This window comes from Gulosibacter sp. 10 (genome assembly GCF_900163695.1).
Taxonomy (GTDB): Bacteria; Actinomycetota; Actinomycetes; order Actinomycetales; family Microbacteriaceae; genus Gulosibacter.
Window position 1 is genome coordinate 1 of sequence record NZ_FUIC01000004.1, and the last position, 50,303, is coordinate 50,303.

The 50,303-nt window shown below is 70.4% G+C and carries 39 protein-coding genes, 1 tRNA gene and 1 pseudogene; 19 read left to right on the forward strand and 22 right to left on the reverse strand.

Annotated features, from left to right (window positions below):
- A partial coding sequence (locus FM112_RS01200) for a hypothetical protein (protein WP_140400527.1) occupies positions 1-315 on the reverse strand: 315 nt, incomplete at its 3' end.
- 96 nt (positions 316-411) lie between these two features.
- Here FM112_RS01200 and gndA point away from each other — a divergent pair.
- From gndA to FM112_RS01215, 3 genes are read left to right on the forward strand one after another with little or no spacing between them, the layout of a single operon-like run.
- Positions 412-1,875, forward strand: a complete 1,464-nt coding sequence (gene gndA, locus FM112_RS01205) for an NADP-dependent phosphogluconate dehydrogenase (protein WP_087002429.1) — start codon at positions 412-414, stop codon at positions 1,873-1,875.
- Positions 1,872-2,288 (forward strand): ankyrin repeat domain-containing protein, encoded by a 417-nt coding sequence (locus tag FM112_RS01210; RefSeq protein ID WP_087002431.1) that lies wholly within the window; start codon positions 1,872-1,874, stop codon positions 2,286-2,288. The genes gndA and FM112_RS01210 overlap by 4 nt, the downstream gene beginning before the upstream one ends.
- Positions 2,285-3,310: an LLM class flavin-dependent oxidoreductase gene (locus tag FM112_RS01215; RefSeq protein WP_217874382.1), complete on the forward strand. Its 1,026-nt coding sequence runs from the start codon at positions 2,285-2,287 to the stop codon at positions 3,308-3,310. The genes FM112_RS01210 and FM112_RS01215 overlap by 4 nt, the downstream gene beginning before the upstream one ends.
- Positions 3,311-3,404: 94 nt before the next feature.
- Here FM112_RS01215 and metE read toward each other — a convergent pair whose 3' ends face one another.
- The 5 genes from metE to FM112_RS01240 all read right to left on the reverse strand — a co-directional run bounded on the left by metE (position 3,405) and on the right by FM112_RS01240 (position 9,442).
- The gene (gene metE / locus FM112_RS01220) at positions 3,405-5,726 is read right to left on the reverse strand and encodes a 5-methyltetrahydropteroyltriglutamate--homocysteine S-methyltransferase (protein ID WP_087002434.1); all 2,322 of its coding nucleotides are present in this window, start codon (positions 5,724-5,726) and stop codon (positions 3,405-3,407) included.
- Between the two features lie 63 nt (positions 5,727-5,789).
- A complete protein-coding gene (locus FM112_RS01225; RefSeq protein WP_087002436.1) occupies positions 5,790-6,686 on the reverse strand; it encodes a methylenetetrahydrofolate reductase in 897 nt (298 codons plus the stop codon).
- 119 nt (positions 6,687-6,805) lie between these two features.
- Positions 6,806-7,786, reverse strand: a complete 981-nt coding sequence (locus FM112_RS01230) for a ribose-phosphate diphosphokinase (RefSeq protein ID WP_087002438.1) — start codon at positions 7,784-7,786, stop codon at positions 6,806-6,808.
- A gap of 99 nt (positions 7,787-7,885) precedes the next feature.
- On the reverse strand, positions 7,886-9,340 hold the full coding sequence (glmU, locus tag FM112_RS01235; RefSeq protein WP_087002440.1) for a bifunctional UDP-N-acetylglucosamine diphosphorylase/glucosamine-1-phosphate N-acetyltransferase GlmU: 1,455 nt from the start codon (positions 9,338-9,340) through the stop codon (positions 7,886-7,888).
- Positions 9,341-9,370: 30 nt separating this feature from the next.
- A tRNA-Gln gene (locus tag FM112_RS01240) sits at positions 9,371-9,442 on the reverse strand.
- Between the two features lie 101 nt (positions 9,443-9,543).
- Between FM112_RS01240 and FM112_RS01245 the strand changes: the two genes are divergently transcribed.
- On the forward strand, positions 9,544-10,059 hold the full coding sequence (locus FM112_RS01245; RefSeq protein ID WP_087002442.1) for a MarR family winged helix-turn-helix transcriptional regulator: 516 nt from the start codon (positions 9,544-9,546) through the stop codon (positions 10,057-10,059).
- 3 nt (positions 10,060-10,062) lie between these two features.
- The gene (locus FM112_RS01250) at positions 10,063-11,868 is read left to right on the forward strand and encodes an ABC-F family ATP-binding cassette domain-containing protein (protein ID WP_087002444.1); all 1,806 of its coding nucleotides are present in this window, start codon (positions 10,063-10,065) and stop codon (positions 11,866-11,868) included.
- 95 nt (positions 11,869-11,963) lie between these two features.
- Here the strand turns inward: FM112_RS01250 and FM112_RS01255 are convergent, their stop codons facing one another.
- Entirely contained in the window at positions 11,964-12,470 is a 507-nt protein-coding gene (locus FM112_RS01255) for a hypothetical protein (RefSeq protein ID WP_087002446.1), read from the reverse strand.
- Positions 12,471-12,671: 201 nt separating this feature from the next.
- Between FM112_RS01255 and FM112_RS01260 the strand changes: the two genes are divergently transcribed.
- The 3 genes from FM112_RS01260 to FM112_RS01270 all read left to right on the forward strand — a co-directional run bounded on the left by FM112_RS01260 (position 12,672) and on the right by FM112_RS01270 (position 15,966).
- Complete coding sequence (locus FM112_RS01260; RefSeq protein ID WP_087002448.1) at positions 12,672-13,904, forward strand: MFS transporter; 1,233 nt, start codon at positions 12,672-12,674, stop codon at positions 13,902-13,904.
- Positions 13,905-13,972: 68 nt separating this feature from the next.
- Positions 13,973-15,223, forward strand: a complete 1,251-nt coding sequence (locus tag FM112_RS01265) for an MFS transporter (protein ID WP_087002450.1) — start codon at positions 13,973-13,975, stop codon at positions 15,221-15,223.
- A 2-nt stretch (positions 15,224-15,225) separates the two neighbouring features.
- Entirely contained in the window at positions 15,226-15,966 is a 741-nt protein-coding gene (locus FM112_RS01270) for a MerR family transcriptional regulator (RefSeq protein WP_087002452.1), read from the forward strand.
- Between the two features lie 33 nt (positions 15,967-15,999).
- On the opposite strand, the gene FM112_RS01275 is transcribed toward FM112_RS01270, so the two are convergent.
- A complete protein-coding gene (locus FM112_RS01275) occupies positions 16,000-16,758 on the reverse strand; it encodes a sulfite exporter TauE/SafE family protein (RefSeq protein ID WP_087002454.1) in 759 nt (252 codons plus the stop codon).
- 73 nt (positions 16,759-16,831) lie between these two features.
- On the opposite strand from FM112_RS01275, the gene FM112_RS01280 reads away from it, so the two are divergent.
- Positions 16,832-17,509, forward strand: coding sequence for a metal-dependent transcriptional regulator (locus tag FM112_RS01280; RefSeq protein WP_087002456.1), 678 nt, complete (start codon positions 16,832-16,834; stop codon positions 17,507-17,509).
- On the opposite strand, the gene FM112_RS01285 is transcribed toward FM112_RS01280, so the two are convergent.
- From FM112_RS01285 to FM112_RS01305, 5 genes are all read right to left on the reverse strand, one after another.
- Complete coding sequence (locus tag FM112_RS01285; RefSeq protein WP_087002458.1) at positions 17,493-18,398, reverse strand: metal ABC transporter permease; 906 nt, start codon at positions 18,396-18,398, stop codon at positions 17,493-17,495. The genes FM112_RS01280 and FM112_RS01285 overlap by 17 nt on opposite strands.
- Entirely contained in the window at positions 18,395-19,330 is a 936-nt protein-coding gene (locus FM112_RS01290) for a metal ABC transporter permease (protein WP_087002460.1), read from the reverse strand. The genes FM112_RS01285 and FM112_RS01290 overlap by 4 nt, the downstream gene beginning before the upstream one ends.
- Positions 19,327-20,073 (reverse strand): metal ABC transporter ATP-binding protein, encoded by a 747-nt coding sequence (locus tag FM112_RS01295; protein ID WP_087002462.1) that lies wholly within the window; start codon positions 20,071-20,073, stop codon positions 19,327-19,329. The genes FM112_RS01290 and FM112_RS01295 overlap by 4 nt, the downstream gene beginning before the upstream one ends.
- Positions 20,070-21,014, reverse strand: a complete 945-nt coding sequence (locus FM112_RS01300; RefSeq protein WP_087002464.1) for a metal ABC transporter solute-binding protein, Zn/Mn family — start codon at positions 21,012-21,014, stop codon at positions 20,070-20,072. The genes FM112_RS01295 and FM112_RS01300 overlap by 4 nt, the downstream gene beginning before the upstream one ends.
- Before the next feature lie 154 nt (positions 21,015-21,168).
- Positions 21,169-23,007 (reverse strand): phosphoenolpyruvate carboxykinase (GTP), encoded by a 1,839-nt coding sequence (locus FM112_RS01305; protein ID WP_087002466.1) that lies wholly within the window; start codon positions 23,005-23,007, stop codon positions 21,169-21,171.
- A gap of 382 nt (positions 23,008-23,389) precedes the next feature.
- On the opposite strand from FM112_RS01305, the gene nrdI reads away from it, so the two are divergent.
- Together nrdI and nrdF are read left to right on the forward strand one after the other, a co-directional pair.
- A complete protein-coding gene (nrdI, locus tag FM112_RS01310; protein ID WP_254910318.1) occupies positions 23,390-23,860 on the forward strand; it encodes a class Ib ribonucleoside-diphosphate reductase assembly flavoprotein NrdI in 471 nt (156 codons plus the stop codon).
- A complete protein-coding gene (gene nrdF / locus FM112_RS01315; RefSeq protein WP_087002468.1) occupies positions 23,857-24,882 on the forward strand; it encodes a class 1b ribonucleoside-diphosphate reductase subunit beta in 1,026 nt (341 codons plus the stop codon). Before nrdI ends, nrdF begins: the two co-directional genes overlap by 4 nt.
- A 206-nt stretch (positions 24,883-25,088) precedes the next feature.
- Here the strand turns inward: nrdF and FM112_RS01320 are convergent, their stop codons facing one another.
- The 3 genes and pseudogenes from FM112_RS01320 to FM112_RS01330 all read right to left on the reverse strand — a co-directional run bounded on the left by FM112_RS01320 (position 25,089) and on the right by FM112_RS01330 (position 28,108).
- Entirely contained in the window at positions 25,089-25,586 is a 498-nt protein-coding gene (locus FM112_RS01320; protein WP_140400528.1) for a GbsR/MarR family transcriptional regulator, read from the reverse strand.
- Complete coding sequence (locus tag FM112_RS01325; RefSeq protein ID WP_087002472.1) at positions 25,583-27,196, reverse strand: hypothetical protein; 1,614 nt, start codon at positions 27,194-27,196, stop codon at positions 25,583-25,585. Before FM112_RS01325 ends, FM112_RS01320 begins: the two co-directional genes overlap by 4 nt.
- Positions 27,193-28,108: pseudogene (locus tag FM112_RS01330) on the reverse strand (ABC transporter ATP-binding protein). Before FM112_RS01330 ends, FM112_RS01325 begins: the two are co-directional and overlap by 4 nt.
- Before the next feature lie 334 nt (positions 28,109-28,442).
- On the opposite strand from FM112_RS01330, the gene FM112_RS01335 reads away from it, so the two are divergent.
- From FM112_RS01335 to guaD, 4 genes are read left to right on the forward strand one after another with little or no spacing between them, the layout of a single operon-like run.
- Complete coding sequence (locus FM112_RS01335) at positions 28,443-29,966, forward strand: xanthine dehydrogenase small subunit (RefSeq protein ID WP_087002474.1); 1,524 nt, start codon at positions 28,443-28,445, stop codon at positions 29,964-29,966.
- Positions 29,963-32,299 carry a xanthine dehydrogenase molybdopterin binding subunit gene (gene xdhB, locus FM112_RS01340; protein WP_087002475.1) on the forward strand — a complete coding sequence of 779 codons (2,337 nt, stop codon included), beginning with the start codon at positions 29,963-29,965 and terminating at the stop codon, positions 32,297-32,299. Before FM112_RS01335 ends, xdhB begins: the two co-directional genes overlap by 4 nt.
- Complete coding sequence (gene xdhC / locus FM112_RS01345) at positions 32,296-33,108, forward strand: xanthine dehydrogenase accessory protein XdhC (RefSeq protein WP_087002477.1); 813 nt, start codon at positions 32,296-32,298, stop codon at positions 33,106-33,108. The genes xdhB and xdhC overlap by 4 nt, the downstream gene beginning before the upstream one ends.
- A complete protein-coding gene (guaD, locus tag FM112_RS01350) occupies positions 33,105-34,394 on the forward strand; it encodes a guanine deaminase (protein ID WP_087002479.1) in 1,290 nt (429 codons plus the stop codon). The genes xdhC and guaD overlap by 4 nt, the downstream gene beginning before the upstream one ends.
- Before the next feature lie 32 nt (positions 34,395-34,426).
- On the opposite strand, the gene FM112_RS01355 is transcribed toward guaD, so the two are convergent.
- The 4 genes from FM112_RS01355 to FM112_RS01370 form a co-directional block, all read right to left on the reverse strand.
- The gene (locus FM112_RS01355) at positions 34,427-35,692 is read right to left on the reverse strand and encodes a threonine/serine exporter family protein (protein WP_087002481.1); all 1,266 of its coding nucleotides are present in this window, start codon (positions 35,690-35,692) and stop codon (positions 34,427-34,429) included.
- 69 nt (positions 35,693-35,761) lie between these two features.
- Positions 35,762-37,264, reverse strand: a complete 1,503-nt coding sequence (locus tag FM112_RS01360; protein WP_087002483.1) for a SulP family inorganic anion transporter — start codon at positions 37,262-37,264, stop codon at positions 35,762-35,764.
- 126 nt (positions 37,265-37,390) lie between these two features.
- Positions 37,391-40,402, reverse strand: coding sequence for a DEAD/DEAH box helicase family protein (locus tag FM112_RS01365; RefSeq protein WP_087002485.1), 3,012 nt, complete (start codon positions 40,400-40,402; stop codon positions 37,391-37,393).
- Complete coding sequence (locus FM112_RS01370; RefSeq protein ID WP_087002487.1) at positions 40,399-42,393, reverse strand: DNA methyltransferase; 1,995 nt, start codon at positions 42,391-42,393, stop codon at positions 40,399-40,401. The genes FM112_RS01365 and FM112_RS01370 overlap by 4 nt, the downstream gene beginning before the upstream one ends.
- A 111-nt stretch (positions 42,394-42,504) precedes the next feature.
- Between FM112_RS01370 and FM112_RS01375 the strand changes: the two genes are divergently transcribed.
- Together FM112_RS01375 and FM112_RS01380 are read left to right on the forward strand one after the other, a co-directional pair.
- On the forward strand, positions 42,505-42,810 hold the full coding sequence (locus tag FM112_RS01375; protein WP_087002489.1) for a helix-turn-helix domain-containing protein: 306 nt from the start codon (positions 42,505-42,507) through the stop codon (positions 42,808-42,810).
- A 112-nt stretch (positions 42,811-42,922) separates the two neighbouring features.
- Complete coding sequence (locus FM112_RS01380; RefSeq protein ID WP_087002504.1) at positions 42,923-45,553, forward strand: HAD-IC family P-type ATPase; 2,631 nt, start codon at positions 42,923-42,925, stop codon at positions 45,551-45,553.
- A gap of 420 nt (positions 45,554-45,973) precedes the next feature.
- Here FM112_RS01380 and FM112_RS01385 read toward each other — a convergent pair whose 3' ends face one another.
- Positions 45,974-46,303, reverse strand: coding sequence for a YciI family protein (locus FM112_RS01385; RefSeq protein ID WP_087002491.1), 330 nt, complete (start codon positions 46,301-46,303; stop codon positions 45,974-45,976).
- A gap of 41 nt (positions 46,304-46,344) precedes the next feature.
- On the opposite strand from FM112_RS01385, the gene FM112_RS01390 reads away from it, so the two are divergent.
- Positions 46,345-46,773: a helix-turn-helix transcriptional regulator gene (locus FM112_RS01390; RefSeq protein WP_087002494.1), complete on the forward strand. Its 429-nt coding sequence runs from the start codon at positions 46,345-46,347 to the stop codon at positions 46,771-46,773.
- Between the two features lie 20 nt (positions 46,774-46,793).
- A complete protein-coding gene (locus FM112_RS01395) occupies positions 46,794-47,204 on the forward strand; it encodes a VOC family protein (RefSeq protein ID WP_087002496.1) in 411 nt (136 codons plus the stop codon).
- Between the two features lie 611 nt (positions 47,205-47,815).
- On the opposite strand, the gene FM112_RS01400 is transcribed toward FM112_RS01395, so the two are convergent.
- Entirely contained in the window at positions 47,816-49,966 is a 2,151-nt protein-coding gene (locus tag FM112_RS01400) for an HNH endonuclease signature motif containing protein (protein ID WP_176386615.1), read from the reverse strand.
- Positions 49,967-50,303: the final 337 nt, after the last annotated feature.

The following is a 50,303-nucleotide window of genomic DNA, read 5'->3' on the forward strand; positions in this document are numbered from 1 at the left end:
CTGCGCGTCCTCCGAGTTCTGCGCGACTTGTTTCGCCCGGCGGGGCGCCGGGGCGGGCGCCTCCGTGCGCGGGAAGGCGATCGTGTCCACGTCCTGCAGGCTCGGCTCCCGGGTCACCGGCATCACCCGGGTCTTGTCGAACTCGTCCTGCTCCTCGCGGGAGAAGGCGGGCATCCGCTGCGTCGGCTGCGGCAGCTCGAGCTCGTCGGTGGGGGTCTCCCCCGCGTCCGAGGGCTTGTGTGAAGAATTGTTGCCGTCGACGAATGCACGCTGATCGTACGCCTGCGTAGGCTCGTCGTCAGATGTATGGCTCAACTTCGTCCTCCTGCCGTTGGCTGAGAGGCCAGGCTAACCGCATCCCCGGACAACAGACCGGATAATGGTTCTACTGGACTACCCGAAAGGTGCACAATGACCTCCACCGACTCAGCTCGGCCCGCCGCGGCGACCGCCAACATCGGTGTTGTCGGCCTCGCCGTCATGGGCGCCAACCTCGCCCGCAACCTCGCCTCGCGCGAGGGCAACACCGTCGCCGTCTACAACCGCTCCCCCGAGCGCACCCGCACGCTGGTCGCGGAGCACCCCGAGGCCGGCTTCGTGCCCGCCGAGTCGGTCGCCGAGTTCGCCGCCTCCCTGCAGCGGCCGCGCACCGCGATCATCATGGTGCAGGCGGGCGCCGGCACCGACGCCGTCATCGATCAGCTCGTCGAGGTCTTCGAGCCGGGCGACATCATCGTCGACGGCGGCAACGCGCTGTTCACCGACACCATCCGCCGCGAGGCCGCGGTGCGGGCCGAAGGCATCCACTTCGTGGGCGCGGGCATCTCGGGCGGCGAGGAGGGCGCCCTCAACGGCCCCTCGATCATGCCCGGCGGGCCCGCGGAGTCCTACGAGACGCTCGGGCCCATCCTCGAGTCCATCGCGGCCCGCGCGCCCGAGGACGGCTCGCCCTGCGTCACCCACATCGGCACCGACGGCGCCGGCCACTTCGTGAAGATGGTGCACAACGGCATCGAGTACGCCGACATGCAGCTCATCGCCGAGGCCTACGACCTGCTCCGCCGCGTGGGCGGCCTCGAGCCGAAGCAGATCGCCGACGTGTTCACCGAGTGGAACAAGGGCGACCTCGAGTCCTACCTCATCGAGATCACCGCCGAGGTGCTGCGCCACGAGGACGCCGCCACCGGCAGGCCCTTCGTCGACATCATCGTCGACCGCGCGGGCATGAAGGGCACCGGCACCTGGACCGTGCAGAACGCCCTCTCGCTGGGCATCCCCGCCTCGGGCATCGGCGAGGCCGTCTTCGCCCGCGGCGTCTCCGGCCGCGTCGAGCAGCGCGAGGCCGTGCGCCCGACCATCGCCGCCCGCCCGGAGCCCGTCGCCGTCGACGAGCAGTTCGTCGAGCACGTGCGCCGCGCGCTCTACTCCTCGAAGGTGATCGCCTACGCGCAGGGCTTCGACCTCATCCTCGCCGGTGCGAAGGAGTACGGCTGGGAGATCGATCCGGGCGCGGTGTCGAAGATCTGGCGCGCGGGCTGCATCATCCGCGCCCGCTTCCTCAACCGCATCGCCGACGCCTACGACCGCGACGCCGACCTCCAGTCGCTCATCGCCGACCCGTACTTCGCCGGCGAGGTCGCCGAGGGCGCGGCGGCCTGGCGCGAGGTCGTGGCCACCGCGGCCCGGTCCGGCGTGCCCGCCCCCGCGTTCTCCTCGACGCTCGCGTACTACGACTCGCTCGCGAGCGACCGGCTCCCCGCGGCCCTCATCCAGGGCCAGCGCGACTTCTTCGGCGCGCACACCTACGGGCGCGTCGACCGCGAGGGCACCTTCCACACCAACTGGTCCGGCGACCGCTCCGAGGTCGAGCTGTGACCGAGGGCTCGGGACTCTCGGACGAGACGATCGAGCTCGCCAACCGGCTCTTCGACTACGCCCGCGAGGGCCGCACGGCGGAGCTCGGCGCGTATCTCGACGCCGGCGCCCCCGTCAACATGCGCAACGCCAAGGGCGACACGCTGCTGACGCTCGCCGCCTACCACACCGAGCCCGAGACGGTCGCGATGCTGCTCGAGCACGGCGCCGACGTCGAGGCCGCCAACGACCGCGGGCAGCGCGCGCTCACGTGCGCCGTGTTCAAGCAGGATGTGCGGAGTGCGCGCATCCTGCTCGCGGCCGGCGCGGATCCGGACGCCGGACAGCCCTCGGCGCGCGGGACGGCCGAGGTGTTCGGCTGGCCCGAGTTCGAGGAGCTCCTGGCCGAGGTCCGCGGAGCGGAGTCCTCGTGACGGGCGCACGGCCGCTGCGGCGGCTCGGCTTCATCCACCTCGTGCCCACGTCGCGGGAGCGGCCCGCGGCGGGGCTCGAGGATGCGATCGAGCTGTTCCGCTTCGCCGAGGAGCTCGGGCTCGACAGCGGCTGGATCCGCACCCGGCACCTGCAGTACGGGCTGTCGGCTCCCGCCGTGCTCTTCGGCGCCCTCTCGCAGCGGACCTCGCGCATCGGTCTCGGCAACGCGGTGATCCCCGTGGGGCACGAGAACCCGTTCCGGCTCGCCGAGGATCTGGCCACGGCCGATCTGCTATCGGGCGGACGCCTGCAGCCCGGCCTCAGCGTGCACGGCCCAGGTTATCCGGACGACGCCGTCAACGACGCGGTCTTCGACGCCGGATGGCGCGAGGAGGACTACTCCTACGCGCGCATCGAGCGGCTGCGCTCCTTCCTGCGCGGCGACCGGGTGCGCGAGCTGCCGGAGTATCAGGGCTTCGGCGGCGACGTCGACTCGGAGCGCGTCGAGCCGCACAGCCCGGGGCTCGCGGACCGGCTCTGGTACGGCGGCGGCTCGCTGCGCTCGGCGCGCTGGGCCGGCGAGCACGGCTACCTCTGGCTCGTGAGCAATATCAGCTCGGCGGAGCACGGGGTCGAGCAGTTCGACCTCGCCCAGCGGGCGCAGATTGACGCCTACCGGGCCGCGCATCCCGCCGGCGACGCCGCCCGCACGGCGGTCGCGCGCGTGATCGTCCCCACCGACGGCGCCTCGGATGCCCGGGCCGCCCGCTACCGGGAGTACGTGGAGGCGCGCACCCCGCGCACGAAGCGCGTCCACGGCCGGAACACCATCATCGCGCAGGACGTGCTCGGCTCCCTCGACGAGATCGTGGAGCGCATCGCGGCCGACGCGGCCTTCCGCGCCGCCGACGACTACCTCTTCGAGCTGCCCTTCGAGTTCGAGCTCGACGACTGGAAGCACATCCTCGAGCAGCTCGCCACGCGCATCGGCCCCACCCTGGGCTGGGAACCGGGCCGCTGACGCGCCCCGCACCGAGCAGGAAATTGGCCACGGCCGGTCGTTCTCGCTGCTGAGAACGACCGGCCGTGGCCGATTTCCGGCGGGCGGAAGGGGATCAGGCGCGCTGCGACTGGCGCTCGCGGGCCTCGAGGGTGGCCGCGACGAGGTGCTTCAGGCTCGCCACGGTCTCCTCGTAGCCGCGGGTCTTGAGGCCGCAGTCCGGGTTGATCCAGAGGTGGCGGACGGGGATGGAGTCGGCCGCGATGCTCACGAGCTCGGCGATCTCCTCCTGGCTCGGCACGCGCGGCGAGTGAATGTCCCACACGCCGGGTCCGATGCCGCGGGCGTAGTCGTGCTGCTCGAGGTCGGCGACGACCTCCATGCGCGAGCGCGCGGCCTCGATCGAGGTCACGTCGGCGTCGAGGCCGTCGATCGCGTCGATGATGACGCCGAACTCGGAGTAGCAGAGGTGGGTGTGGATCTGCGTCTCGGGCCTGGCCACCGCGGTGGCGAGGCGGAAGGAGTCCACCGACCAGCGCAGGTAGTCCTCGTGCCTGTCGCGCTCGAGCGGCAGCAGCTCGCGCAGCGCCGGCTCGTCGACCTGGATGATGCCGATGCCGGCGGCCTCGAGGTCGGCCACCTCGTCGCGCAGGGCGAGGGCGACCTGGTTCGCCGTCTCCTCGAGCGGCTGGTCGTCGCGCACGAACGACCAGGCGAGGATCGTCACGGGGCCGGTGAGCATGCCCTTGACGGGCTTCTCGGTGAGCGACTGCGCGTACGTGCTCCACCCGACCGTGATGGGGGCGGGACGCGAGACGTCGCCCCAGAGGATCGAGGGGCGCGTGCAGCGCGAGCCGTAGGACTGCACCCAGCCGTTCGAGGTGGTCGCGAAGCCGTCGAGGTTCTCCGCGAAGTACTGCACCATGTCGTTGCGCTCGGGCTCGCCGTGCACGAGCACGTCGAGGCCGATCTCCTCCTGCAGCTCGATCACGCGCCGGATCTCCTCGCGCAGGAACTGCTCGTACTCGGCGCCGTCGATCTCGCCGCGGGTGAAGCGGCGGCGGGCGACGCGGATCTCCGAGGTCTGCGGGTAGGAGCCGATCGTGGTGGTCGGCAGCGCGGGCAGGCCGAAGGCGGCCTCCTGCGCGGCGTCGCGCTCGGCGTAGTCGGCGCGCGCGAGGTCGGCGGCGGTGACGGCGGCGGTGCGCTCTCGGATCTCGGCCTTGCGGACGCCCTCGGCCTGCTGCCGGTCGGCGAAGGCCGCGGCGGCGGCCTCGAATTCCTCGGCAGAGGCCTCGCGGCCCTGCTCGAGCGCGCGGGCGAGCGCGACGATCTGCGCGGTCTTCTCGTCGGCGAAGGCGAGCCAGGAGCGCAGCTGCGGCGCGAGCCCGGTCTCGTCCTCGAGGGTGTGGGGCACGTGGAAGAGCGAGGTGGAGGAGGATGCGGTCACCGGCGCGCCGGTCGCCGCCACGGCCTCGAGCTTCTCGAACGCCGCGCCGAGGTCGCCGCGCCAGATGTTGTGGCCGTCGATGACGCCGGCCACCGCGCGCACCTCGGGGAACTCGCCGAGCACGGCGGGGGCGGTGCCGCGGATGAGGTCGAAGCCGACGGCCTCGACGCCGGCCCCGGCGAGGGCGCGGTAGGCCGCGTCCGGCAGCGAGGCGTAGCTCGTGGCCACGAAGAGCGAGGGGCGGTCCTGCGCGCCGGCGAGCACGCCGTAGGCGCGGGACGCCGCGTCGGCGAGCGCCTCGGGCGAGGCGCCGAGGGTCTCCGCCACGAGGGCCGACTCGTCGAGCTGCACCCATTCGGCGCCGGCCGCCTTGAGGTCCGCGAGGAGCTCGACGTACACGGGCAGCAGGTCCTCGAGGCGGCTGAGCGGGTCGAAGCCCTCGGGGGCGTCGTCCGCGGCCTTGGCGAGTGCGAGGAAGGTGACCGGGCCGACCACCGTCGGGCGCGTGCGGTAGCCGGCATCGGCGGCCTCGCGGACCTCGGCGGCGCGCTCGCGGTTCGCGTAGCGGAACACTGTGCCGGGGGCGATCTCCGGCACGAGGTAGTGGTAGTTCGTGTCGAACCACTTGGTCATCTCGAGGGCCGGGTGCTCGGCGTCGCCGCGGGCGAGCACGAAGGCGGCGTCGGCGTCGATCCCGCCCTCGGCCGGCACGACGTCGGCGAACCGCGCGGGGACCGCGCCCACCGTCACGAGGGTGTCGAGGACGTGGTCGTAGGTCGAGGCGGCCTCGGGGATGGAGGAGTCCTCGCGGCCGAGCCCCGCGGCTGCGAGCGCCTCGCGGGCCGCCGCGCGGACGGCGCGGCGGGCATCCTCCAGTCCGGCGCGATCGAGCTTGCCGCGCCAGTAGGCCTCCAGCGCCTTCTTGAGGTCGCGGTTGCGGCCGATGCGCGGGTAGCCGAGCACGGTGCCGGTGGGGAAATTCGACATGGTTCTCCTAGTCAGGGGTCGGGTGCAGAGCGATAGTGGGAGTCGGGGCGGCCCGGGCGCGCCTCAGGCGGCGACGGGCTCGACGGATGCGTCCGCGGGGCTGATCGCGCCGAGCCGGCTGAGCAGCTCGAGGGGCTCGTCGGTGCGGTTGTGGGTGTAGACGTGGATGCCCGGGGCGCCGCCCTCGAGCAGGTCGTGGCTCATCGCGGCGGCGTGGGCGATGCCGAGCTCGCGCCGCGCGCGATCGGACCGGCAGGCGTCCAGCGAGCGCCGCCAGCGCTCGGGCACGGCCTCCCCCGCCAGCTCCGCCATGCGCTGCAGGCGGGCCACGGAGGTGATGGGCATCACGCCGGGCATGATCGGCATGGCGACGCCTCGCGCCCTCGCGCCCTCGACGAAGCGCAGATAGTCCTCGGCCTCGAAGAAGAGCTGGGTGATGGCGAGGTTGGCGCCGGCGGCCTGCTTGGCGAGCAGGGCGTCGTAGTCCTGCTCGATCGACCGCGATTGCGGGTGGCCGTTGGGGTACGCCGCGACGACCAGCAGCGGCTCCTCCCCCGGGGTCCGGCGCGCGTCGCGGCGCCGGCGGATGAACTCGGTCAGCTCGGCGCCGCTGCGCAGGTCGCCGAGGAACTCGTCCGTCTCGGCGAGCCCCTTCGGCGGGTCGCCGCGCAGCGCGAGGAAGTCGAGGATGCCGTTCTCGATGAAACGGTCGATGATCGCGCCCGCCTCGGCCTCGGAGGAGCCCACGCACGTGAGGTGCGCGAGCGGCCGCGCGTCGCCGTTGCGGCGGATCTGGCGGAGCACGTCGAGCGACGCGTCCCTCGAGGAGCCGCCCGCGCCGAACGTCACCGAGATGAACTCCGGTCCGGCCTCGCCGAGCACCCGGGTGATCTCGGGCATTCGTTCCGCGACCTTGGCGGTCCGCGGAGGGAAGAGCTCGAACGAGAACGGGAATGGCATGCCGACTATTTTAGGGGTGGCTCCACGACTTCGTATTGGTATGTCGATGGGTGACAGAACATTACAGCCCGTGACGCGGAGGCGTCACGGGCTGTGATGATGCGGTATATGCGCTCGGGCTATGCGGCCCCGTCGAACATCGAGGTGACGGAGCCGTCCTCGAAGACCTCGTGGATGGCGCGGGCGAGCAGGGGCGCGATCGGCAGCACCGTGAGGCTGTCGAACCGCTTGGACTCGGTGACCGGCAGGGTGTCGGTGACGACCACCTCGTCGATCGCCTCGCAGGTGAGCCGCTCCACGGCGGGTCCGGAGAACACGGCGTGGGTGGCGGCCACGACCACCTTGGCCGCGCCGTTGGCCTTGAGCGCCTGGGCGGCCTTCTGGATCGTGCCGCCGGTGTCGATGAGGTCGTCGACCATGAGGCAGGTGCGCCCGTCCACCTTGCCGACGATCTCGTGCACCGAGACCTCGTTCGCGACGGTGGGGTCGCGGCGCTTGTGGATGATCGCGAGCGGCGCGTCGAGCTCCCCCGACCAGCGGTCGGCGACGCGGACGCGGCCCATGTCGGGCGAGACCACGGTGAGGTTCGGGTCGTCGCCGAGCTTGTCGCGGAAGTAGTTCATGAGCACGGGCATCGCGAAGAGGTGGTCCACGGGGCCGTCGAAGAAGCCCTGGATCTGCGAGGCGTGCAGGTCGACCGACATGATGCGGTCGGCGCCCGCCGTCTTGAACAGGTCCGCCATGAGACGAGCCGAGATCGGTTCCCGACCTCGGCCCTTCTTGTCCTGCCGCGCATAGGGATAGCACGGCATCACGACGGTGATGCGCTTCGCGGAGGCGCGCTTGAGCGCGTCCACCATGATGAGCTGCTCCATGACCCACTCGTTGATGGGGTCGGTGTGGGACTGGATGACGAACGCGTCCGCGCCGCGGACCGACTCGCTGTATCGCGCGTAGATCTCGCCGTTCGCGAACGTGCGGGTCTCCGTCTCGAGCACCTCCGTGCCCAGGTTCTCGGCGACCTCCTTGGCGAGCTGCGGATGAGCCCTCCCGGAGATGAGGACCAATCGCTTTTCGCCGGGGTGAGAAATGCCGGACACCTAATACCGCCTTTGTGATGATGATCGGCTTACACGTGCATGCAAGTCAGGATTGACATGGACAGGGGATGACATCGTCCTGAGGGGGACAGGGAAAGATTACTCGGATCCGGGGGCGGCGGATCCGCCTTCCGCCGAGGCGCTCGCCGCCGACTCGGCCGCCTTCGTGCCGGGCCGGTTCTTCGCCGTCCAGCCCTCGACGTTCCGCTGCGGGGCGACGTTCACCGCGAGCGCGCCCGCGGGCACGTCCTTGCGGATGGAGGTGCCGGCGCCGGTGTAGGCACCATCGCCCACCGTGACGGGGGCGATGAGCACGTTGTCGGAGCCGATCTTCACGTCGCGGCCGACGACGGTGCGGTGCTTGTTCACGCCGTCGTAGTTCGCGGTGATGCTGCCGGCGCCGAGGTTGGAGCCCTCGCCGATCTCGGCGTCGCCCACGTAGGAGAGGTGGGGCACCTTGGCCCCCGCCCCGAGGGTGGAGTTCTTCGTCTCGACGAAGGCGCCGACCTTGCCGCCGGCGCCGACCACGGTGTTGGCGCGCAGGTAGCTCCACGGGCCGATGGTCGCGCGCTCGCCGATCACCGAGAGGGTCGCGTCGGTGCGCTTGACGGTGGCGCCTGCGCCGACCTCGCAGTCCACGAGGGTCGTGTCGGGGCCGATGATCGCGTCCTCGGCGATCGTCGTCGCGCCGCGCAGCTGCGTGCCGGGCAGGATCTCGACGTCGCGGCCGATCGTGACGTCGGCGTCGATCGTCGTGGTGTCGGGGTCGAGGATGGTCACGCCGTCCTTCATCCACCGGTCGAGGATGCGGCGGTTGTACTCGCGCGCGGTGGCGCCGAGCTGGGCGCGGTCGTTGATGCCCTGGACCAGCCAGGGGTCGGTGACGCCGAAGGCCGCGATGCGGCCGCCCTCGCGCTTGATGACCTTGGCGGTGTCGGTGAGGTACTTCTCGCCCTGCTCGTTGGCCTGGTCGACCTGGTCGAGGGCGCTGCGGCAGGCGCGCGCCGAGAACGCGTAGACGCCGGCGTTGATCTCGTTGATGCGGCGCTGCGCCTCGGAGGCGTCGCCGTGCTCGACGATCGACTCGAACACGCCGTCGGCGTCGCGCACGATGCGTCCGAAGCCGGTCGGGTCCTCGTAGAAGGCGCTGAGGAGGGTCAGGTCGTCGCGCTCCTCGCGGTGCGTCTCGAGCAGGCGGTTCACCGTCACGGAGTCGAGGAGCGGCACATCGCCCGAGAGCACCACGACATCGCCGTCGAAGCCCTCCGGCAGCGCGTCGAGGCCGACCTCGACGGCGCGCCCGGTGCCGGGGGTCTCGTCCTGGTCGGCGACGAGCACCTCGGGAGAGAGCTGGCGGATGGCCTCGACCACGCGGTCGCGCTCGTGCCGGACGACGGCGACGGTGTGCGTGGGCTGCAGCGCCGCCGCGGTGCGGAGCACGTGCCCGATCAGCGGGATCCCGCCCAGGGAGTGCAGCACCTTGGGGGTCTTCGACTTCATCCGAGTGCCCTTGCCGGCTGCCAGAATGATGATGGCGAGATTGTTATCGGTCACAAGTCCTCCAGTCGGCGGTCACTCGTCGCGTTCCTCCCCCAGGATTCGAACCTGGACCTCACAGCTCCAAAGGCTGTCGTGCTGCCGTTACACCAAGGAGGATCGGTTTCAACCCCACCAGTCTGCCATGACTTCGGGGGCCGCATGTCGACCCGGCCGCGGCCGCGCGGACGCCGGGCCCGGCCTGCGCCATAATGAAAGGCATGTCTACGCCTGAAAACGATGCGGTCGATGCCATCGTTCGCGAGTGGTCCACCGTCCGCTCGGATCTCGACGCGACCCCGCTGGAGATCTTTTCTCGCGTGAAGCGGATCGCGAAGCAGCTCGATCAGATGCGCCGCCGGGCCTTCGCGCAGGCGGGGCTCGAGCCCTCCGAGTTCGACGTGCTCTCGGCGCTGCGCCGCTCGGGCGAGCCCTTCGCCCTGACGCCCAAGCAGCTGCTGGCCACCAACCTCGTCTCCTCGGGCACCATGACCAACCGCATCGACCGGCTCGTGCGCCGCGGCCTGGTCACGCGCCGGAACGACCCGGCCGACGGCCGGAGCATCCTCGTGCGCATGACCCCGCACGGGATCGCGCTCGTGGACGAGGCCATCGACCTGCTGCTCGCGGACGAGGAACGGCTTCTCGCCGACCTGCCGTCCGAGGACGTGGCGGCGCTCTCGCGGGGCCTGCGCACCCTCGCGATCCACATGGGCGCGACGGATTCGGAGTTCTGAGGCATGGCCCATCTTCTCGGCGCGGAGCGCATCTCGCTGGAGTACCCCACGAAGACGGTGTTCGAGGACGTCACCGTCGGCATCGGCGAGGGCGACCGGATCGGCATCGTCGGCCGCAACGGCGACGGCAAGTCCACGTTCCTCAAGATCATCGCCGGAAGGCTCGAGCCCGACGACGGCCAGGTGACGGTGCGCGGCGGCACCGCCATCGGGATGCTCGACCAGTCCGACGCGGTCGACCCGGAGCTGACCGTCCGAACCGCGATCGTCGGCGACCTCGACGAGCACGAGTGGGCGGGCGACCCGCGCATCCGCGACATCATCCGCGGGCTCGCGAAGGACCTCGACTGGGATGCGCGGCTCGGCGACCTCTCGGGCGGGCAGCGCCGACGCGTGGCGCTCGCGCAGCTGCTCATCGGGGAATGGGACATCCTGCTGCTCGACGAGCCGACGAACCACCTCGACATCGAGGGGGTCTCGTGGCTCGCGCAGCACCTGAACGCCCGCTGGGGCAGGAACGACGGCGCGCTCGTGGTTGTGACGCACGACCGCTGGTTCCTCGACGCGGTGTGCAACAAGACGTGGGAGGTGCACGACGGCGTCATCGAGCCCTTCGAGGGCGGCTACGCGGCGTACATCCTGCAGCGCGTCGAGCGCGACCGGCAAGCCGCGGCGGCCGAGCAGAAGCGGCAGAACCTCATGCGCAAGGAGCTCGCGTGGCTGCGGCGCGGCGCGCCCGCGCGCACCTCGAAGCCGAAGTTCCGCATCGAGGCCGCGAACTCCCTCATCGCGGATGTGCCGCCCGTGCGCGACGGCGTCGAGCTCGTGCAGCTCGCGACGGCGCGCCTGGGCAAGGACGTGGTGGACCTCGTGGACGCGGGCGTCTCCTTCGACGGGAAGCGCGTGCTGCACGACATCACGTGGCGGCTCGCGCCCGGCGAGCGCACCGGCGTCCTCGGCGTCAACGGCGCGGGCAAGTCCACGCTGCTGGACCTCGTGTCGGGCGATCTGGCGCCCACCGAGGGCCGGGTCAAGCACGGCAAGACCGTGAAGATCGCGAAGCTCACCCAGCAGCTCGACGAGCTCGCGGAGGTCGAGCAGGACAAGGTGTTCGAGATCATCGCCCGGCAGAAGCGCAGCTACCGCGCGGCCGGGCAGGAGTTCTCGCCCTCGCAGATGCTCGAGCGGCTCGGCTTCGCGTCGGTGCAGCTGCAGACCCCGGTGAAGGACCTCTCGGGCGGCCAGCGCCGGCGGCTGCAGCTGCTGCTCATCCTGCTCGACGAGCCGAACGTGCTCATCCTGGACGAGCCGACGAACGACCTCGACACCGACATGCTCGCGGCCATGGAGGACCTTCTCGACACCTGGCCCGGCACCCTCATCGTCGTCTCCCACGACCGCTACCTCATCGAGCGCGTCACCGACCAGCAGTACGCCGTGCTCGACGGCGGCCTGCGGCACCTCCCCGGCGGCGTGGACGAGTACCTGCGGTTGCGCGAGGCGCAGGAGCGGGGCGCTGCGAGCGCCGTCCGCGCCTCGTCCGATGCTTCCGCCGCGCCTGCCCCGTCCGGCTCCTCCCCCGGGCTCTCGGGCGCCGCGGCGCATGCGGCGCGCAAGGAGGTGAGCGCGATCGAGCGCAAGCTCGAGAAGCTCGCCGGGCGGGCCGAGGCGCTGCACGGGCGGATGGCGGCGCACGATCAGAGCGATTTCGAGGGCCTCGGCGCGCTCACCGCCGAGCTGCAGGCCGTGGAGGCCGAGACCGAGTCGCTCGAGGAGCGGTGGCTGGAGCTCTCGGACTCGCTGGAGTAGCGGGCCGCCTCGCGCTTCGACGTGCACCTCGGCACCGCCGGCGCGCAGCGCCCTCCGTCCATGGGCGTCGTGCACGCTGCGGGCGAAGCACTGCCTCACACGTTCACGTGCACCTCGAAGCCGAACTGCTCGAGCGCGGGGCTGATCGGCTCCTCGATCGGGCTGCGCGAGTCGTCCTCGAACAGGACGTACCAGCGCCCGTCCTCGGCCTGCCCGATCGCGTAGGTGATGGAGTTGTCCTCGTCGCCGACCTCGGCCTGCTCCTCCCAGTAGGGGGACGGGTCCTCCTCGTAGACGAACAGCTCCGCCGAGTGGTAGGCGTACGCGTCCTCCTGCGAGATGCCCGTGCAGTAGTGGAGCGTGCCGTCGATCGCGTCGGGGCCGCCCCGCTTACTCGTCCCGTTGCCGTCGGTCCAGTTCGATTCGCCGCAGAGCGCGTCCATCCACTCCTCCGGCGTCCCCTGGAGCCGGCCGGCCGCGGCCGTCGTCTCCTCGGCGTCCGTCTCCGCGCGGTCCTGCCGCTCGGAGTCGTCGGCCGCCGAGCAGCCGGCGAGGGCGAGCAGCGCCAGCGCTGCGATGGGCGTGAGACGGCGCACGGTCATGAGGACTCCTGGGGGGTGGCGCGAGCGGATTGCGCCTCAGCGTAGGGCACCCCGACGCCGATGAAGCGCGACGTTGGAGGAAAGCGACAGCCACGGGACCGGATATCCGGAGATTGCCGGAATCACGACTCCATGGTTAACTCTGAACTGCCTTCAGTATTGACTGAGGCGACCCTGAATCACCGTGAGAGGAAGCCGCGGATGACCTCGACCGAGACGAAGCCCGCGCCGCAGATCAGGCTCGTGATGACCGCGGCGTTCCTCGCCTTCCTGGCGCAGATGACGCTCAACCCGATCATCGCCCCGCTCTCGCGGGAGGTCGGCCTCGCGGAATGGCAGGTGGGCGTCACCATCAGCACCGCGGCCGTGATGGTCGTGCTCACCGCGCAGCCGTGGGGCCGCAGCTCGCAATCGCTCGGGCGCAAGCGGGTCCTCGTCCTCGCCTTCGCGCTCGGCGGTGCGACGACGGGCGCGTTCGCACTCGTCGCGGGCCTCGGCATGGCGGGCGCGCTGACCGGCACCGCGCTGTTCCTGCTCTTCGTGGCGCTGCGGGGCATCGGCTTCGGCGTGGCGATCGCGGCGGTGCAGCCGACCGCCCAGGCCTACATCGCCGACATCACCGACGACGAGGCGACCCGGGTCAAGGGCATGGCCGGCATCGGTGCGGCCCAGGGCATCGCCCAGGTGGCCGGCGCCGTCGCCGGCGGGCTCCTCGCGGCGCTCGGGCTGCTCGCGCCCGTCATCGCGGTGCCGATCATGCTCCTCCTCGGCCTGCTGCTCGTGCTGCTGCGGCTCCGCCCGGAGGACCGCACCTCGCTGATCGAGAAGCCGGTGCGGGTGCGTGCGACCGACGGGCGGGTGTGGCCCTTCCTGCTCGCCGGCTTCGGCATGTTCACGGCGCTCGGATTCATCCAGATCGTCACCGGCTTCCTCGTGCAGGATCGTCTCGGGCTCGACACCCGGACGGCGGGCGTGCTCACCGGGGCGGCGCTGCTCGCCGCCGGCGTCGGCATGATCCTCGCGCAGACGATCGTCGTCCCGAAGTCCCGATGGGGGCCGGCCGCCCTGCTGCGAGCGGGCGGCGCCACCGCGCTCCTCGGCTTCCTGCTGCTCATCCCGGACCTCGGCCCGGTCTCGCTGTTCGGCGCGATCGCCCTCATCGGGCTCGGCCTCGGCACCGCCATGCCCGGCTACACGGCCGGCCCCACCCTGCTCGTCTCCCGCGAGGAGCAGGGCGGCCTCGCCGGAGTGATCGCCGCGAACATGGGCCTGACCTTCGTGGTCGCGCCCACCGCGAGCACGCTGCTGTACGGCGTGTGGGAGCCGCTGCCGGTCATCGTCGCCGCCGCGATCATGGCCGCCGTCACCGCCTTCGTGCTCGCGCACCCGCGCTTCCGCCGGATCCCCGCCGCCGACGGAGCACCCGCCGTCTGAGGGCGACCGCCGCGTTCCTCCGCGTCCCCGCTTGACCATGCCGTGACGGCATGGTCTGCAATGGCCCCATGAATCGAACGACATGGGTCTATCTGGGGTCGTACAGCCTGTCGCTGCTGGGAAACGGGATCGCCTCGGTCCTGTTCCCGCTGCTCGTGCTGGCCAGGACCGGCGACGTCCTCGCCGCGGGCGTGCTCGCCTCAGTCACCGCCGCCGTCGCGGCGATCGCGGGCGTGCTCGCCGGCATCGTGATCGACCGGGTCAACCGGCGCACGGTGTCGATCATCAGCGACGTGCTCTCGGCGGCGTCGATCGCCGCGCTGCCCGTCGTGGATGCGCTGTGGGGTCTCGACCTCACCTGGTTCATCGCCCTCGGCGTGATCGGCGCGTTCGGCGACATGCCGGGCATGACGGCCCGCGAGACGATGCTTCCCCGCCTCGTGCGGCTGCAGGGCGGCGGACCGGGCGCCCTGGAACGGCTGGTCGGCCTGCGGGAATCGCTGTCCGCGGCGCTCATGCTGATCGGCCCCGGCGTCGGCGGGCTCCTCGTCTGGCTCATGGGCGTCGGGGCCGGCACGCTGCTCGTCACCGCCGGCACGAGCCTCGCCGCCGCGCTCCTGTCGTTCGCGATGACGTCGCGCATCGGCGCGATCGACGCCGACGGGGATGCGCCGGCGCGCGGAGGCGTGCGCGGCGTCCTCGTCGATCTGGTCGCCGGCTGGCGCTTCCTGCTGGGCAGCAGGCTCGTGCTCGGCGCCACCGTGCTGACGGCCGTGTTCGTCGCCGCGATCGCGGCACTCCAGGCCACGATCCTGCCGGCCTATTTCACGGCCGAGCGGCTGCCCGAGCTGAGCGGATTCGCCGCCACCGGCATCGCGCTGGGCAGCCTGTTCGGCGCGGGGATCTACGCCGCGGCGTCCGGCCGGATGCGCCGACGCACGTGGTTCGTGAACGGCATGATCGGCACGGCGCTCGGGTTCGCAGCCATCGGCACGATGGCCGCCCCGTGGGCGGTGCTGGCGGCGTCGGTGTTCATCGGCCTCGCGAACAGCCCGCTCTCGGCCGTGCTGGGAGTGGCGACGATCGAGGCGACGCCCGACCCGCTGCGCGGCCGCGTGCTCGGCGCGCAGAACGCGCTCATGCTCGCCGCCCCCGCGCTCACCTCCGCGCCGTTCGCCGCGCTGGCCGCGGGCGCCGGGCTGACCGCCGCCGGGCTCGGCATCGCCGCGCTCGTCGTCCTGTCCGCCGTCGTCTCGCTGAGCGTGCCGGCGTTCCGTACGCTGGACACGATCTCGCCGGACGCGGCGCAGGAGGACTGACCATGGCGTGGAGCACGAGACAGCTCGCCGAGCTCACGGGGGTCACCCTGCGCTCGATCCGGCACTGGCACGAGATCGGCCTCCTCCCCGAGCCCGGCCGGCTGACGAACGGCTACAAGCAGTACACCGCCGAGCACCTCGTCCTGGCGCTGCGCATCAAGCGCCTGGCGGGGCTCGGGTTCGGCCTCGACGACATCGCGCGCATGCTCGAGTCCGAGACGCACGCCGGGCAGTCGCTGCTCGACCTGCGCGCCGAGCTCGCGGAGCGCATCGCCGAGCTCGAGCGCATCCGCGCCGATGTCGACGCCCTCGTCGACGGCGGCATCGCCCCCGACCTCTCGCCGGAGGCGCTGCTCGCCATGGAGGCGCTCGGCGCCGACCCCTCCTCCCGCAATGTCGCCATCGTCCTGGCCCACCTCATGCGCGGCGAGGATCTCGCAACGCTCGTCGACGTGCTCAACCGGGCGCCGGAGGAGTTCACGGCGCTCAACGAGCGCGTCCTCTCTCTCCCAGACGACGCCTCGGAGTCCGAATGCGCGGCGCTCGCCGAGCGGGCCGTGCTGATCATCGGGGGGTTCCTCGCCGAGCACGCGGATTCCTTCCCCGCGCTGGATTCGCCGAGCGGCGTCGATGCGGGCGCCCTGGCCCTCGAGGCGGTCGTGATCGACGACATGAACCGCGCGCAGCGACGCGTCATGCAGCTCGTCTTCGACCGGCTCGACGGCTCGTTCCCCGCCGGCTGACCCGCTCAGCCGACCGATCCCTCCCGCCCCGACTCATCCGAGCGCGGCGTTCGCGAGCACGAGCGCGCCGATGCCCACGAGCACGCCGGCGGTGACGCGATGCAGGACCCGCTGCGGCATCCGCAGCGCGAGGCGGGCTCCGAGCAGCGCGCCCACGGCGGCCAGCGCGCCGATGAGGGTGCCCATCCCGTAGTCGATGCCTCCCTGGACGGCGTACCCCGCGGTCGCGCAGAGCACGAGCGGCAGCGAGACGAGCTGCGCCGCGGCGACGGCGGTGACAGCCGGGATGCCGATGATCAGCAGGATCGGGATGAGCAGCACCGGCCCGCCCGTGCCCGTGATCGCCGAGCAGAAGCCGATGAAGACGCCGAGCGAGACCGCCGCGAGCGCACCCATCCGCGGCCGCGCCGCGCCCTCCTCGGCCCGTCGCCGCTCCGCCCGCGCCCTGAAGCACAGGTGCCAGACGCCGGTGACGAGGGTGAAGACGCCGAGCGGCACGAGCGCGATCTCGCCGGGCAGCACCCCGTTCGCGAGGGCTCCCGCCACGGCCGCCGGGGCGGCGCCGAGCGCCAGCAGCCCCGTCATCCGCCGGTCCATGGCCGGGCTGCGCCCGTACACGATCGTGCCGACCGCGCACGTGAACAGGAAGCTCCACATGCTCGTGCCGGCCGCGTCGTGCGGTGTCATGCCGAACAGCCAGGTGAGCGCCGGCGGCAGCACCACCCCGCCCACGCCGACGCCGCCGACGAGCAGGCCGACGGCGAGGGCGAGCGGGACGAGAGCGAGGTGCATCCGACCAGCTTGCCATCCCGCGCGCGGGGCCGACTACGGCGGGCCGAACTCCGGGCTTTGGTAGCCTTCGAGCATGTCGGTTACCTCCCTGTCGACGAGCAATCAGAACTACCTGAAGGCCATCTGGAGCCTCCAGGAGTGGTCCGACGAACCCGTCACCCCCACCACGCTCGCCGCCCGGGTCGGCGTGCGGCTCTCGACCGCTTCGGATGCGGTCCGCAAGCTCACCGATCAGGGCTACCTCGAGCACGCGCCCTACGGCGCGGTCACGCTCACCGAGCAGGGGCGCGCCTACGCGGTCGCGATGGTGCGCCGGCACCGCCTCATCGAGTCCTTCCTCGTCGAGTCCCTCGGCTACCGGTGGGACCAGGTGCACGACGAGGCGGAGACCCTCGAGCACGCCGCCTCGGACTTCATGATCGAGCGCATCGACGAGCTGCTCGGCCACCCCGAGCGCGATCCCCATGGCGATCCGATCCCGCGCGCCGACGGCACGGTGGCGAAGCCCGACGCGGTTCGCCTCGCCGAGCTCTCGCCGGGCCGGCGCGGCACGGTCGAGCGCTTCGCCGACGACGACCCCGAGCTGCTGCAGTTCTTCGCCGGCCACGGCATCGGCGTGGGCACCGTGCTCGAGGTGCGGGCCGGCGCGCCGTATTCGGATGCCGTCGGGCTCGTGTTCGACGGCCGCGAGGAGCCGCTCCCCCTCGGGCGCTCGGCCACCGGCGCCGTGTGGGTCACGCCTCGGCCGTAGCCCGCACCGCCTCTGCGAGGGAGGGCTCCCGGGACGCCGAGCGCCTGCGGCCCTGCGCGATGCGGTTCGCGAGGAGCACCACGACGAACACGGCGCCGTAGAACACCGCCATCCCGGCGCTGGTCGCGGCGTTGAGCGCGTAGGCCATCCAGAAGCCGGCGAGGGCCCCGCCGGCGGCGATCGCCGCGGTGAGCACGAGCATCGTCGAGAGCCGGCTGCTGAGCAGGTACGCCGTCGCCGGCGGGACGATCATCAGCGCGATCACGAGGATGGCTCCGGCCGCGTTGAACGCCGCGGTGACGGTGAGCGAGACCATGAACATGAACGCCGTGTTCAGCGCACCCGAGCGGATGCCGATGCTCTCCGCGAACTGCGGGTCGAAGGTGGTGACCTTGAGCCTGGGGTAACACACCGCGAGGAAGGCGATGTCGAGCAGCAGGACGCCGAGCATGACGTAGAGGTACTCGGGTCCGATGGACACGCCGCCCACGGACAGCTGCCGGAAGGCCGCGAGATTGAGGTCGCCCACGAGCACGGCGTGCGTGTCGAGGTGCACGTTCGCGAAGTTCAGGGTGACGAGGATGACGCCGATGCTGAACAGCGCCGGGAAGATGAGCCCCTGCGGCGCATCCCCGGTGATGAGGCCGGTGCGGCCCAGCCATTCGGCGCCGAGCACGACGACCAGGCCGGCGAGCGCCGCGCCGATGATGAGCAGCGGCGAGTCGAGGTTCCGGGTGAAGAAGTAGCCGACCACGATGCCCGGCAGCACCGCGTGGCTGATCGCGTCCACGAGCATCGAGCTCTTGCGGAGCACGACGAACGCGCCCGGGAGCGCGCAGGCGAGCGCGGTGACGACGGCGAGCAGCGAGGTGCCGAGGAGGAAGCTCATCGGGCCGCTCCTTCCTGCAGCAGCTCGTGCCTGAGCGCGGCGCGGGCGCGCCGCCGGCCGAGCAGCCGCGTGACGAGGCTGCGGCGCGGGGAGCACAGCAGCGAGACGAGGAAGATCGCGAACAGCGTCAGGACGATGAGGGGCCCCGTGGGCACCTTGCCCATCGCGATCGACAGGTAGGCGCCGAGGCCGCTGCCGAGGCCGCCGAACAGCGCCGAGAGCGCGACCATGCCGGGGAGCGTCCGCGTCCACTGGCGCGCCGCCGCGGGCGGGGTCACGACGAAGGCGACCATGAGCACGAGCCCGACCGCCTTCACGCCGATCACGGTCGCGATCACGATGGTCGCGAACATGAGCGTGTCGACGGCGCGCGCCCCGAACCCGAGCACGCTCGAGTGGTCCGGGTCGAAGGTGCGCAGGGCGAACTCCTTCCAGAACAGGAGCATGAGCGTCAGCGCGAGACCGCCGACGGCGACGCTGGTGGTCAGGTCGGCGATCGTGATGGTCGACGCGTTGCCGAACAGGTAGTCCTGGATGCCGCCCTTGCCGGGGAACGCGCCGTTGGCGATGATGCGCATGAGCAGCATCCCCGCGCCGAAGAAGATCGCGAGCGAGACGGCCATCGCCGTGTCGATGCGGATCTTCGACGTGCGCGCGACCCCGTTGGCGAAGAGCACCGCGATCGTGCCGATCACCACCGCGCCGAGGATGAGCGCCACCATGTTCCGCCCGTCGACGCCGAGCACCGCGACCGCGCCGAGGAAGGCGATCAGCGTGCCGGGCAGCGCCGCGTGCGAGACGACGTCGCTGATGAGCGATTGCTTGCGCAGGTACGCGAAGCTGCCGAGCGCCCCGGCGACCAGGCCGATCACGGCGGTGCCGAAGAACACCATCCGGTAGGTGTGGTTGTCGAAGAAGTCGAGCGGGCTCATGCGGTGAACTCGAGGAAGGCCTCGTCGCCCGCGGCGACCTCGTACGCGGCGCGGATGTGCTCTCGGGTGAAGGCCTCGTCGACCGGTCCGCTCGCGACGATGCCGCGGTTGAGCAGCGTGACGTGGTCGCAGTAGTCGCGGACCGTGGCGAGGTCGTGATGCACGATGACCACGGTCCTGCCCGCCTCCCGCAGCGAGTGGAGCACGTCGACGATCGCCTGCTGGCTCTTGGCGTCGATGCCCTGGAAGGGCTCGTCCATGAAGTAGAGGTCCGGGGCCTGGACGAGGGTGCGCGCGAGGAAGACGCGCTGCCGCTGACCGCCCGAGAGCTCGCCGATCTGCCGCGGGGCGAGATCGGCGATCCCGGTCTGCTCGAGCGCCTCGAGTGCGCGGGCGCGCTCCCGGCGGCCCGGGCGGCGGATCCACCCGAGGCCGCCGTAGGTGCCCATCGTCACGACGTCGAGCACCGTGGTGGGGAAATCCCAGTCCACGCTCGTGGACTGCGGCATGTAGCCCACCCGGCCGCGGGCGCGCGACAGCGGCCCTCCGAAGAACTCCACGGTGCCGGTCAGCGGCTTCACGAGGCCCAGCATCGCCTTGATGAGCGTGGACTTCCCCGCCCCGTTGGGCCCGACGATGCCCATCACCACGCCCTGGGGAACGCGGAAGTCCACGGCGCGCAGCACCGGCTCGGCGCGATAGGCGACGCCGAGGTTCTCGGTGCGGCAGGCGAGATCCGTCATTCCGCGTCGTCCCCGAGCGCATCCGCGACGGCCTGGGCGTTGTGGCTGAAGACGCCGAGGTAGGTGTCGACGCCCTCCTCCGCGCCGAGGGAGTCGGCGTAGAGCTCCTCGTCGGAGATCTCGACCTCCCAGCCGCGATCGCGGACGGCCTCCTGCAGGCTCGTGATCGCCTGCGGGTTCGCCTGGTTGTCCTGGAAGATCACGGGCACCTCGTTGTCGGCGATGAGGTCGGCGAGCTCCGAGAGCTCCTCCGCGCTCAGCGCCGCCTCGGTCGAGACGAAGTCGGTCGCGTGCACCTCGAGGTCGTAGGTGTCGCCGAAGTAGTTGAACGCGTCGTGCCCGGTGATGAGGATGCGCGGCTCCGGCACCGCCGAGAGCAGCGTCTCGGCCTCGGCCGCCGCGGTCTCGATCTCGGCCTGGTAGGCCTCGGCGTTCGACCGGTACTCCTCGGCGTTGTCCGGGTCGATCTCCCCCAGCTTGTCGGCGACGTGGCCGACCACGAGCGACCACGCCTCGGGGCTGTTCCACACGTGCGGGTCGTGCAGCGGGTTGCCCTCGTCGTCGGTCTCGGGCCAGTCGAGCAGGAGCTCCTCCGGGAGCTGATCGCCCACGGCGAGCTGGCTGTCGCCCAGGCTCTCGAGCTGGTCGATCATCTGCGCCTCGAGGTGCAGGCCGTTCCAGAGCACGACGTCCGAGTTCTGGATGGTCTCGATGTCCTGCGTCGAGGGCTGGTAGGTGTGCGGATCCCCGCCCGGGCCGACCATCGTGGTGACCTCCGCGTCGGGCGCGATGTTCGCGACGGCGTCGGCGAGATAGCCGGTGGTGGCGTACACCGTGAGCGCGTCGTCCCCGCCGGCCTCGCCCTGGTCGGCCGAGCAGCCGGCCAGCAGCAGCGCGGCTGCCGCGGTCAGCCCGGTGATCGCCTTGAAACGTGCATGCATGTGTGTGGTTCCCCTTTGCTACGGGCATCGCCCGACGTGATGAAGCGCCCTCCAGAGTTCGACGCTCAGGATGGGCATAACTGTATGTTTGTTGAGACGTAGTTGCAACATTGTCGATACGTCCGCGGCCGATCCGCCACAGCCGATCACCGGGTCACGGCGTCTCGAGCGCCGCCTCGACCCGCCGATGCGCCGCGAGGATCTGCGCGGGCAGCCCGACGAACTGCGCGAGGTGCGCCTCGCGGTTCCGCAGCTCCTCGCGCCAGCGCCCCTCGTCGATCTCGAGGATGCGCCGCAGGTCGCCCTCCGGCAGTTCCAGGCCGGCGAGCGGCAGCTCCTCCCGCTTCGGCAGCACGCCGACGGCGGTAGGCGCGCCCTCGGCCAGGCCCTCGCGGTAATCGAGGAGCCACAGCAGCGCGCGAAGGTTCTCGCGGTATCCGGGCCAGAGGAAGCCGCCGTGGTCCGGGTGCCGCTGAAACCAGTTCACATGGGCGAAGATCGGCGGCCGCTCGAGCGTCCCGAGCACGTCGAGCCAATGCGCCGCGTACTCGGCCTCCGGATACGAGAGGAAGGGCCGCATCGACATCGGGTCGTAGCGCAGTCGGCCGTCCAGCCCCTCCGCGGCGAAGGTGGCCTCCGCGCCGAGCGTGAGCCCGTCGTACACGCCTTCGGCGAGGTCCGTGATGGCCCGGATCAGGGGTTCGCGGTCGCGGGTCCGCCCGCCGAAGATGATCGCGTCGATCGGCACGCCTTCCGGCCGGTCGACATCGGCCGCCACGTTCAGGACGTTCGACAGCGCGGTCGCGAACCGGGCGTTCGGATGCGCCCAGGCGTCGCCGCGGCGCGCGGCCGGCCGATCCGCGATGCGCTCCCCGGTCCAGTCCAGCCACCCCTCGGCATCCGCGGGCGGCTCGGGCGTGCGACCCTCCCACCAGACCTCGCCCGTGCGCTCGTTCCGCGCGACGTTCGTGAAGATCACGCCCGTGCCCTCGCCGATCGCGTCGACCGCGACCGGATTCGTCCGCTCGTTCGTGTCCTTGGCGACGCCGAAGGCGCCGTGCTCCGGGTTCATGCCGTAGAGGCGGCCGTCCTCGCCCGGCCAGAGCCAGACGATGTCGTCTCCGTAGAACTCCACCCGGTACCGCTCCCCCAGCCCCTCGGGCGGCAGGGTCATCGCGAGATTGGTCTTGCCCGATGCGCTCGGGAAGCCTCCGGCCACGTGGTACTTCTCCCCCGTGACGGTGTCGACTATCCCGAGCAGCATGAACTGCTCGGCGAGGAAGCGGCCGCTCTTCCAGCCGTCGTAGGAGGCCTGCCGCAGCGCGTGCGCGATCTTGCCGAGCAGCGCGTTGCCGCCGTAGGCGGAGCCGTAGTGCAGGATGAGTCGCTCGTCCGCGATCGTCGCGAAGAGCCGACGATCGTCCTCCGTCCCCTGCCGGTGCGCGTCGAGATCCCCCGTCACGTGCACCCCGCGCACGAAGAACGAGGGGTCGTCGAGCGCTTCGAGCAGGTGGAGACCGACCCTCGCCATGCGGATCATGTGCAGCACCACGAGACGGTCGTCGGTGAGCTCCACCCCGGCCGCGTACTCCTGCAGCGGCGAGCCGGGCGGGGCCATCAGATAGGGCACGACGTACATGGTCTTCCCCGCCGAGGCGCCGCGCATGCGCTCCACGAGCTCCGGCCCGACCTGCGCCGAGGGGCGCCAGTTGTTGTAGACGCCGCGGTCGGCCTCATCCGCGGTGGCGACCACGGTTCGCGATTCCGAACGGGCGGTGTCCTTGGGGTGCGAGCGCGCGGCATACCGCCCCTCGCCGGCGGGGAGCAGCTCTCCGGCCTCGAGCGCCTCCCGGATGAGGCGGCCGTCGTCCCCGGCCCCGATGACCTCGACGGCGTCCGGCTCGGTGATCCTCGCCCATTCCTCGACGAACCTGCGGATCGCGGAGTTCTCCACGCCCGCCTCGTCGAGCGCATCCTCAACGCTGGGTTCCATTCCACGACCTTTCTTCGAGATGTCGAGCGCCTCCGCGGCCGAGCTCGGCCGCGGAGGCGCTCATGCACGGCTCGCCGGGCGCGGACGGCATTCCCATTGGCACCGAGAATCACGAGTCCACTCTGCTCGGCCGTCGCACGCAGCGGCGTCCAACCGCACGATCACCATAACTTCGGCATGACGTAGTTGCAAGCTTGTCAGCTCGTAGAAAATGAATCGCATCAGTGTTATTACTAGATACGGCTTTGAAAAGAACAGCGGGCACAACATCTTGTGGTGCGAGCTCGAGGACGGGAGCGACATGCGGAGCGATCAACGGCCGACGGCGCGTCGGGGCGCGGAGGAGACGAGCGGGGGCCGGACCCCGGTCGAGTTCCGGGCGGTGGCGGAGTGCGGCTCCGCCGACCTCGTGTACTTCTCGAGCGTCTCCGAGAACACCCGACGATTCGTCGAACGACTCGAGCGGCCGGCCCTGCGCATCCCGCTGCGCCCGCGCCTCGAAGGCATGATCCGCGTCGATCGCCCGTACGTGCTCGTCGTCCCGACCTACGGGGGCGGCGCGCCCTCGGGCGCCGTGCCGAAGCAGGTGAAGACCTTCCTCAACGACCCCGGGAACCGTCGCCTCCTGCGCGGGGTCATCACCGCGGGGAACACGAACTTCGGCGAGCACTACTGCCTCGCTGGCCCCGTCATCGCCCAGAAGTGCGGCGTGCCCGAGCTCTACCGCTTCGAGCTGCTCGGCACCGAGCGAGACGTCCGCGCCGTCGACGCGGGCCTCGACCGCTTCTGGACCGAGCTCGAGGCCGCAACCGCTTCACCCATCCGCCGTCATCACGAAAGAGAGCTTCGATGACCGAAACCCGAGCAGACCGCCCGATCGCCGCGTACTCGGCTACCCCGCCCGCCTACCGGCGCGATCCCGCGGTGCGATTGCGCCCCGTCAACTGGAACCGCGTGGAGGACGAGAAGGACCTCGAGGTCTGGAACCGCCTCACCGCGAACTTCTGGCTGCCCGAGAAGGTGCCGCTGTCCAACGACCTCGCCGCCTGGCAGCAGCTGCGCGCCGAGGAGCGGACGCTCACGATGCGCGTCTTCACCGGGCTGACCATGCTCGACACCGTGCAGGCCACCGTCGGCGAGATCTGCCAGATCCAGGACGCCCGCACCGAGCACGAGGAGGCCGTCTACACGAACATCGCCTTCATGCAGTCGGTGCACGCCCGCTCCTACTCCTCGGTGTTCTCCACCCTGACCAGCACCCCGGAGATCGACGACGCCTACCGCTGGGCGGTCGAGAACGATCTGCTGCAGGAGCGCGCCAAGCGGGTCCTGCAGCACTACTACGGCGAGGACCCCCTCAAACGCAAGGTCTCCTCGACCCTGCTCTCCTCCCTGCTGCTCTACGCCGGGTTCTACCTGCCGCTGCACTTCTCGGTACACGCCACGCTGACGAACACGGCGGACATGATCCGCCTCATCCTGCGCGACAAGGCCGTGCACGGCTACTACTCCGGCTACAAATACCAGCGCGGGCTCGAGGGATGCTCCGCGGAGCGCCGGGAGGAGATGCGCGAGTTCACCTTCGCGCTGCTCGAGGAGCTGTACGCCCTGGAACTCGCGTACTCCGGCGAGCTCTACCGGCCGCTCGGGCTCATGGACGACGTCGCCGTGTTCGTCCGCTACAACGCGAACAAGGCGCTCATGAACCTCGGCTACCCGTCGCGGTTTCCGGCCGACCAGACCGAGGTGAATCCCGAGATCCTCGCCGCGCTCGCGCCCGGCGCGGACGAGAACCACGACTTCTTCTCGGGCTCCGGCTCCTCGTACGTCATCGGCAAGGCCGAGGATACCGCCGACGGGGACTGGGACTTCTGACCCGGCCGACAGCGGCGGCGGATGTATCGGATCGCGACCTCGGGGCCGCGCCTGAAGATCGCGTCGAGGCGCCGGCGTCATCCGAGCGGATCGGCCGCAGGACGACGCGCTCCCCGCGCAGGGTCGGCTTCCCGCTGAAGATCGTGGCCGTTCCCGCACGGCCGGAGCTCGCTCCGGCCGTGCGGACTCCCCCGGCCGCGTGCTGCTCAGCGCTGCGCCCGCCACTCCTCGAGCAGCTCCGGGAAGCGCCGGTCGAGGAAGGCGTAGAAGTCGGCCATCTCCTGCACGCGGTCTCCGGCCTCGGTCCCGGGCTCCAGGCCGGGCGGGCGACGGCTCGCCCGTTCGGCGAACTCCCGATACAGGGAGCGCCGGGTGAGGGTGACCGTGTACCACTCGGGCGCGATCCGATACATCCGCCGCCGACTGCCGGGCATCGAGTCCACGCGGATCACCTGGACGGACTCGAGATATCGGGTCGCGCCCGAGATCGCCGCTCGGCTCGCGGAGAGGGATTCGCTGAGCCGCTCGGCGGTCGATGCGCCCTCGGGACTCGTGAGGAGCGCCATGAGCACGCGCGCCGGCATCCGTGGGAAACCTGCGGTGTCGAGCAGCGCCGCGAGCCCATCGGCATAGCGGCCGGCCTCCTCGTCGGGCGTCCGCTCGGCCGGCTCCTCCGGCACGCTGTCGGCGGGTTCATCGTTCACGGGTCGAGGTCCCTTCTGCGGTGGATTGCGACGGCGCCCGCGGCCGCGGCGAGGGCCGCTCCGGTCATCCAGACGGCGCCCGACCATCGGGGATCGGGCATGGTGACGAGCGGGCTGTGGAGGAAGGGCGAAAGCGAGAGCACCCAGGCCGGCAGCCCGAGACGCCCGCCGAGCTCGGCGAGGACGACGCCGAGCGCGAGGACGGCCCAGGCGATGCCGCCGGTGAACCGCGGCAGGGCTGCGAACACGAGTGCGATGATACCGAGAAAGAGGAGCGCCGCCGGAAGCTGCGCCGCCGTGGCGCCGAGCACCTCGGCCACCGCTCCGCCGCTCCGACCCTGGAGGACGTACACCGCCGCCGAACCCAGCGCGGAGGACGCGAGGGAGAGCAGGATCGCGAGCACGCCGGCCAGCAGTGCCGAGACGAGCCAGCGGACGGGCCCCACCGCGGCCCCGCGCACGAGTTCCGCGTTCCCGACGACCTCTTCGCGCCGAGCGTGCAGCAGCGCGAGGACGCCGGCGACCGCCGCGCACTCCCCCACGAGCACCATCACATAGCCCAGGAGCAGGTCGTAGAGTGGTCCGCCGCCGCCGACGACGTCGCGGATCGCCGTCTCGAGGCCGGGAGCCCGCTCGGCGTCGATCGCCGAGCCCGCCATGAGCGCGACGAAGACTCCGACGACGGCTCCGGCCGCCGCCATCGCGAGGAGGGCGCTCCGCTGCAGCCGCAGGCCGATCCGCAGCGGACCGCGCAGCCCGGCCGGTGCGTGCGTCGGACCCCGCCGAGGACGCAGGAGCGATCCGCCGAACTCGCGCCGCAGCTCGACGGCGAGGGCGACGGCGGCCCCCGCCGAGGACGCCGCGACGAGTACGGCGAGCGGCCCCGGCGCGAGGGCTCCGAACGGGTCGGCGAGGCCCGCGAGGCTGAACGGCGAGAGCCAGGCCGATGCCGCCGGGGCGCCGATGAGGGTGTCCGGGTCGACCTCGGCCTGCAGGTCCGCGACGACCCGCACGGCGAACAAGCCGATGATCGCCGCGAAGGCGAGTGCGGCGGCCACCCGAGCGGTGGGCGCGATCTGCCCCGCGAGCGCGCCGAGCGGCAGGAACACCGCGCCGACCAGTCCGCAGACCATCCCGGCGCGCAGGGCCCCGCCCGGCTCGGCTCCGCCCAGGACCAGGCCGGCGGCCATGGCGACGGCGAGCAGCAGCACGCCCGCCGCGCCCGCCGCCAGCGCTGCCGCGAGGGCGGCGAGCCTGCCGATGGCGGCCGCGCGCAGCAGCTCCCGGCTGCCGTCCTCCTCCTCGGCACGGCCGTGGCGGATCGTGAAGAGCACGGCGAACAGCGCGAATGCGTTCGCGAGCAGCACCCCGTAGGTGTAGAAGAGGAACGCGCCGTGCGACGTGCCCATCGGCAGACCGCGTCCTACCAGCAGCGCCGGCGTGTCGATCGCCGCGCGCAGCGAGGCCGCGCGCAGCGCCTCTTCATCGAAGCCGCTCGTCACGTGTCCCGAGCAGACCGCGGCGAAGGCCAGCAGGCCGATCGCCCAGACGAGCAGCCGGCCGCGGTCCCGGCGCAGGGCCGCCCGGGTCAGCAGCACGGCCCCGGTCACGCGGCTCGCCCTCCGCCGCCGGGCGCATCGCCGTAGTGGCGCAGGAAGAGCTCCTCCAGCGACGGCGGCTGCGCGGCGAGCCCCGCGATGCCCGCCTCGGCGAGCAGGGCCAGCACCGCGGCGGTGGCACCGGGCTCGACCGCGAAGCGTGTCCGCCCCCTCCCACTCGACGACGTCGTGGGCGATGGCCTCGAGCCGAGCGCGTGCACCCGCGTCCAGGATCTCGGGGATCTCGTACGCGGAACGGGTCAGATGCCGGAGCTCGGCGAGCGTGCCCGTCTCCATTCGCCTCCCCTGGCGGATGATGGAGAGTCGATCCGCGAGCTCCTCGACCTCGGCGAGGATGTGACTGGAAAGCAGTACCGAGGCCCCCTCGCGCGCGACCCGGGCGACCTCCGCCTGGAAGCGCCGGGCCATCAGCGGGTCGAGACCCGAGGTCGGCTCGTCGAGGATGTACAGCTCGACCGGCAGCGCGAACGCCGCGATGAGCGCGACCTTCTGCCGGTTCCCCTTCGACAGGGTGCGGATCCGCTTGGAGGGGTCGAACTCGAACGCCTCGATCAGCCGCTCCCGATCCGAGCCCGCGACGTCGCCCCCGCGCAGGCGGATGAGCAGATCGATCGCCTGGCCCCCGGTGAGCGACGGCCACAGATGCACATCGCCGGGGACGTAGGCAAGTCGCCGGTGCAGGCCGGCCGGGTCCTCCCACGGGCGCCGCCCGAAGAGCGAGACGCTGCCGCCGGTGGGGCGGTAGAGCCCCAGCAGCACGCGGATCGTCGTGGATTTGCCCGCGCCGTTCGGCCCGAGGAATCCGTGCACCTCCCCGCGATCGACCTCGAGATCCAGCCCGTCGAGCGCGCGGAACGACCCGAATCTCTTCTCCAGCCCTCGGACGCGCACGACAGCAGTCATGTCGACCACTCTAGCTAATTTCACTGATTTATGAAATAAGTGATTTAAGTGCGATCCCCAATATTGGAGGCATGGAGCATGTGCCCGCGATCCGGAATGCGCATCGGGCGCACCGATGGCAGGGGCTCCCGGCCTGGATGCCGCCCGAGCGCCACATCTGCGCCCGCGTCCGCACCTGCGCGCGCCCGCGCCCGCGAGTCCGAGTCCGCAGGGAGGCTTCACGGCTATCCTGTTCCCGACGGCTGTTCGCATGGATAACCAGCCGTCCCGGAACATCACCGTTGCCAACCATGCGCGAAGCGGCTCAGCGAGGAGTCGCCGGAGGTGCTGATTCATGAGCTCGACTGCAGACCACGCCGCGATCGGGAGGATCCTGATCAACGGCTCCGCCCTGGAGCTCGAGGGGCCGGTGCACACCACCGCCCTCGACTTCCTCCGCCGCAACGGGCTGACCGGCTGCAAGGAGGGCTGCGCCGAAGGCGAGTGCGGGGCCTGCGCGATCCTCGTCGCCCGCCCCGAGGGCGAGACGACCCGGTGGACCGCGATCAACGCCTGCCTCGTGCCCGCCGCGGCGCTCGAAGGCCAGGAGATCGTGACCGCCGAGGGCCTCGGCGATGCCGGGCGGCTGCATCCCGTGCAGCACGAGATGGCCGTGCGCGGCGGATCGCAGTGCGGCTACTGCACGCCCGGCTTCATCTGCAGCATGGCGGCCGAGTTCTACCGCCCGGAGCGTGCAGAAGACGAGGAGGCCGGGGAGCACGGCGGGGCGACGCCCGAGCACGGCCCGAACGGCTTCGACCTGCACGCGCTGTCCGGCAACCTGTGCCGCTGCACGGGCTACCGGCCCATCCGCGACGCCGCCTGCGCACTCGGGCTCCCCGAGGACGACGACCCGCTCGCCGCGCGCCGCTCCCGCCCGGCCCCTCCCCCGGCACGCACCGACGCCTCGGCCGACGGCCGCCGCTTCCGCCGCCCGTCGACGCTCGCGGAGGCCCTCGCGATCCTCCGGGAGGAGCCCGACACCACGATCGTCGCCGGCTCCACCGACTGGGGCGTCGAGGTCGGCATCCGCGGCCGCCGCGCCCGCTCCGTCCTCGCCGTCGACCGCCTGGAAGAGCTGCGCGGCCTGCACTGCGGCGAGGATGCGATCGAGCTCGGCGCGGCGCTCACGCTCTCGGAGATCGAGCGGGGGCTCGCGGGGCGCGTGCCCCTCCTGGACCGGCTGATCCCCGGGTTCGCCTCGCGGCTCATCCGCAACAGCGCGACGCTCGGCGGCAATCTCGGCACCGGCTCGCCCATCGGCGACTCGCCGCCCGTGCTGCTCGCCCTCGAGGCGTCCCTCGTGCTCGCCTCCGCGGACGGCGAGCGGGAGGTGCCGCTCGCCGAGTACTTCACCGGCTACCGCCGGACCGTCCGCCGGCCCGACGAGCTCATCGCCGCGATCCGCATCCCGCGGCCGCTCGGCAGATTCACCGCCTTCCACAAGATCGCCAAGCGGCGCTTCGACGACATCTCGAGCGTGGCCGTGGCCTATGCGCTCGAGATCGGCGCGGACGGCCGCATCGCGAAGGCCCGCATCGGCCTCGGCGGCGTCGCCGCCACGCCGCTGCGGGCGAGGGCCGCCGAGGACGCGCTCGAGGGGCGCCCGTGGTCGCTCGACACGATCCGGGCCGCGGCACCGGTGCTGGCCGGCGAGGGCACGCCAATGACCGACCATCGCGCCAGCGCGGAGTACCGCTCGGCGGTGCTGCGCACCTCGCCGGAGCGGCTCTTCGACGAGCTCGGCGGGCGCGACGGCGCGCCGCGGAGCATCCCGCCCGGATTCCGCCCGACCGGCCGGAAGGCGGCGACCCGATGACCTCCCTCTCCCAGCGCCCCGACGCTCCCGTCGTCGGCGAGACGATCCCGCACGAGAGCGCCGCGCTCCACGTCACGGGGCGAGCCCTCTACACCGACGACCTGGTCGGCCGCATGCCCCGGGCGCTGCACGCCCATCCGGTGCAGGCGGACCGGGCGCACGCCCGCATCCTCGACCTGCGCACCGCTCCGGCCCTCGAGGTGCCGGGCGTCATCCGCGTGCTCACCGCCGAGGACGTCCCGGGCGTCAACGACGCCGGGGCCAAGCACGACGAGCCGCTCTTCCCCGTCGACGAGGTCATGTTCCACGGCCAGGCGGTGTGCTGGGTGCTCGCGGAGACCCCCGAGGCCGCGCGCCTCGGGGCCGAGGCCGTGGAGGTGCGGCTCGAGCCGCTGCCCGCGCTCGTCACGGTGCCCGAGGCGATCGCCGCCGGGAGCTTCCACGGCGCGCGCCCGACGATGGCGCGCGGCGACCTCGAGGCGGGATTCGCGGAATCGGACCTCGTGCTGGACGGCGAGTTCGAGTTCGCGGGCCAGGAGCACTTCTACCTGGAGACGCAGGCCTCGATCGCGCACATCGACGAGGCCGGGCAGGTCTTCATCCAGTCCAGCACCCAGCATCCCACCGAGACGCAGGACATCGTCTCGCACGTGCTCGGCATCCCCGCGCACGAGGTGACGGTGCAGTGCCTGCGCATGGGCGGCGGCTTCGGCGGCAAGGAGATGCAGCCGCACGGATACGCGGCCGTCGCGGCGCTCGGCGCCAGGCTCACGGGCCGGCCGGTGCGGGTGCGGCTCTCGCGCACCCAGGACATGACGATGACCGGCAAGCGGCACGGCTTCCACTCCGCATGGCGCGCGGGCTTCACCCGCGACGGGCGCCTCGCCGCGCTCGACGTCACCCTCACCGCCGACGGCGGCTGGAGCCTCGACCTCTCCGAGCCGGTGCTGGCCCGGGCCATGTGCCACGTCGACAACGCCTACTGGATCCCGAACATCGCCGTGCACGGCAGGATCGCCAAGTGCCACAAGACCTCGCAGACCGCGTTCCGCGGCTTCGGCGGTCCGCAGGGCATGCTCGTCATCGAGGAGATCCTGGGCCGGGCGGCGCAGCGGCTCGGCATCGACGCCCGCGAGCTGCGCCGTCGCAACTTCTACCGGCCCGGGCAGACGACGCCCTACCTCCAACCCGTGCGGCACGCCGATCGCCTGGAGACGGCCTGGCGGCAGCTGCTCGAATCGGCCGAGGTCGAGCGCCGCGAGGCCGAGATCGATGCTTTCAACGCCCGGAACGAGCACCGCAAGCGCGCGCTCGCGGTCACGCCGGTGAAGTTCGGGATCTCGTTCAACCTCACGGCGTTCAACCAGGGCGGCGCGCTCGTGCTCGTCTACAAGGATGGCTCGGTGCTCGTCAACCACGGCGGTACCGAGATGGGGCAGGGGCTGCACACGAAGATGCTGCAGGTGGCCGCGACGGCGCTGGGGGTGCCGCTCGACGCGGTGCGCCTCGCGCCCACCCGCACCGACAAGGTGCCGAACACCTCCGCCACCGCCGCGAGCTCCGGCAGCGACCTCAACGGCGGCGCCGTCAAGCACGCCTGCGAGCAGATCCGCGAGCGCCTCGCGACGGTGGCGGCGACGCGGCTCGGTGCGAGCCCGGAGGACGTCCGGTTCTCCCGCGGCACGGTCACGGCGCTCGGCTCCGCCGGGACCCTCACGTGGGAGGAGGTCGTCGCCCTGGCGTACATGCAGCGCGTGCAGCTCTCGGCCGCGGGCTTCTACCGCACGGAGGGGCTGTACTGGGACGCCTCCACGATGCGGGGCGAGCCCTTCAAGTACTTCGCCTACGGCGCGGCGGCGAGCGAGGTCGAGGTGAGCCGCTTCGACGGCTCCTACCGGCTGCGGCGGGTGGACATCGTGCACGACGTCGGCGACTCGCTCTCCCCGCTCATCGACCTCGGGCAGATCGAGGGCGGCTTCGTGCAGGGCGCCGGCTGGCTCACGCTCGAGGACCTGCGCTGGGATACGGCGGACGGGCCGAGCCGCGGACGCCTCGCGACGCAGGCCGCGAGCACCTACAAGCTGCCGAGCCTCTCGGAGATGCCTGAGGAGTTCACCGTGTCGCTGCTCGACCAGGCGCACGAGGAGGGCGCGGTGTACGGCTCGAAGGCGGTGGGCGAGCCGCCGTTCATGCTGGCGTTCTCGGTGCGCGAGGCGCTGCGCCAGGCGGTGGCCGCCTTCGCACGCCCCGGGGCGTGCGTGGAGCTCGCCTCTCCCGCGACGCCCGAGGCGGTCTTCTGGGCGGTCGAGGCCGCCCGCGGCAGCGCGTCATGAGCTGGCTCGACGCCCTGCTGACGCTGCGCGATCGGCGGCGGGCGGCGGTGCTCATCACCCTCGTCGCCCGCCGGGGGCACGCGCCGCGCGAGGCCGGGGCCAAGATGGTCGCCACCGCGGAGGAGTCCTTCGGCACCATCGGGGGCGGCAACCTCGAGATGACGGCGCTCGCCAGGGCGAGGGAGCTCCTCGCCGAGGGCGGCGGCGGGCCCGAGACCCTGGAGCTGCGGCTCAACGAGCGGGCCCCGGCGCGGCACGGACGGCAGTGCTGCGGGGGCGAGGTGACGATCCTGCTCGAGCCCCTGCTCGTCCGGCCCTCGGTGGCCGTATTCGGCGTCGGGCACATCGGCCTCGAGCTCGCGCGCATCCTGTCGCGGCAGGAGCTCGATCTGCTCCTCAGCGACTCCCGCGCCGAGCAGCTCGAGGAGGCGCGGGCCCTCGACGCCGGCGCGGCGACGGTTCGCGTGCACCGCGCCGTGCTGGGCGAGGCGGTGGTCGAGGAGCTCCCGGCGGGCTGCCACGTGCTCATCATGACGCACGACCACGCCGAGGATCTGCACCTGTGCGACGCCGCGCTGCGCCGCACCGATCTCGGATCGGTGGGCCTCATCGGCTCCTCGGCGAAGTGGCGGCGCTTCCGGAAGCACCTGGTCGAGGGCGGGCATCCGCCCGAGGCCGTGGACTCCATCGAATGCCCGATCGGGATCCCGGACCTGCCGGGCAAGCAGCCGGCCACCATCGCAGTCGGCGTCGCGGCGGCGCTGCTGCGGCGCATCCACTCCCCCGCAGCGAACGGAGCGACGCCATGATCATCTACCGCGCCACGGTGTTCGACACCCCGGAGAACCCGTTCACGGGCGGCGCCCTCCGCGCCGAGGCCGATGCCGCGCTGGTCGTCGACGAGGGCCGCATCCTCGAGCGCGGGCCGTTCGGCCGGGTTCGCGGACGGTGGCCCGAGGCGGGGGTCGTGGACCTCCGAGAGGGGCTGCTGATCCCGGGCATGGTCGACGCGCACGTGCACTTCCCGCAGGTGCGGGCGATCGGCCACCTCGGCAGGCCGCTGCTCGAATGGCTCGACCGGTGCGCGCTCCCCGAGGAGATGCGGCTCGCCGACGAGGGGTACGCCCGCGAGGTCGCCGCCGAGTTCGTCACCGGCCTGGCCCGCAGCGGCACGACCACGGCGCTGGTGTTCGGCTCGCACTACGCCGCCGCCGTGGACGCGCTGTTCGCCGAGGCCGATCGAGTCGGGCTGCGGATCGCCTCGGGACTCGTGACGAGCGACCGGAACCTGCCGGAGCCGCTGCTGACCGCGCCCGAGCGGTCCCACGAGGAGGCGAGCCGCCTGATCCAGCGCTGGCACGGGTCCGGTCGGCTGCGCTACGCCGTGACGCCCCGGTTCGCGTACTCGGCGAGCGCCGAGCTGCTCGAGAGCGACGCGGCGCTGCTCGACGAGGCGCCCGGTGTCCTGGTCACCTCGCATCTCAACGAGAACCTCGACGAGATCGCCGCGGTGGCAGGGTTCTTCCCGGAGGCGCGCGACTACCTCGACGTCTACGCCCGAGCGGGGCTGGTGGGCCGCGGCACGGTCTTCGCCCACGACGTGCATCCCACGGATGCCGAGCTGGCGCTGCTCGGCGAGACCGGCGCGGCGGTCGCCCACTGCCCGACCTCGAACGCGGGGCTCGGAAGCGGGATCTTCCCCCTGCGCAGGCACCTCGAGCACGGCGTGCGCGTGGCGATGGGCACCGATGTGGGGGCCGGCACCGGCTTCTCGATGTTCAAGGAGGGGGTGCAGGCGTACTTCCTGCAGCGGCTCGCGCCCGACGGCGTGCCCCTCGCCGCGGCGCACCTGCTCCATCTGGTCACCGCCGCCGGTGCCGAATCGCTCGGCCTCGGCGATGCCGTCGGCGATCTCTCGACGGGCAAGCGCTTCGACGCGGTGTGGGTGCGCCCGGAACCGGGCGAGCCGCTCGACGTCGGTCTGCGGCACGCGCTGAGCGACGAGGATGCGCTCGCGAAGCTCTTCGCGCTCGGCACCCCGGCCGATGCGGCCCGCGTGTGGGTCGACGGCCGGGAGGTGTCGCGGCGTCGCTGAGCGCGCGGCGGGGCCGCCGACGCGCCGCGCCCTCAGCGCCGGCGTACGGGCGGGGCGACCTGGGCGCGGACGCGCTTGGCGCTGGTGAGCACCGCGAAGTACACGCCGAACGCGACCCCCACGCCGAGCCCGACGCAGGTGGTGCCGGCCTGCGCGAAGAACTCGACGCCGGAGCTCCCCGACATCTCGCGCAGGATGCCGCGGAACACCGTGATGCCGGGCAGCAGCGCGCCCGTGATGCCCATGAGCGCGAGCACCTGATAGGGGTACTTGATCCAGCCGGCGAGGAACACCGCCACGAAGCCGAGGAGCACGGCGGCGATCGAGTTCGCCCAGCCCGGGTGCAGGTCGGTGAGGTGGAGGAGCTGGCTCGAGGCGCTCGTCACGACGCCGAGCATCGCGGCGGGCAGGATGAGCGAGGCCTGGCCGCCGTTGGCGATCGCGTTGCCGATGGCGCCGAGCGCGGCGAAGACGAGGCCGAGGTACCAGGGCATGTCCGGCAGCTCGAGCGCGCCCGAGTGGGCGAGATCCAGCGCCCCGCCCACGTAGAGCACCACCGAGGCGCCGATGACGATGCCGCCGGCGGTGATCCCGACGTTCGCGATGCGGGTGAGCGCGGCGACGTACTCCCCCTCCACGGCGTCGGTGATGGCCTCGATGAGCTGCGGGAGCGGCAGGATCAGCAGCCAGGCCACGGCGAGGGCGGCCGCCGCGCCGGCGGGCTGCACGAGGCCAGCGTCGGCGAGCAGGATCGCGACCAGCCCGCTCAGCACCGTCTGGAGCGTGGCCGCGAAGAGCCTCGGCATGCCGAAGCGGCCCGCGAGCGCCGCGGCCGTCGCCGAGACGAGCTGCACGCCCGCCGCCGTGAGCCAGGCGTCCCATCCCGTGCCGACCTGCAGGCTGATGAAGAAGGCGAGCATGACGAGGCCCGCGGTGGACCACCACCAGGGCGTGCGCGAGGCGCGGATGCGCTCGATGCGGGCCGTCGTCCGCTCGGGATCGGCCTCGCCCCGCTCGATCTCGAGGACGACCCGGCTGAGCTCCCGCAGCCTCGCGCTGTCGATGACGTCGATCGAGGAGGCCCTGCCCCGGGCGTGCGACACGGCGCCGTCGGCGGAGATGTGCTCGACCGTGACGCGCGAGCCGAGGATGTCGAGCTGCGCGTCCGGAAGGCCGAGCGCCTCGGCGCAGGCCGCGAGCGTGCGGCTCGTCTGCCCCGTGGACTGCCCCGATTCGAGGAATCCGAGGCCGAGGCCGAGGAGCAGCTCGAGGCGCTGGTGGATCTCGACGTCGGTCATCCGGACTCCGTTGCTGCTCGAACCGAAAGGATGCGGCCCCGGGGCCGACGACTCCAGCGTAGGCGAGCGCTACAGGTTCCCGGTCAGCCGCGTGTGGAAGGCCTCGGTGTAGCGGTTCATGCCGGCGATCTCGACGCGCTTGCCGTACTGCTGCTCGTACTTGGTGACGATCGCGTCGAGGGCGGCCACCGTGGAGGCGTCCCAGATGTGGGATTCGCTCATGTCGATGACGATGCGCTCGGGGTCGTCGCGGTACTCGAACAGCGTCGTGAGGTCGTTGCTCGATGCGAAGAAGAGCTCACCCCTGACGCGGTAGCGGGCGACGCCGTCGGCCACCGTGCGCTCGACGCTGGCGAAGCGCGCGACGCGGCGCACGAACAGCACCGAGGCGACGAAGACGCCGATCACGACGCCGACCGCGAGGTTGTGGGTGATGACCACGGCCGCGACGGTCACGAGCATCACCGCGGTCTCGCTGCGCGGCATCCGCCTGAGCGTGGCGGGGCTGATGCTGTGCCAGTCGAAGGTCGCGGCGATGACCATGAGCATGACGGCGACGAGCGCGGCCATCGGGATCATCGACACGAGGTCGCCGAGCGCGACGACGAGGATGAGCAGGAAGACGCCCGCGAAGAAGGTCGAGAGCCGCGTGCGCGCGCCGGAGGCCTTGACGTTCACCATCGTCTGCCCGATCATCGCGCAGCCGCCCATGCCGCCGAAGAAGCCGGAGATGAGGTTCGACACGCCCTGACCCCAGCTCTCGCGAGTCTTGTTCGAGCGGGTGTCGGTGATGTCGTCGACGAGCTTCGCGGTGAGGAGCGACTCCATGAGCCCGACGAGGGCCATGGCGAGCGCGAAGGGCGCGATGATGCCGAGCGTCTCCCAGGTCATCGGCACGTCGGGGATGAAGAGGGCGGGCAGGCTGCGCGGCAGCTCGCCCTGGTCGCCGACGGTGGGCACCTGGAAGCCGGAGAACACGACGATGCAGGTGATGACGATGATCGCGATGAGCGGTGCGGGGATGGCCTTCACGACCTTCGGCATCACCCAGATGATGAGTACGCCGAGCGCGACGAGCGGGTACACGAGCCAGGGCACGTCGATGAGCTGCGGCAGCTGGGCGATGAGCATGAGGATCGCGAGGGAGTTGACGAAGCCGACCATGACGCTGCGCGGGATGAAGCGCATGAGCTTGGCGACGCCGAGCACCGCGAGGAGGATCTGGAAGACGCCGGCGAGGAGCACCGTGGCGATGAAGTAGTCGAAGCCGTGGTCGCGCATCACCGGGGCGATCACGAGCGCGACCGCGCCGGTGGCGGCGGAGATCATCGCTGGCCGGCCGCCGACCACGGCGATGGAGACGGCCATGATGAAGGAGGAGAACAGGCCCACCTTGGGATCGACGCCCGCGATCACCGAGAAGGAGATGGCCTCGGGGATGAGCGCGAGCCCGACGACGAGGCCCGCGAGCGCCTCGCGGGTGAGCAGGCGCGGGGAGCGCAGCGCCGTCCACACCGAGGGGTTCGGGCGGTAGCGGGCGCGGTCGTCCCGGGCGGGACGCACTTCGGTCATCGGGGTTCCTCCAGCTGGCGTCGACGGGGCGCTCGGCAGAATGCGCGCGATATCCGACGCCACGAGGCCCGGGGAACCAGTCTACCCGTGCCCCGGACGGGGTGTCCGGGGCGCGGGTATGTGGCTTCAGAAGAGACGGCCGTCGTGGAGACTCTCCGCGAACAGACTCGCCTGATTCAGCAGCGCGATCATCGACCCTCCTCCCTCGCGATGCCGATCGAACATGCGCTCGCCGACCAGCGCGTAGTGCCACTCGAGGTGGTCACGCTGCGCCTCCGGCAATTCGTTGATCCGTTCCGTCCAGTCCAGGGCTGCGCGCTTCTTACGGTGGACGTCGAGATCGCTGAGACTGCTCTGCGCCTTGGTCTCGACCACGTACACGTCGCTGCTGGTGCGGACGAGGAAGTCCGGCGAGTAGCGCGCGGGATAGCCGTTGCTCTTGACGTAAGGGCGCTGGATCCACGCATGCTTGTGCTCGTCGAGCTTGCAGAAGGCATCGATCCTGCCGTCCTGGTCGGCCCATTCGACGAACTGGCGCTCGAGCCCGCCGCCTTTACCCGCCTCTGGAATGCGCAGGCGCGTGTAGATGCATTTGCGAACCCCGACGAGTCGGCTGAGCGAAGCCGCGTAGGAGCGCGCCTCGGACAGCCACCGGTAGTCGACGATGGCATCGCTCACGGTCCGCTTGTCGAGTTGTTCGATCAACGCCGGCATGAACACGCCTGCAACCGCCTCCAGTGCCTCGGGGAACAGCAGTACTCGCCAGTTCTCATCCTCGAACGGATCGAACTGCCGATCGAACATGCGCGTGCGCACGTAACGGTCAACCATCGCAATGAGCGCAGGGCGAGCGACCTGCAGGACCGGAAATTCACTCCGCCTCCTGCTGCGCTCTCCTGATGCCGTTCGAGCGCGCCCCATCGTGTCATCGATCAACGCCGCAATGCGGGATAGGTATTCCCCGTAACTGCCCGCGCCGAACGCTCCGCCCTCAACTCGGTACTCGCCGAATCGCGTGTCCTCGAAAGCGTCATAAGAGGCGAATACGTCTCCCTTGCCTGCTCGTGCCTTGAGCTGTTCGAGCGGCACTCGATACGCTTCGAGCTCCATGACATCGATGCTCGGGGCTGCGATCTCCTCATCCGCATCCCGGACGATGAACGGCACTCGAAAGTCGAAGCGCTCGTAGTCCTCACGCAGTTCCACCAATTCGACATCCCCGGTGCTGCCTCCTCCCCCGTCGTCGGGATCGACGCCGACCTGTCCGTCGCCAAGCTCCGTGTCATAGAAGTCCTCATAAGCGGGATGCTCCACGATCGACAGCAGGTCGAAGCGCGTCTCGGGCTCGAGGCCATCCGCGATGCGACGGCGGTCCTGGGCCTTCTTCGCATCGATATCCGCGTTGCCCCGCCACATCAGGCGCAGACCGCGGCCGATCACCTGCTCCAGCAGGATCCCGCTCTGCGATGCACGCAGCGGCACGACCACGCAGATGCTGTTCACGTCGAAGCCTTCTCGAAGCATGAGGACGCTGATCACGATGCGCGGGCGTACATGTCGGTCGAGGCCCGCAAGTTGACGCTTGACCTGGGCCCACTCATCCGGCCTCATATTGCCCTTGCGGTCGGAATCGACGCGCAGCATCTCCTCCGAAGCGATTCCGCTGGATAGCAGGTACGCCTCGACGGCCTTGGAAGCCTCGGTATTCTCGGTGAGGATGAGCAGCTTGGGGTGTTTCGCGTCGTCGACCCTCGCGAAGTCCGTCTCGAGAATCTGGAGCTTCCGCAGGCCTGCCTGCAGCATGATCGTCTGCCCGTGGCTGACCTGACGATTGCCCTCATCGTCCACTTCGGTCCGGAAGTCGAGTTCCTCGGTCGGGATCGATGCGAGTTCGCTGCGTTTGTCGAGCGCGATGCTCTTGACGAGTCCGAGGCGGATCGCATCGCGTAGATCGAAATCCACGATGATGTGCGGGAAGTAGATCTTCTTCTTGCCGCCGCGGCCACCCTGCTCTCCGTATGGCGTCGCTGAGAAGTCGATTTGCGTGAATCGGTCGCCCTTCTTCTCGCCGATCTCGGTGAGAGCACGCTGCCATTCGACAGGATCGATCCGTCCGCCGCGCTTCACCTTGTGGATATGGTGAGCCTCGTCGTTGAACACAAGCAGGTCGGGCAGTTCCCGAAGCCATTCGAACTCGGCGCCGCGCGTGGCCCGCCGGTCGAGCACATCGAGGCTGTTGCCCGCGGTCGTGCCCGGGCTGAGTGGGATAAAGCTGGAGGCCGCAGATTTCGGGTCCGGGTCAGCGCCGTCGGCGAAGACCTCCGACTGCTCCTCGGGCAGGAACTCCGGCACATCCTTGTCCTTGCCCGCGAGAAGGTGCCAATTGGTGATGGCGATGATGCCGTTCGGTGTCGTGCGTCGGCCGATCTCGGACTTCTCCACAGTCCCGCCCTGCACAAAGGCATGCACCGACTCGCGGTATCGATCAGGAATGAACAGCTCCTGGTTCGCATGGATGTCGCTCGTTCGATAATCGCGGATGAGCTGTGGGGAGGCTTCTCCGCCGTCTCCGGCTTCTACGGGCTTGCCCTTGAAGGAGTCCAGGAGCCGGTCGTACACGATGAGTCCCGGGGCGACGATGAGGAAGTTCTTCGTGAACCGACGGTCGTCGGGGCGCGCAACGGCATTGAGGTACTGCCAGATGAGCAGTGCGTTGAGCACCCAGGTCTTCCCCGTGCCCGTCGCCATCTTGATCGCGTATTTCGGATGCGCATTCTCTGGATCGCTGATCTCGGCGACATCGACGGTGCTGCGCAGCACGTCGTCTCGAAGCCAACCGGGGAGGAGCTCATCATAGAGCTGCCCCATGGAAGTGGACTCGAGCACCTCATGCGCGTATATGGTCGCCAGGATCGCGTCTCGCTGTCCAGCGTGGAAGTTCGGTCGGCCCGCGGATGCTCTGACCGCTTCGCTGTCCTCGTGGAACCACCAGTCGAGCAGCTCGCGAGTCACCGGCGTGAGCCGCTCGGTGAGCGCGCTCCGCTCGCCTCGGACGACGGCCGTCAGCAGATCCTCGGAGCGATCACGAATGGCGTCTGCGAGGGGGATGCTTCTTCTTACGCCGGCCTGCGTCTTCATCGGCGCGCCTCCTGTCCTTCGATGATCGTCGCCCCGGGCGGTATTGCGTCGGCAGGCACCACGATCAGGGTTTCGGATTCGTACCCGAATACGTCCACTGCGCGGATCGCGATCGTACGATCGCGCTCGAGCGCGGGCACGGTGAGCGCGGCGATCGTGCCGGTTCGCAACGGGTCCTCGTCGTTGGCGGTGTTACCTCGGTACTCCTGCCAGGTCGACCTGAAGGTACTGCCGTCGTAGTCGGGATCTACAGCCCAATACTCGATGAGCGAGAGCGGCTCAGTGTGAAGAATCGCGCGGACGCGTTTGCGGTCCTCATCCTTGTCGAGCGGCAACGCGTCGGGGTCGATAAGCACATAGTTATCGAGTTGCACGACGAATTCCTCCTTCGGATGCCCCTCGTGATCGACTCCTCGGGAATGATGGGCGAGGCTCGCGTCGAGATATTGCAACGTTGAGAAAGCGATCTTGCCACGAAGCGCCTTATCACCCTTCTTCTTTAGCTCGTCGAGCAGGTTCGAAGGAATCGCCTTCACTGCGAGCCGCTCATCGCCGAGCGTGCGGATCGCCTCGGTGATATCGGTGCTGAAGTTCCATCCGAGCACGGTGACCTTCTTGAAGCCGCCGAGAGTATTGTCACGAAGGCTCTGAGCTCGTCGGAGCGTACCGAGTCCGGTCGAATTGCGCGGACTGTCGACATAGACGAGTTCGTCGCCAACCTGTCCCAGCGAGTTGCGATAGTTCACATCGGCAGGCAGGGGAATCGCGCCATGCTCGCCGTAGAGGCCGAGCACCACCTTCGCGAGGTCGCCCACGCGGAATCGGCGTCCGAGCGTGTTCTTCGCCTGCTCGAATTGATAATCGCCCACCGACTGGTAGAGGAACGGCTCCGCACCGCCGTTCTCCTCGATGTCAACGAGGCGCTTCCGGGAAATCATCACGGCCGGCTTGCCCTGGTCGACGGCGATCCATCGACGCCCGAGCTTCTCTGCCACCGCGGCAGTCGTGCCAGAGCCGACGAAGAAGTCCCCGACCAGCCCACCCTCTGGACATGAGGCTGAAATTATCCGCGCTAGCAGCTTCTCCGGTTTCTGGGTCGCATAATTATCTACATACTCTCCGCTCGCCGGCATTACACGAGAAAGGTCACTCCACGTATCATCGATTGCTTTTTCAGTAATATCAACGTACCTGAGCGTCCCATCAGAATTCCTTGCATTCTTGAGTACACCATCGACCATTTCACGCGCAAGCCGACGCACGGGCTTATTCAAGCTAGCTTTAACGGGGACAAAGTATGCAGAATCAGGATTCTTCACATAGAAGTAGATTTGATCATGGTTCGCCATGAAACGCTTCGTTGCCGATGCCATCTTGCCGTAGGACCAGACGATCTCATTCCGAAAGCAATTCCGCCCGAAGATTTCATCAAGAATAGCGCGGACGTATGCTCCGACATGCCAATCAAGATGCACATAGATACTCCCGCTATCTTTAAGCATCTCCCGCATTAGAATCAGACGCGGGGTGATCATACGTAAATATGATTCTGTGCCTTTCGACCAGGTATCCGAATACGCGGACTGCTCTGCAACCGTGGGCCGCTGGTTCACATCCACGGGCTGATCCGACCCAGCGCCGGCAGGCAGCCTGATCTTCGACCGGTAGTCCGCCTTCGAGTCGAACGGCGGGTCGATGCAGATGAGATCGAGCTTGCCGCGCAGGCTCTCGTGCTCGCCATCACCCTCGAGCAGCGCGGCCATCGCGAGGAGGTTGTCGCCGAAAATCAGACGATTCGGATGCTCTGGCATCTCCACCCCTGGGCCCACCCCTGGGTTTAGCCACGAGTTGTTCCGCGACGGCAGCACGAGTTCGCGTGTCTGCAAGCCGACCCGCTGACTCGTGCCGATCCGCTCCAGGATCCGCCGAGCCTCCTCCCGTCCGTCGCGAACGATCTCTGGCAGCTGTTCCAGCAGCGACTTCACGGCCATTCGGAAGCACCGAGCCTTTCCTAGCGATTCAATGTCTATACGCATCATGCGTTTATGCAGGATGCATCTACACTCTAGCGAGCTTGGCATGCGGTGCGCGCTAATTGATCCATGGCAGACGACCGCACCCCGGCCCAGAAGATCGTGGGCAAGCGCATCAGCGCGCTGCGGGCGGAGCGCCACATCAGCCAGCAGGATCTCGGCGAGCTGGCCGACATCCACTTCACGAACATCGGCAAGATCGAGCGCGGCGAGGTCAATCCGACGCTCGTCACGCTGCTGCGCATCGCCGTGGCCCTCGAGGTCGACGTGGGGGAGCTCATCCAGGGGCTGAGCGCCGAGGCCCTGCCCTCCAAGACCCACAAGATCACGGTCTCGGAGCTGATCGCCGCCCGGGCAAAGGGCTCGCCCGTCTGACCTTCCCCGAACGCCCGGTCAGCGTCGCCGGATATCGGACTTCTACACTGGGAGAACCCGTTCGAGAATGAGCCCCGTAGAAGGCGAGTGATGTGCTGTGACCTGGCACACGATGGAAATCGACCAAGCCCGAACCGAACTCGGCGTGAAGACGGACGGGCTCAGCCGTGCTGAGGCCGAGGCCCGTCTCGAGCAGTACGGACCGAACGAACTCGCGACGACGGAGCGGGACGCCTGGTACCAGGTCTTCCTCCGGCAGTTCCGCTCCCCCATGATCCTCTTCCTCATGGCCGCCGGCGTGATCACTGCCATCCAGCGCGAGTGGTTCGACACCGCGGTGATCTTCCTGACGCTGCTGCTCAACGCCTCGATCGGCTTCTGGCAGGAGCGCAAGGCCGAATCGGATGTCCGGGCGCTGCAGCAGCTGAGCCGCACCGAGGCCACGGTGGTGCGCGCCGAGGGCGCCGCGCGCATGGACGCGGCGGGCATCGTGCCCGGCGATCTCGTGAGCCTCGAGTCCGGCGACAAGGTGCCCGCGGATCTGCGGCTGCTCGACGTGAACGGCCTGCAGGTCGACGAGTCGATGCTGACCGGCGAGGTGCTGCCCGCGGGCAAGACCACCGCCCCGCTCGGCGAGGACAGCTCGATCGGCGACCGCACCAATATGTGCTTCTCGGGCACCCTCGTGGTCTCGGGCCGCGCCACCGGCCTGGTCGTCGCCACCGGCGCCGACACCGAGCTGGGCGCGATCGCGACGCTCGTCCAGGGCGATTCCGAGAAGACCCCGCTCGAGCAGCTCACCGATCGGCTCGAGCGCCTCATCGGCGGCGCCGTGGTGGGCATCGCCGTGCTGCTGTTCATCGCGAGCGTGCTCATCGGCACGGCGGTCTCCGAGGCCTTCCGCACGACGGTCGCGCTGATCGTCTCGGCGATGCCCGAGGCCCTGCCGATCGTGCTCTCCGTTGCGATGGGCGTCGGCGTCTCGCGCATGGCGAAGCGCCACGCGGTGGTCCGCCGCCTGCACAGCGTCGAGACGCTCGGCTCGACCACCGTCATCGGCTCGGACAAGACGGGCACGCTCACGATCAACCGCATGACGGTGGAGCGCTGCTGGACGCCGGACGGCCGCACGGCGGACTTCACCGAGCCGCGAGCCGCAGAGCTCACCGAGCTGCAGCGGCGGATGCTGCGGACGGGCGCGCTCACCAACGACGCGTATCCGGATCCCGATGCCGCCTCGGAGCAGCCGGGCGACGGCCTGCTCGGCGATGCGGTGGATGTGGCCATGGCCTCGATGGCGCTCGAGACCGGCGCGGTCTCGCCCGAGGAGCGCGCCGCGGCGCCCGCCGCCGCCATGCCGTACGAGCCGGAGCTCGCGTACTCGCAGACCGTGCGCCGCGAGCGGGACAGGCTCGTGCTGCACGTCAAGGGCGCGCCGGAGACCATCCTCGGCTTCTGCGACGGCATGGTCGGGCCGGATGGCGACAGGGTTGCCGTGGACGGCTCGGCGGTGCGGGATGCGAACCTCGCGATGGCCGGCGAGGGGCTGCGGGTGATCGCCACCGCTCGGGCCGTGCTCGAGGAGCTGCCCCGGGACGGCGCGCTGCCCGAGCCGTCCGGGCTGACCCTGACAGGGCTCGTGGGCATGATGGATCCGCCGCGGCCGGGCGTGGAGGAGGCCATCGCCGACTGCCGCCGGGCCGGCATCCACGTGATGATGATCACCGGAGACCACCCGGCGACGGCCGTCGCCATCGGCCGGCGCCTGGGCCTCGCGTTCGGCGCGGAGCCGCTCACCGGCGCCGAGATGGGCGGGCTCGGCGATCTCGAGCTCGTGGAGCGGCTCGAGGAGACCTCGATCGCCGCGCGCATGAGCCCGCAGGACAAGCTGCGGATCGTGCGGGTGCTGCAGGGCAGGGACCGTATCGTTGCGATCACGGGCGACGGCGTGAACGACGCGCCCGCGCTCAAGGCCGCGTCCATCGGCGTCGCCATGGGCGCATCGGGCACGGACGTCGCGCGCGAATCCGCGGATGTGGTGCTCACCGACGACAACTTCGTGACGATCGTCGACGCGGTCCGGCAGGGGCGGGTGACGTTCGGCTCGATCCGGAAGGCGACGTTCTTCCTGCTCTCGAACGGCCTCGCCGCCGTCATCGCGGTGGCCGTGAACACGTTCACCGAGCTGCCGCTGATCTTCCTCCCCGTGATGCTGCTGTTCATGAACGTCGTCACGAACGGCATCCAGGACATCGCGCTCTCCTTCGAGAAGGGCGAGGGCGATGAGCTCGAGCAGCAGCCGCGGCCCCGCGGCGAGGGCGTCCTCGACGGCGCCATGTGGCTGCGCACCGTAGTCAGCGGCGTCTGGATGGGCATCGGCACGCTCGTGGTCTACCGGCTGGCGAACGAGGCGGGGCTGGCGATCGAGCACGCCAGGACGCTGGCGCTCATCACGATGGTGATGTTCAACTTCTTCCAGGTGTTCAACGCCCGCTCGGAGCGCCGCTCGCTGTTCGCGCTGAACCCGTTCGGGAACCCGCTCCTGCTGTGCTCGGCGATCGCCGCGCTGCTCCTGCAATGGGGCGCGACGGTGTGGCCGGTGTCCGCGGAGCTGATCGGCCTGCATCCGCTGAGCGTCGGCGAGTGGCTCACGTGCACGGCGATCGGCGCGAGCATCCTCGTGGTCGTGGAGCTCGACAAGTTCGTGCGCCGGCTGATCGCGCGCCGACGGGCGGACAGGTGATCGCGGTCGCCCGGTAGACGCTGTCGATCCAGCGTCCGCGATCGCCGTGACCGCTGCGGCGCCGCCGGACGCTCACCACTGGACGGGCTGCTCGGGCCGCCCCGCGCATGTCCCGAATGCCGTCCGTTCGAGCCGCGTCGCGCCATTGAGCGCCCCTCCGAAGCATGCCTGCTCGGGGCGGGCCCGCTCGAGTCGCGCCCGGACGCGTGAGCGGCCTTCGTACCGCGCCGACTCGTGTCGAGATCCGGTCGAGTCAGGGCTCAGTCGAGCCAGACCTCGCTCGAGTCAGGGCTCAGTCGAGCCAGGCCACGGTCGAGTCGAGGCCCGGTCGAGTCGAGGCGCGGTCGAGCTACGGCTCAGCCGAGTCAGGGCCCGCTCGAGCCAGACCCCGCTCGAGCCAGTGCCCGGACGGATCCCGGATCAGTCCATGAGCGAGCGGATCTCGACGGATCCGTACTGCGAGGTCGGCATGTCCCTGGCGAGCGCCTCGGCCTCGTCGTCGCTCTCGAGCGAGACGGCGAGGACCGCGAACACGGTCTCGGCGTGCTCGTCGAGGGGCGCTGCGCCGTCCGGCGAGAGCAGCGTGCCGCCTTCGGCGAGCGCATAGCCGCCGACGAGGATGCCCGCCGCGCGGAGCCGCTCGTCGACGAGGCTCCACTGCGCCATCTCGTGGTCGTGCTCGGATGTGCCGGGCTGGGGTCCGGTGCCGGGGATGAAGCGGTGGATGAGGAGGTGCGTGACGGTGCTCATGCGCGCAGGGTACCGACGGGGCTTGTGAGACACTGACACGCATGTCGCGCGGAGATACCCCGGACCGGTCGGAGCTGGTGCTGCTGCGTCGTGTGCGCGATCGGATCGATCGCGAGTACGCGCAGCCGCTCGATGTGGAGAGTCTTGCGCGCGGCGTGCACATGTCGGCAGGGCATCTGAGCCGTCGATTCCGCGCCGCGTACGGCGAGCCGCCCTACAGCTATCTGATGACGCGTCGTGTGGAACGGGCGATGATGCTGCTGCGGCGCGGCGATGTCGGCGTGACCGAGGCGTGCTTCGCGGTCGGGTTCTCGTCACTGGGGACTTTCAGCTCGAGGTTCTCGGAGCTCGTGGGGATGTCCCCGAGCGCGTATCGGAAGGTCGCGCTGCACGCGACAGCGGGGCTGCCGGGCTGCGTCGTGAGGGTGGCGACGAAACCGGTCAGGAATCGAGAAGTGCCGCGCGGCTGAGGCTTTCTAGGGTTGCTCCCATGACGATCAAGATTCATTCCACGTTCCTGCCCCACACCAACCCCGATGAGTCCCTCGAGTTCTACCGCGATGTGCTCGGTTTCGAGGTCCGCCTCGATGTCGGCTACGAGGACATGCGCTGGATCACCGTGGGGCCGCCCGCGCAGCCGGATGTGAACATCGTGCTGACCCCTCCGGCGGTGGATCCGGGCATCACGGAGGCTGAGCGGTCCGCGATCGTGGACATGATGGCGAAGGGCACGTTCGCCGCGCTCGTGCTGGCCTCCGAGGATGTCGATGCGGAGTTCGAGCGGGTCGAGGCTCGCGGCGCCGACATCGTGCAGGAGCCCATGGACCAGGATTACGGTCTGCGCGACTGCGCGTTCCGCGACCCTGCGGGCAACCTGCTGCGTCTGCAGCAGCGCGACTGACCGTGACGGCTGCACAACCGCCCCTGAGCGTCGTCGGCGAACGCGGTGGTCACCGGTGAGCGAAGGCTGCCGCCGCGCAGATCGGCGGCGGCCGCTCCGCCGATCAACGGCGGTTGGCGCGACGAGCGACGGCACGACCTCGACCTGATCGCGGCTCGAAGCGGCCCGGCAGTACGCCAACAGCGCGCCAGCAGTGCGCCGACAGTGCGCCGACAGTGCGCCGATCGCAGCAACCGATTGCGATCACCGGGACAGCGAGCAGTGGCGATCGCCGAAGATGCAACCGGCGGCGAGTATCGAAGCACGAGAAGCAGAGTCGATCCCTATGCATCGGATAGACAGTGCATCGGATAGACAGTGCATCGGGCAGGCAGAGCATGGGGCAGACAGCCGTGATGCACGATCACGACAGTTCGGCACCACACCCTGCCGTGACGATCCGGCTGAGCTATGCGGGACGCGCGTGCCGTGCGGGTTCCAGGAGAGAGTCTCCAAGGCATCAGTTCGACGCACTGTTTCAGCCGGCACGGTTCCCCGGCCTTCACATTCGGGCCCTCGAGACCGAGTATCGGCATCCTCATGCGGGACGACACCCGGCCCGAAGCGAAATTCTAGAACGGTGGTGGGTCGTCTCCCGGCGGTGCCGGGGTTGGCCGGTGCTCGGTGCTTCGACGCAGATGACTGCGCGCCGAATGACCCCGACCCCAATCATCGGGATCTCGTTCTGCGTGTTGCCGTTCTGCGCATTGCCGTTCCGCGTGCTGTCGGTCCGCCTGTTGTGGTCGGTGCTGTTGCCCTCCATGTTGTGGTCCGGGCTGGTGCCAGCCTGTGTTCGGCTGCTCAGGGTGGTGCCGGTCGGCGTGCCGGTGGCCGGGAGGCTGGTCGGCGCGCCGGGTACCGGGATGCCGCTCTGCGGCGCGGTGGCGTTGTCCGGTGTGGTGGAGTCCTGGGGCGATGTGGTCTTCGTGTTCGGTGAATCGTTGTCCGGTCGGGGAAGTCCAGGTCATGCGGCCGGGGCCGTCTTGTTCGAGTACCCAGCCGGCTTCACGCATGGTGTGGTGCCCGCGGCACAGCACCGCGAGATTGTCGTACTTGGTGGGGCCGCCTGCGGCCCACGGTGTGGTGTGGTCGATATCGCAGTCCTTCGCCAACCGGCGGCAGCCGGGTGCGGTGCAGGTGACGTCCCGGATCTGCAGGAGTCGGCGCAGCGCGGCGGGTGGCCGGTAGGTGTCGGCGGTGAGCGGGGTGCCGTCGAGGGGGTCGGTGAGGACCCGATACCAGGTCGCCGTGTCCCCGCAGAATTCGAGGGCGGTGTGGATGGGGATCGGGGTGCGGCCGGCGAGTTCCGCGGGCCCGGTGAACGCGGTCAGGGGAATCGGAAACTCGCAAGCGTTCTGCTCGGCTTGTTCGGGCTGGCCGACGAGGGGCGTCGTGGTCGTCTCGCGGGCGGGCATCGTCGCTGGACCGTAGGCGGGATCCGTAGCGGGCTCGGCGTTGGCCTCGGTCGTGGAAGTACCGGCGGTGACCGTGTGCCCGGCGTTGGCGGGCATGCTCACACCGGTGCCAGTCCCAGTCACGGTGCCAGGCCCAGTCCCAGTCCCAGTCACGGTGCCGGTGCCGGTGCCGGTGCCGGTGCCGGTGCCGGTGCCGGTGCCGGTGCCGGTGCTTGAGCGTACTTGCGCTCCCTCATCGCCGTGCGCGACCGGACTCGACGCGGTGGCGACCGGGCCGGCTGAGGTACTCATGGTCGATGCGGTCGATGCCGGCAGGATCGTTGTGGCACGGTCTGCGGTGATCAACGAGATCGCGGGCACGGTAATCGCGACGGTGGCCTGGATCGGTTTCGCCACGTGGTTCGGCGAGTCCGGGGTGACCTGGCCGGTGAGCAGCAGGTCCGCGAGCACGTCGGCGCGGGTCTGATCGAACGTGCGCGTGTCATGTTCCTCACGGCCCGGGGCATGGAGCTGTTTCGCTGTCTGCGTGAGCCGGTCGAAGATGCCGGCCCCCACGACCGCGGGCAACAACGCGGAGAGCTGGCACATACCGTCGGGCTCGTCCTGGACCCAGACCCGGCGCTCGTCCTGGGCCTGGCGAAGACGCTGCTCGGTTTCCTCGGGTTCCAGGTCCGCCGCCACGCGCTTCGCGTACACCCGCAACCGGCCCGGCGTGGTCTCCAGGGCTTTCGCGACGACGAGCTCCTCATACGCCGCAATCGATTCCGATCGGGTGAGGCCGTCGCCGCAGGACTCGATCACGCGTACGTGGCCGGTGCTGATGGCCCCTCGTCCCCAGGCGTCGGTGGTACGTGGGTAGCTGGCTTCTAGGGCGGGGGCCGCGTTGAGCTTCGCCGCGACGGTCCGGTCACTGGTGCGCGTAACCGCACCGATCTCCGCCGCGAGCGACTTCAGCTCTTGCTCGAACGCATCGGAGCCGTGGCCGGCGGTGATCTCCCGACAGTGCTCGTACGACGCCGCCAACAACTGGGCTTCGAGGGCTTCCGCGGAAGCGCGGAGTTTCGCCGCATGACCGAGCGCGTCGAGAAGCAGGCGCCGGTTGTGCATGGCTGCCGGGGTACGGGCCCCGCCCTTGAGGTGTTCCGGGGTCCCCACGGGACGGGAAGGAGCGCTCTGGCGGGTGCGGTCATCCCCGGAGGTGCTGCCTGTGCTGCTGCGGGCGTCAGGAGCAGAAAGAGTGTCACCGTCCGGGGTAGGGGCATCAGTGTTGCCAGTCGCGTCGGTGGTGCTGGTGTCAGTCGTGGTCATCGTCCCCACCTCCTCCCCAAGCGGTGCGTTTACCTGCGGTATTCGTGCATTTATTCTACTACGCGAGTCGCTGGTTTCTTCGGGTTGTGGATAACTCCGCAGCGACTTCAACCCCGCGTGCTCCCGCCCACGCAGCCGCCGCCGCGCTGCCATCCCCGTGACGTTTGCCAGCGGGCATCCCGGCGCACTTCGGGGAAGACAACAGCGGCTTCGACCTCATACCTGCAGTAGACCACGACCCACCGACATGGACGCCTCGAGGGCGATCCGGGGCCAGATTCGGCTGCGGTCGCCGCGGCGGCGGGGGTGCGGCGCATGAGCGAGCGGATCGCCTCGG

What these genes read in the sequence shown, in the direction of transcription:
- gndA (WP_087002429.1), top strand. Translation starts at nt 412, where the DNA reads ATGACCTCCACCGACTCAGCTCGGCCCGCCGCGGCGACCGCCAACATC.
- metE (WP_087002434.1), bottom strand. Translation starts at nt 5,726, where the DNA reads ATGTCGAATTTCCCCACCGGCACCGTGCTCGGCTACCCGCGCATCGGC.
- FM112_RS01225 (WP_087002436.1), bottom strand. Translation starts at nt 6,686, where the DNA reads ATGCCATTCCCGTTCTCGTTCGAGCTCTTCCCTCCGCGGACCGCCAAG.
- FM112_RS01245 (WP_087002442.1), top strand. Translation starts at nt 9,544, where the DNA reads ATGTCTACGCCTGAAAACGATGCGGTCGATGCCATCGTTCGCGAGTGG.
- FM112_RS01250 (WP_087002444.1), top strand. Translation starts at nt 10,063, where the DNA reads ATGGCCCATCTTCTCGGCGCGGAGCGCATCTCGCTGGAGTACCCCACG.
- FM112_RS01255 (WP_087002446.1), bottom strand. Translation starts at nt 12,470, where the DNA reads ATGACCGTGCGCCGTCTCACGCCCATCGCAGCGCTGGCGCTGCTCGCC.
- FM112_RS01260 (WP_087002448.1), top strand. Translation starts at nt 12,672, where the DNA reads ATGACCTCGACCGAGACGAAGCCCGCGCCGCAGATCAGGCTCGTGATG.
- FM112_RS01265 (WP_087002450.1), top strand. Translation starts at nt 13,973, where the DNA reads ATGAATCGAACGACATGGGTCTATCTGGGGTCGTACAGCCTGTCGCTG.
- FM112_RS01270 (WP_087002452.1), top strand. Translation starts at nt 15,226, where the DNA reads ATGGCGTGGAGCACGAGACAGCTCGCCGAGCTCACGGGGGTCACCCTG.
- FM112_RS01275 (WP_087002454.1), bottom strand. Translation starts at nt 16,758, where the DNA reads ATGCACCTCGCTCTCGTCCCGCTCGCCCTCGCCGTCGGCCTGCTCGTC.
- FM112_RS01280 (WP_087002456.1), top strand. Translation starts at nt 16,832, where the DNA reads ATGTCGGTTACCTCCCTGTCGACGAGCAATCAGAACTACCTGAAGGCC.
- FM112_RS01285 (WP_087002458.1), bottom strand. Translation starts at nt 18,398, where the DNA reads ATGAGCTTCCTCCTCGGCACCTCGCTGCTCGCCGTCGTCACCGCGCTC.
- FM112_RS01290 (WP_087002460.1), bottom strand. Translation starts at nt 19,330, where the DNA reads ATGAGCCCGCTCGACTTCTTCGACAACCACACCTACCGGATGGTGTTC.
- FM112_RS01295 (WP_087002462.1), bottom strand. Translation starts at nt 20,073, where the DNA reads ATGACGGATCTCGCCTGCCGCACCGAGAACCTCGGCGTCGCCTATCGC.
- FM112_RS01300 (WP_087002464.1), bottom strand. Translation starts at nt 21,014, where the DNA reads ATGCATGCACGTTTCAAGGCGATCACCGGGCTGACCGCGGCAGCCGCG.
- FM112_RS01305 (WP_087002466.1), bottom strand. Translation starts at nt 23,007, where the DNA reads ATGGAACCCAGCGTTGAGGATGCGCTCGACGAGGCGGGCGTGGAGAAC.
- nrdF (WP_087002468.1), top strand. Translation starts at nt 23,857, where the DNA reads ATGACCGAAACCCGAGCAGACCGCCCGATCGCCGCGTACTCGGCTACC.
- FM112_RS01335 (WP_087002474.1), top strand. Translation starts at nt 28,443, where the DNA reads ATGAGCTCGACTGCAGACCACGCCGCGATCGGGAGGATCCTGATCAAC.
- xdhB (WP_087002475.1), top strand. Translation starts at nt 29,963, where the DNA reads ATGACCTCCCTCTCCCAGCGCCCCGACGCTCCCGTCGTCGGCGAGACG.
- xdhC (WP_087002477.1), top strand. Translation starts at nt 32,296, where the DNA reads ATGAGCTGGCTCGACGCCCTGCTGACGCTGCGCGATCGGCGGCGGGCG.
- guaD (WP_087002479.1), top strand. Translation starts at nt 33,105, where the DNA reads ATGATCATCTACCGCGCCACGGTGTTCGACACCCCGGAGAACCCGTTC.
- FM112_RS01355 (WP_087002481.1), bottom strand. Translation starts at nt 35,692, where the DNA reads ATGACCGACGTCGAGATCCACCAGCGCCTCGAGCTGCTCCTCGGCCTC.
- FM112_RS01360 (WP_087002483.1), bottom strand. Translation starts at nt 37,264, where the DNA reads ATGACCGAAGTGCGTCCCGCCCGGGACGACCGCGCCCGCTACCGCCCG.
- FM112_RS01365 (WP_087002485.1), bottom strand. Translation starts at nt 40,402, where the DNA reads ATGAAGACGCAGGCCGGCGTAAGAAGAAGCATCCCCCTCGCAGACGCC.
- FM112_RS01370 (WP_087002487.1), bottom strand. Translation starts at nt 42,393, where the DNA reads ATGGCCGTGAAGTCGCTGCTGGAACAGCTGCCAGAGATCGTTCGCGAC.
- FM112_RS01375 (WP_087002489.1), top strand. Translation starts at nt 42,505, where the DNA reads ATGGCAGACGACCGCACCCCGGCCCAGAAGATCGTGGGCAAGCGCATC.
- FM112_RS01380 (WP_087002504.1), top strand. Translation starts at nt 42,923, where the DNA reads ATGGAAATCGACCAAGCCCGAACCGAACTCGGCGTGAAGACGGACGGG.
- FM112_RS01385 (WP_087002491.1), bottom strand. Translation starts at nt 46,303, where the DNA reads ATGAGCACCGTCACGCACCTCCTCATCCACCGCTTCATCCCCGGCACC.
- FM112_RS01390 (WP_087002494.1), top strand. Translation starts at nt 46,345, where the DNA reads ATGTCGCGCGGAGATACCCCGGACCGGTCGGAGCTGGTGCTGCTGCGT.
- FM112_RS01395 (WP_087002496.1), top strand. Translation starts at nt 46,794, where the DNA reads ATGACGATCAAGATTCATTCCACGTTCCTGCCCCACACCAACCCCGAT.
- FM112_RS01400 (WP_176386615.1), bottom strand. Translation starts at nt 49,966, where the DNA reads ATGACCACGACTGACACCAGCACCACCGACGCGACTGGCAACACTGAT.